The sequence below is a fragment of the Enterococcus sp. 3G1_DIV0629 genome, from assembly GCF_002141285.1.
Lineage (GTDB): Bacteria > Bacillota > Bacilli > Lactobacillales > Enterococcaceae > Enterococcus_B > Enterococcus_B lactis.
In genome coordinates this window covers 1439858-1497528 of sequence record NZ_NGLI01000001.1, presented here as the reverse complement: position 1 = coordinate 1497528, position 57671 = coordinate 1439858, and the positions used below count along the sequence as shown (strand labels likewise).

Genomic DNA, 57671 nt, shown 5'->3' with positions numbered 1-57671 from the left:
CTTATGGGCATAAAACACAAGATGATCAGACGGTAAGTCCTTATGAAGAAGAATTTTCAGGTTTCGTATTCAAGATACAAGCAAATATGAACCCAGCCCATCGTGACCGAATCGCTTTTGTCCGAATCTGTTCTGGAACATTCGAGCGAGGAATGGATGTCTGGTTAGAACGTACAAATAAAAAATTGAAATTAAGCAATGTTACGCAATTTATGGCAGATTCGAGAGAGAATGTCGAAAAGGCAGTAGCAGGTGATATTATCGGTGTATATGATACTGGTAATTATCAGATTGGGGATACGTTGTTCGAAGGTAAACTAAAAGTTGCTTATGAAGAACTTCCTTCATTTACTCCAGAGCTGTTCATGAAAGTGACTGCTAAAAATGTTATGAAACAAAAATCCTTCCATAAAGGAATCTATCAATTGGTTCAAGAAGGAGCAATTCAGCTTTATAAAACATATCTAACGGAAGAATATATCATTGGGGCTGTTGGTCAGCTGCAATTCGAAGTATTCCAATATCGTATGTTAAATGAGTACAATGCAGAAGTCATCATGTCTCCGATGGGGCACAAAATTGCTCGCTGGATTGATCCGGAAGATTTGGATGAGAAGATGAGTTCAAGCCGTAATATCTTAGCGCGTGATCGTTTTGATCAGCCGTTGTTCTTATTTGAAAACCAATTTGCAGAACGGTGGTTTGCGGATAAATATCCTAATGTAAAATTAAAAAGTTTGATGTAAAGAGGCTGTAAAAAATACGCTGTATCAAGTAATAAAAAAAGCCAAACAAAAACAGTTTCTCCTGTTTTTGATTTGGTTGAATACCGTTTACCAAGAAACCATAAGTCTGCCACTCAGTTTCAAGTGCAAATAAAAATTTTGAAAATACATTCTTATACTTTGTTGATAGCCGTGACGGATTTTCCGTTACGGTTCTTTTTATCATTTAAAACTATAAAAAATGTCTAATCTAAAAAAATATAAAAATTACTTTGCGTACATACTATTAAAGAGAGGAGGGTTTGTGAAATGGAAACAGAATGGCAAAGGCGTCAAAGAAAAAAACAGAAAAAAGCAGAAATGTTGCGATTATGTCGATTGTTGGATGTAAAAGACTGGGACAAAAACGAGCAGATCGCACAAGAAGTGAGATCAATCATCCAGAAAGAAGAAAAAGTAAAAAATAAAGATACGAGTAGATCAAAAAATGAAAAGAGAAAGACACAAAAGAAGCGTAAAAAAATAAAGAGCCAGAAAGCAAAAGAAGCAAATGAGGCGTGAATCGTCTCATTTGCTTCTTTAATTATGTTCAAAAGTTGATTACACGGCTAACGTCGCGCCTAATTCATGTTTTGGAATAGAGATTTCAACAAGCCCGGCCAATTCGATTACTTTGATTTCATCCTCGTGGTAAACAGCATCTTTGATTTTATCCAAGAAATAATTTTTAGCTTCTTCGATTTCTTTCGGCTGGATTTTACGTTTATCATTGATTAACAGAATTTCATTATGTTCAGGGGCTTCAGTGTAGACAATAGTGGTATTTCCGGCTGTGTAGACTTTGACCAGATGGGCATCAGTGTTTTCAAGCTGGTTCAATACAAGACGGGAATGGCTGTTTGTTACATTTACCAATTTCATGGCGCTCACCTCTTTTATGTATTTTTAATTGCTTGTTTCTCTTATTATAATTTCTTTTTTATAAAATGAACAGTATTTTGACTTTTCTGAAAAAAGAGAGCGTGGGACAAAAGTAAAGAACACTTTTGTCTCACGCTCTAAACACGTATAAACGGCGGAAGCAGAAGCAACTCCTTCGGAAATAAGCTGAAATTCACAAAAATTTGAAAAGCAATTTTCGTGAATTCCTTCTTATTTCTTGGAGTTAAACGCTTCTGTCCCAGCCTCTATATACATACTAGGTTTACTCAGCCGTTTCTTCGGTTGTTTCTTTTGCTAAACGTTCTGGTTTAGAAGTCACGATGATTTTTCCATCCTTATCCAATTTTGCTTTCAGCTCATGAATAGAAGGGTGGTCAAGGTAAAATTCAGCGATGCCATCTTCGATTTGTTCTTGGATTGTTCGTCGAAGGGGGCGAGCACCCATGGATGGATCATAACCTAAGTCAACTAATTTTTCTTTGACATTCGTAGGAACTTCGATATGAAGTTGCTGTGCTGCAAGCATTTGATTGACATCATCTAGCATCAGTGTAACGATGGTCATCAAGTTTTCTTTTGACAAAGCACTGAATTCGATGATTCCGTCAAAACGATTTAGAAACTCTGGTGTAAAGTAATTGTTCAATTGGTTCAATACCGAACGAGTAACACCTTCACGTGCCGCACCAAAGCCAACATTTGCTTCTACTTTACCAGTACCGGCATTACTTGTCATAATGATGATCGTATCTTTAAAGCTGACGGTTCTTCCTTGTGCGTCCGTCAATCGGCCATCATCTAAGATTTGCAAGAACATGTGCAAAACATCTGGATGAGCTTTTTCAACTTCATCTAATAAGACAAGACTGTAAGGATTTCTTCGAACTTTTTCTGTTAATTGACCAGCTTCTTCGTATCCAACATAACCTGGAGGAGAACCAATCAATTTAGAGACACTGTGTTTTTCCATATATTCAGACATATCGAAACGAATCATTGAATCTTGTGAACCGAATAATTCATAGGCAAGCTGTTTGGCAAGTTCTGTTTTACCTACACCGGTTGGTCCGACAAATAAGAAGGAGCCAATTGGACGATTCTGTTTGTTCAATCCAACACGGTTTCGGCGAATCGCTTTCGCTACACGGTCTACAGCGTTATCTTGACCAATGACATGAGCCTTCAAGTCATCTGCTAAGTTTTTCAATTGTGTCTGTTCTTTTTCTTTTAATTCGCCCACTGGAATACCTGTTCGTTGTTCAACAATTTTTTCCATATCTTTTTCGGTGATGACAGGTGTTTCTTCTTCGGTGAGCTGGCGTTCTTTCATTTTTTGAAGTTTGTTGATTTGGTCACGGTAATAAGCCGCTTTTTCGAAATCTTCTTCTCGAGAAGCAAGAACTTTTTGTTCTTCCGCTTCTTGTAGTTTTTTCTCGATCGTTTTAGGATCAACGATTTGAATTGTTAAGTTTTTCTTAGAACCTGTTTCATCTAGCAAATCGATGGCTTTATCCGGCAAGAAGCGATCTTGGACGTAACGATTGGATAAAGTTGCGGCTGCTTCGATGGCTTCATCAGTATATTTTACATGATGATAGTCTTCATAACGTTTTTGCAGTCCTTTCAAGATACTGATTGTTTCTTCGACAGTTGGTTCATCTACTCGTACGGGTTGCATACGACGCTCTAAGGCAGCATCTTTTTCGATGATGCGGTACTCGTTTAAGGTAGTAGCACCAACCATCTGCAATTCTCCTCGAGCTAAAGCAGGTTTTAAAATATTACCAGCATCCATGTTTCCATCGCCTGCGGAACCAGCGCCGACGATTTCATGCACTTCATCTATAAATAGGATCACATTTTCTGCTTGACGAATTTCTTCAATCAATTTTTGCATACGTTCTTCAAATTGGCCTCGTATACCAGTACCTTGGACTAAGGATACGACATCTAAACGAATGACTTCTTTGTCCATTAATTTTTGTGGGACATCGCCATCTACGATTTTTTGTGCTAACCCTTCAACAACTGCTGTTTTACCAACACCAGGTTCACCAATCAAGACAGGATTGTTCTTAGTTCGGCGATTTAAAATTTCGATGACACGTTTGATTTCATCATCACGACCGATCACAGGGTCGATATCCCCTTGTCGAGCTTGTTCAGTGATGTTGATTCCGTATTCTCCTAGTAAACCTTCCGTATTTCCTTGAGGTGGTTGTCCACCATTGAAGTTGTTGTTTCCACCAAATTGTGTTGGCGGTGTTTGCTCATAGTTTCCTTGCTGTTGCATTTGGCGAGACATGGAACGGAAAAGATCGTCCAAACTGCCAAATCCAAATGGATCGTTTTGGGCCATATTAGTTAGACCTCCATTTTGCTGATTTTTGATTTTTTGATAACAGCTCTGACAATAATCAAGTTGTGTCCGCTGACCATTGACAGTGGCATACAAGTGAATCGTTGCCTCATTCTTGCCGCAGTTTTGACAAAGCATGAATCATTCACGTCCTTTCACAAAAATGGGTACATCCATATTTTACATCTCGTTTTTCATGAGGTAAAAGAATAACCCCTATTTTTTAGGGATTTATGAGGTAGTAAAGGTAAAATGTCTATTGACCATTACTGACCTTTGATTCTTATTATACTAAAAATCGAAAGGGAAGCAAGTAATTCGTTTCATATAAAAACAAACAAGGTCAAAGGAAAGAATGATAAACGTCAGGAGAAGAGATAGCGACAAGAAAAAGAAAATAAACACGTTTGTTATAAAATGTGAAGAAAAGGATGAAAAAGAATCCGGAATAATTTGAATACTTTTATCTGAAATTGAATGAAAACTGTTGTATCTAACGAAAAAAAATGTTAATCTTTACAGATGAAAGGGTGACACTTGTTAGGATTCTCTGAATTACTAAAAAAGAAAACCCTCACATAAAAACAACACTCACTTAAAGGAGACCGATTAATATGGAAAAGAAAGAATTTCACGTAGTAGCAGAAACTGGGATCCACGCACGTCCAGCTACATTATTAGTACAAACAGCAAGCAAATTTAACTCTGATGTAAACTTAGAGTATAAAGGTAAATCAGTAAACTTGAAATCAATCATGGGCGTTATGTCTTTAGGTGTAGGTCAAGGTTCTGATGTTACTATCACTGCAGAAGGTGCTGACGAAGCTGACGCAATGGCAGCAATCGTTGAAACAATGAAGAAAGAAGGCTTATCTGAATAATGGTTGAAATGCTAAAAGGGATTGCCGCTAGTGACGGTGTAGCCGTTGCAAAAGCTTACCTGCTAGTTCAACCGGATTTAACATTCAGTAAGGCAACAGTAGAAGATACTGCGGCTGAAGAAGCTCGTTTGGATGCTGCATTAGCTAAATCTACTGAAGAATTGCAGCAAATTCGTGAAAAAGCAGCGCAAAGCTTAGGTGAAGCAGAAGCGCAAGTATTTGATGCCCATTTGATGGTTCTTTCAGATCCAGAAATGGTAGGTCAAATCAAGCAAAACATTAAAGACAACAGCGTAAATGCTGAATCAGCGCTAAAAGAAGTAACGGATATGTATATCGGTATGTTCGAAGCAATGGAAGACAATGCTTACATGCAAGAGCGTGCTGCAGATATTCGTGACGTTGCTAAACGTATTTTAGCGCACTTATTAGGCGTTACTTTACCAAATCCATCAATGATCAACGAAGAAGTGGTCGTTGTTGCACATGACTTGACTCCAAGTGATACAGCACAATTAGATCGCAATTTTGTAAAAGCGTTTGTAACAGACATTGGTGGACGTACTTCACATTCTGCTATTATGGCACGTTCTTTAGAAATCCCAGCGATCGTTGGGACAAAAGAAATCACTGCTAAAGTCAAAGAAGGCGTTATGTTGGCTGTTAACGGGATCGAAGGCGATGTGATCATCGATCCTACAGAGGAACAAAAAGCTGAATTTGAAAAAGCAGGTGCGGATTACGCAGCACAAAAAGCAGAATGGGAAAAACTAAAAAATGCAGAAACTGTCACAGCTGACGGCAAGCATTTTGAATTAGCTGCAAACATCGGAACACCAAAAGATCTAGTTGGTGTTCATAACAATGGTGGAGAAGCAGTTGGTCTGTACCGTACTGAATTCCTATATATGGATTCTCCGGACTTCCCAACAGAAGATGACCAATACGAAGCTTACAAAGCTGTATTAGAAGGTATGGAAGGAAAACCAGTTGTTGTTCGTACAATGGACATCGGCGGGGATAAAGAACTACCATATCTGCAATTACCTCATGAAATGAATCCATTCTTAGGATATCGTGCATTACGTATCAGTCTATCTGAACAAGGCGACGAAATGTTCCGCACACAAATGCGTGCATTACTTCGTGCATCTGTTCATGGTAACTTACGTATCATGTTCCCTATGGTAGCTACGCTCAAAGAATTCCGCGCAGCAAAAGCGATCTTTGAAGAAGAAAAACAAAAATTGATCAGTGAAGGCAAGGAAGTATCTGATACAATCCAAGTCGGCATCATGATTGAGATTCCAGCAGCAGCAGTCTTAGCAGACAAGTTTGCAAAAGAAGTGGATTTCTTCTCCGTAGGTACGAACGATTTGATTCAATACACAATGGCAGCAGACCGTATGAATGAACGTGTTTCTTACTTGTACCAACCATATAACCCATCAATCTTACGTTTAATCAAAAATGTAATTGATGCAGCACACGCTGAAGGAAAATGGGCAGGTATGTGTGGAGAAATGGCTGGAGATCAAACCGCTGTTCCGCTGCTAGTAGGTATGGGTCTAGATGAGTTCTCAATGAGCGCGACATCTATTCTTAAAACACGTAGTTTAATGAAACGCTTGGACACAGCGAAAATGGCTGAACTTGCTGATCGTGCATTGAAAGAATGCGATACGATGGAAGAAGTCGTTGAACTTGTTCATGAATATGTAAAATAAACAACGTATCAAAAACTGGTGTAGCTTGTAAAAGAGCTACGCCAGCTTTTTTGTTTTCTGTTCTTTTTTAAGAAAACGTTTTTGTCAGCAAGATTAGACAAAAATAGGGCTTAAGTTTGAGTGACAGTTTGGAGGCTATGTTATACTATATAAATGAAGGGGGACGTAAGGTGAAGGTATTATTATATTTTGAAAGTGAAAAGATGCTTGCAAAATCTGGAATCGGACGTGCGCTTGATCATCAAAAACGTGCTCTGACGGAAGTTGGTATCTCTTATACACTAGACGACAAAGATGATTATGACATCCTGCACATCAATACATACGGAATCAATAGTCATAATATGGTCAATAAAGCCAGAAGAGAAGGTAAAAAAGTTGTCTATCATGCGCATTCAACAGAGGAAGATTTCCGAAATTCCTTTATCGGATCGAACCAGCTTTCTCCTATTGTAAAAAAATATCTGGTAGGATTGTACCAAAAAGCGGACTATTTGATCACGCCAACACCTTATTCAAAACAGTTGTTGGAAAGCTATGGTATCCGTGTACCGATTCAAGCTATTTCCAATGGGATCGACCTAGAGAAATATCGCCCTGATCCAATGAAAGAACAAAAGTTCAGAGAGTATTTCAAACTATCTCCGGATCAAAAAGTAATCATTTGTGTCGGTTTGTTTTTCGAACGTAAAGGAATCATTGATTTCGTAGAAATTGCTAAGAAGATGTCCGACTATACATTCATTTGGTTTGGTCATGTTCCGATGTACTCGATTCCTCGAAACATCCGGAAAATTGTAAAAGAAGACCATCCTGAGAATGTTCTGTTTCCTGGATATATACGAGGGGAAATCATCGAAGGAGCATATTCAGGTGCAGATCTATTCTTTTTTCCTTCTTATGAAGAGACGGAAGGAATCGTTGTTTTAGAAGCTTTAGCAAGCAAGCAAAATGTACTTGTTCGAGATATTCCAGTGTATAATGGCTGGTTAGAAGATAGCAAGAACTGCTATATGGGGAAGACAAACGAAGCGTTTATCCAACTGATTCAACAGATTACCAATGAAGAGCTACCGAGTTTGACACAAGCCGGTTATCAAACAGCAAAAGAACGAAGTATCAATAAAATCGGTGAAGAACTTAAAAACGTATATGAAAGTGTGCTGAATGAAAAAGTCTCTAGCAAATTAAAAAAAGTACATCAGACAAAGGACTAGTTTGGAGGCGAAAAACATGAAAATCGGCTTTTTTACCGATACCTACTTTCCGCAAGTCAGCGGAGTGGCTACATCGATCAAAACATTAAAACAAGAATTAGAAAAACATGGGCATGAAGTCTATATCTTTACGACAACCGATCCTAATGCGGACAAGTTGGAAAAAGATGTGATTCGAATGCCAAGTGTACCGTTTATTTCTTTCAAGGATCGAAGAGTTGTTGTTAGAGGCATGTGGTATGCTTATTTGGTTGCCAAAGAACTAGAATTAGATCTGATCCATACCCATACAGAATTCGGAGCAGGAATACTAGGGAAGATGGTAGCTAAGAAGTTGAAAATACCCCTGATCCATACTTACCATACGATGTATGAGGATTACCTTCATTATATCGGTAAAGGAAAAGTGATCAGACAATCCCATGTAAAATACTTATCCAGATTATTTGCCAATCATACGACAGGTGTAGTCTGTCCAAGTGAACGTGTTATTGATACATTACGTAGCTATGGCGTAGTAGCACCGCTTCGTGTGATTCCTACTGGTATCGACATTGAGAAATTCAAACGTTCTGATATCACTCAGGAGGATATCAACAAGTTAAGGGAGTCATTAGGACTTCAGGAAAATCATCTGATGATTCTTTCTTTAAGCAGGATTTCTTATGAGAAAAATATCCAAGCATTGGTTAACGGATTTCCTCAGATTATCTCGGCTTACCCTAATGCCAGATTAGTTATTGTAGGAAAAGGTCCTTATGTAGAAGAGTTAGAGGAATTGATTTCCGAACTGCAGTTAGAAGAATTTGTGCAGTTCACAGGAGAAGTGGATAATAATGATGTAGCCCTTTATTATAAAGCGGCAGATTATTTTGTCAGTGCTTCTACTTCAGAGACACAAGGGCTTACTTATACCGAAGCGATGGCAGCCGGCACGCCTTGTGTCGTAGAAGGAAATGCTTATTTGAACCGATTGTTCGATCATCCTTCATTAGGGAAAACTTTTGAAACCGACGAAGACTTTGCACCTGCACTTATTGATTATATTTCCAGTGAAGTCCCTAGAGATCCAAAGGTTTTAGAAGCCAAACTTTATGACATTTCGTCTACTCATTTCGGCGAAGCCATGATCGAATTTTATCAAGATATGGTTGTTTACCATGAAGAAGAGATGCGAAGAAAAGAAGAAGAAGATTCGATTGAACGAATCAAAATCAAATTAAATTCATTTAAAAGATAAAATTCAAACATTTTTTATAAAAAAATCCTTGTTTCTAGCGTATACTAGCATAGAAGCAAGGATTTTTGATTTTTAGGAGGTCGAAAGAATGAAACTGGGTTTTATCGGAACAGGCGTCATGGGAAGTGCTGTTGTACGCCATCTACTAGAAGCAGGTCACGAAGTCGCTGTTTATAATCGGACAAAAGTAAAAGCTGATTCTTTAGTAACAGAAGGAGCTGTCTGGGCGGATACACCAAAGGCTGTAGCAGAACAAAGCAATATTCTGTTTACAATGGTAGGTTATCCTAAGGATGTAGAAGAAATCTACTATGGAGGATCGGGGATTTTTTCTGCAGATGTCTCGGGACGTATTTTAGTTGATTTGACTACAAGTACACCAACTCTGGCAGAAAAAATTGCAAAAACAGCAAAAGAAAAAGGTGCAGATGCATTAGATGCACCGGTGTCAGGCGGTGACTTAGGAGCAAAGAATGGCACACTGACGATCATGGTGGGCGGAGAAGAATCGGTCTATGATCAAGTACTTCCTTTATTCAAGGAATTTGGTACGACATTTACATTGCATGGCTCTGCTGGGAAAGGTCAGCATACGAAAATGGCCAATCAAATCATGATTGCAGGCACGATGACAGGAATGACGGAAATGCTTGTCTACGCACAAAAAAACGGTCTCGATTTAGAGAAAGTGATTGAGACACTTTCAGGAGGAAGTGCAGCTAACTGGTCTTTAAGTAATTATTCTCCACGTATCTTGAAAGAAGATTACACGCCTGGTTTTTTTGTCAAACATTTTATCAAAGATTTAAAGATTGCATTAGAAGAAGCAGAAAAAATGAACCTTGTATTGCCAGCAACCATCCAAGCATTGAAACTATATGAAGAGTTGGCAGATAAAGGTTTTGAGAATGATGGAACACAGGCTTTGATCAAACTTTGGTGGCCTGAAGGAAAAATACCAGAAAAAAAATCATAAAAAACGAGTTTTTTTAGAGAAAATCAATGCAAGTAGGCTATGCTTTTGATACAATATAACAGAAATAAGAAAAGGAGGACCTCCGATGACACATTCACAATTAGTCGCAATCATAAAACGACTGGAGGCTATGGTCGAGTCAGCAGATAATGAACTGCAAGTTCGCCGTTTTGAAAAAGAAGGCGTAGAAAAGTGTACAGTAACTTATGATAAAGCGACCGATACGTTTGAATTAACTGAAACAGATACTCATCAGCAATACGAATTCGATAATATCGATATCGTAGCGATGGAAATCTATGACTTAATCCAATAAATTTTAGGATAATTGACATTTGAAGTTGAAGATGCCTAAAAGAAGCCGAGAAGCAGCTAATTTAGTTGCTTTTCAGCTTCTTTTTTGTTTAATTGTTCCATTTCGATCTGTTCCTTTTCTAATTTTTTGCGGTAACTAATCAAAATTTGTACAGGATCGATTTCTTCTTTTGATAATTGGCGTTTCAAAGATAAATGAGCTTCTTTTTTTTCATAATAAAAGTCAGGTGGATTGTCCCCAGAAGCAATCATTGTTTCTGCAAGCTGTCCGTAACAAATAAGGTAGTGCTTTTTCTGACTTTCATCCGCTGCCAGTGGCATACTGAATGTGAGGGATGGTGTTCTTAAAAACTGCTTTTGTTCTTGGATCCGTCTGATGAAATAAGTAACTGATTCGATATCTTTTTGAAGCATTCCAGCTTTTTCGAAATTCAGCTGATAGATGAAATGTTGTTGTCTCTTTTTCAAGTAAGTCAGTAGCTTTTTATTGCGACCCTGAAACAATCCTTGGATCTCCTTCTTTTTCTGTTCAAAAGTCATTTCCTGTAAGTCAGGAAGCTGGACTCGCAAAGCTAATAAGCTGATTTCAGACAGCCAAGGCATTTGATACGTTTCTTCCATTATACGCAAAATAGACGGCATTTTTTTATAGAGACGAAACGGACCGTATGTTCGAGTTGTAGGAGTATCTGTTAATACAAATCCCTTATTGGAAATATGTACATAATTGTAGTTACTGAAATAATTCATTTGTCGGTTATAAAAAGGACGGTAATGTTGGATTAGTTGACACTCAAGCAACAAAGCATCTAATTCTGTATCTACTACGACGAAATCAAAATCTGTTATATGATGAATCATACGTAATACTTTTTTTGAATGTTGCTTATTCTGATGAAAATAGCTGCTTACTCTATTTTTGAGCCGTTTTGCTTTACCAACATAGATGACCATCCCTTCTTGGTTTTTCATAAGATAGACACCCGGCAGCATGGGGAGATTTTTTATTTTTTCTTTTAACATAGGGTCTCCTTTCACGCTTTGAATAAAAAGACTATAACAAATTTTGAAATAATGGACAAGTTTTAGGGAATTGGATCATTCTATCAACAAGAAATACTTTGATAATCAAAATATGTCAGTGCAATAGTTTTTCTAATAAAATAAATAAAAAATGCTGATTTATCAATTTTTTTAAATGAGTAAAATCTTAAAATAAACTCATATAGCAAAAAAATGATCTTTTACGGTTGCATTTTGAAAAAAGTTAAGATATAGTTTGAACATCAAAAGATTTGATAATCAAACTAATTAGTGGACGGTGGAACATGGAACCAGATTTAAAAACAGTAAATGATTATCTTGTTAGTGTCTTCAATGATATTTTGACAATCGAAGAGTCTGAGTTGAAAAAATCTCAATTCAAAGATCTGTCAATCACAGAGATGCACACGATCGAGGCAATCGGGATGTACAAGAAAAAAACAACTTCAGAAGTAGCCAAAGAACTATCAATTACTGTTGGGACCTTGACCACTGCTATTAACAAGTTAGTAAAAAAAGGCTATGTCGAACGTATCCGCAGTGAAGATGACCGTCGTGTTGTAAAGTTGGGACTAACGAAAAAAGGAAAGTTACTGTTTCGGGTCCATCAGCATTTTCATCGTGAAATGGTCAAGAACATCTTAGAAGGAATGGCTACGGAAGAACAGCATGCCTTGCTGGATGCACTGAAAAACTTGCATGACTTCTTGCAAGACTATAAGTGAGGATATTTAATGGAACAATTTGGAATGATTACTGCAACAGCCAGCGTCCTTCCTGAAAAGATCATTACGAATAATGATCTTTCCAAGATGATGGACACCTCGGATGAATGGATTTCGTCAAGAACGGGTATTCGTGAACGAAGATGTGTAACAAATCAGGAGACATCTGATTTATGCCTCTTAGTGGCGGAAAAATTGATGAAACAAAAAAATCTGAACCCTAAAGATTTGGATTTTATCTTAGTAGCAACAATGTCGCCCGATTACACGACACCATCTGTAGCAGCACAAGTACAAGGGAAATTGGGAGCAGCTAATGCTATTGCTTTCGATATCAGCGCGGCATGTTCAGGATTTGTTTATGCGCTAAGCATGGCTGAAAAAATGATCCGCTGCGGTTCGACTAAAGGATTGGTAATTGGCGGTGAAACACTGTCTAAACTAATCGATTGGTCTGATCGCACGACTGCTGTATTATTTGGTGATGGAGCAGGCGGGGTTCTCTTAGAAGCAAACCCACAAAAAAAATTGCTGAAAGAAAAATTAGCAACTGATGGTACCAGAAGTACCTCACTGACTGCTGGCTACCAGCAAAATAAAAACCCGTTCTATTCAGAAGATTCAGAAGGTTCGTATTATTTGCGAATGACCGGCAGAGATATTTTTGATTTCGCCGTTCGAGATGTTGCAAACAATATCCAAGAAGTCATGAAAGACACGCCAGCTGATTATCTGCTTTTGCATCAGGCAAATCTCAGGATCATTGAGAAAATCGCCCGAAAAGTAAAGATGCCGCAAGAAAAATTCCTGACCAATATGGATAAGTACGGGAATACCTCTGCTGCAAGTATCCCTATTTTATTGGATGAAGCAGTTTCTAGCGGAAAGATCACCTTGGGAAAACAACAGAAAGTAATATTTACAGGCTATGGCGGAGGTTTAACGTGGGGAAGTATTCTCATGGAGCTGTAAACTGTTAAATTATAAAAATAAAAAAGCAAACAATATCGGAGGAATATATTATTATGGTATTCGAAAAAATTCAAGAAATCATTGCAGAAGAATTAGGAAAAGAAACTGAAGAAATCAAATTGACTACTGACATCCAAGAAGACTTAGAAGCTGACAGCTTGGATTTATTCCAAATCATCAATGAAATTGAAGATGAATTTGATGTAAAAATCGAAACAGAAGACGGAATCAAAACGGTTCAAGATTTAGTGACTTACGTAGAAAAACAAACTGCATAATCATTAAAATTAGGTTGGGGGCTGGGACATTTCCTGAAATAGGGATGTCTCGGCCTTTTTGAATAAGAAGAATTAAACATATATTCTGGATATATTGGAGAAAAACATGAAAACAGCATTCTTATTTAGTGGCCAAGGTGCACAATATCAAGGTATGGGAAAAGATTTATATGAAGAAGCCGTTGTAAAGCAGACATTTGATGAAGCAAGTGAGATTCTCGGCTACGATATGGCCGACCTCTGCTTTTCAGAAAATGAACGTTTGGATCAGACACAATATACACAGCCAGCTATTCTAACAGTCAGCATTGCGTATTATCGCTTATTGAAGGAGCATGGAATCGTCCCAGATGCAGCTTTAGGACTGAGTTTAGGAGAATATTCGGCATTAGTAGCCAGTGATGCGTTATCCTTCACTGAAGCCGTTGCACTAGTAGCGAAGAGAGGCGCTTATATGACGGAAGCTGCCCCAGCTGGAAGCGGGAAAATGGTCGCAGTAATGAATGCACCGATTGAGACGATTGAGGAAAGCTGTCATGAAGCAAGCAAGTACGGCATCGTGTCTCCTGCTAATTACAATACACCTCAGCAGATCGTGATCGGTGGCGAAGAAAAAGCCGTAGATGAAGCTGTTTTGCTCTTAAAAGAAAAAGGAATCAAAAGGATGATCCCACTAAATGTCAGTGGACCTTTCCATACAGCTATTTTAGCACCAGCATCAAAAAAACTGGCGAAGGATCTAAGTCATATTCAATTTTCTGACCCTTCTTTTCCAGTCATCAGCAACACAACAACGGAAATAATGAAGAAAGAGACGATAGCGGGACTACTTGAACAGCAAGTCATGCAACCTGTTCGTTTCTACGAGAGTATCCATAGATTAAAAACAATCGGTATCGAGCGAGTCATTGAAGTCGGTCCCGGAAAAGTATTAAGCGGATTTATGAAAAAAATTGATAAAACGATACCAGTTCTGCGTGTTGAGAATAAGCAGACATTTGATGAAACAATAGCAAAATTATAAGGAGGAAGGTTATGGATGTAAAAGGGAAAAATGTATTTATTACAGGTAGTACAAGAGGAATTGGCAAAGCGATGGCATTAGCTTTTGCAAAAGCTGGAGCAAATATTATTTTGAATGGGCGCGGAGAGATTCCAAAAGAAAAGATAGAAGAAATTGAAGCATTCGGTGTAAAATGCGTAGGAGTTTCCGGCGATATCTCTGATTATGAGAAAGCAGGACAAATGATCAAAGAAGCAGAAGAAAAGCTTGGATCGATTCATATCTTAGTAAACAATGCCGGAATCACAAATGACAAACTTGTGATGCGGATGGATGCAGAAGATTTCAAAAAATGTCTGGATATCAATTTGATCGGTACCTTCAATATGACGCAACACGTTTTGAAAAAAATGATGAAGCAGCGAGAAGGAGCCATCATCAATCTCTCTAGTGTATCTGGATTGATTGGAAATATCGGACAAGCAAATTATGCAGCTAGCAAAGCTGGTGTCGTAGGATTGACAAAATCGGTTGCACGAGAAGCTGCGACTAGAGGTATCACATGCAACGCCATTGCACCAGGATTCATCACAACTGATATGACGGAAGTTTTAGCAGATAAAGTCAAGGAGCAAGCGGAAAAGCAAATTCCAATGCAACGTTTCGGACAAGTAGAAGATGTTGCACAAACAGCAGTTTTCTTAGCACAAAATCCATATATCACCGGCCAAGTCATCAATGTCGATGGCGGATTGGTCATGCACGGATAAGAAAAGGAGAGCAAATAAATGAATCGAGTGGTAATTACTGGCTATGGAGTCACTTCACCTATTGGAAATGACGCAGACAGCTTTTTGAATAGCTTGAAAGAAGGTACGAATGGCATCGCACCGATCACTAAATTTGATGCTTCAGAAACAGGGATCACCTTAGCGGGTGAAGTCAAAGATTTCCCTTACGATAAATATTTTATTAAAAAAGATAGCAAACGAATGGATATGTTTTCGATCTATGGGATCTACGCTGCTTTAGAAGCAATGGAGATAAGCGGTTTAGATAAAGAAAAAATGAATCAAGACCGATTTGGTGTCATTATCGGATCAGGAATCGGTGGTCTTCCGACAATCGAAAATCAAGTTATCCGTCTGCATGAAAAAGGCGCAAAACGAGTTTCTCCAATGTTCGTGCCAATGGCGATTGCCAACATGGCAGCTGGAAATATTGCTCTGCGAGTAGGCGCAAAAGGTATCTGTACAGCTATCGTAACAGCTTGTGCTAGCGGAACGAATTCAATCGGTGAAGCATTCCGTAACATCAAACATGGCTATTCAGATGTCATTCTTGCTGGAGGAACAGAAGCAACAATTTGTGAGATGGGGATTGCTGGATTTGCAGCTTTAACTGCACTTTCGGAATCAACTGATCCTAATCGTGGTTCGATCCCGTTTGATGAAAATCGAAATGGTTTTGTGATGGGTGAAGGAGCAGGTGTTCTAGTTCTTGAATCTTTAGAGCATGCACAAGCTCGCGGTGCCAAAATCTATGGAGAAATCGTTGGATACGGTGCAAATTGTGATGCTTACCATATGACAGCCCCTACTCCAGATGGTTCTGGTGCGTCTAAAGCAATGAAGCTTGCGATGGAAGAAGCTGGTATACAGCCGGAGCAAGTTGGATATATCAATGCGCACGGAACGAGTACGCCAGCTAATGACCAGGCAGAAGCAAAAGCAATCCAACTCGCACTAGGTGAAAATTTCAGAGATACTTATGTCAGCAGTACGAAATCAATGACTGGACATTTATTGGGAGCAGCCGGCGGGATCGAAGCATTGGCCACTCTGATGGCATTGGAACATCAATTTATCCCACCTACGATCAATGTAGAAAAACAAGATCCTGAGATTGATTTGACAGTTGTCAAAAACGAAAGCCAACCTGCAAGCTTTACTTATGCAATGAGCAATTCATTAGGGTTTGGCGGACATAATGCGGTTCTTTGTATGAAACGCTGGGAGGAATAATTTTGGATATCAATGAAATTAGAGAATTAGTTAGTCAATTTGATCAATCTTCGCTAACGGAATTTGACTTGCGTGAAGGTCAATTTGAATTGTACATGAATAAAAATAAAACAAGCCGAGGCATGAATATGGTTCAAACAAACGAAACGGTGCCAGTTTCGGAGCCAGTTAACGCCATGCCTGAACAAGCAACAACTGTTCCAGAACCAACGAAGGAAAAAGAATCGGTAGTATTTGATGGAATCGAGGTTGTTTCGCCAATCGTGGGAATCGTTTATCTGCAACCGGCACCAGACAAACCAGCTTTCAAAAAAGTAGGTGATCAAGTTGCCAAAGGAGAAGTTATCTGCATTATTGAAGCGATGAAACTGATGAATGAGATAACTAGTGAGGCCGACGGAGTAATCACAGAAATCCTTGTAGAGAACGAGTCAGTTGTTGAATATGGGCAGCCACTCTTTAGGATCCAACCAAAATAAGCAAAGCAGGAAAGAGGGAAATAAATGAACATACAAGAAATCAAAGAAATTATTCCGCATCGTTATCCAATGCTTTTGATTGATCGAGTGGAAGAGATGGTTGAAGGAGAACGGATCATTGCTAAGAAAAATGTAACGATCAACGAGCCCTTTTTTCAAGGACATTTTCCAGAAGAGCCTGTTATGCCAGGGGTACTGATTGTTGAAGCAATGGCGCAAGCAGGAGCAGTCGCATTACTTTCTCTTGAACAGTTCAAGGGTAAAACGGCTTACTTCGGCGGATTGGACAAAGCAAAATTCCGTAAGAAAGTTACACCGGGCGATACCTTATATCTTGAAGTTGAGATATTGAAAGTGAAAGCCTCAGCCGGAATAGGCAAAGGAATCGCTAAGGTTGACGGTAAAAAAGTAGCCGAAGCGGAATTAACCTTTATGATTGGATAGGTGAAATATGTTTTCTAAAGTCTTGATAGCTAACCGTGGCGAAATCGCTGTGCGTATCATTCGTGCATGCCGCGAATTAGGGATCCAAACCGTAGCGATATATTCAGAGGCAGATGCCGAAGCACTTCATACACAGCTAGCAGATGAAGCAATCTGTATTGGTCCGGCAAAAGCGGTTGATTCATATCTGAATGTTCAGGAAGTACTGAGCGCTGCAATCGTAACAAAAGCTGAAGCAATTCATCCAGGTTTTGGATTTTTATCTGAAAATAGCCGGTTTGCCTCCATGTGTGAAGAGTGCAATATCACATTTATTGGTCCTAAAAGCGCAACAATTGATGCAATGGGGAATAAAATCAATGCGCGTCAATTGATGCAAGAAGCAAATGTCCCAGTCATCCCAGGAAGTACTGGTGTATTATCTACTGTAGAAGAAGCATTGGAAATAGCAGACAGGATCGGCTATCCAGTGATGCTGAAAGCAGCTGCAGGCGGTGGCGGGAAAGGCATTCGAAAAGTTCAATCAAAAGAAGAACTTCCACAGCATTTTTCTTCAGCTCAGCAAGAAGCAGCAGCGGCATTTGGAAATGATGATATGTATTTGGAAAAAATCATTTATCCTGCACGCCATATAGAAGTTCAGATTTTAGGTGATCATTTTGGCAATGTCATTCATTTAGGAGAACGAGATTGTTCTTTGCAACGTAACAATCAAAAAGTACTGGAAGAATCTCCTTCTGTAGTGATTTCACAATCAAAAAGAGAAGCACTAGGAGACGCTGCTGTTCGAGCAGCTAAAGCAGTCAATTATGAAAATGCCGGAACAATCGAGTTTCTGATGGATGAAGAAGGCGATTTTTATTTCATGGAGATGAATACTCGAATCCAAGTGGAACATCCCGTAACAGAAATGGTCACAGGAATCGATTTAGTAAAAAAACAGGTGGAGATAGCAGCCGGTGAGCCTTTGAATGTGCGTCAAGAAGAAGTAGTATTCCAAGGACACGCCATTGAGTGCCGAATCAATGCAGAAAATCCCGCTTTTCATTTTGCTCCTTCACCAGGGAAAATCCAAAACTTGCTACTTCCAGCAGGTGGGATGGGGTTGCGGGTAGACAGTGCGGTTTATCCAGGCTATACGATCCCGCCATATTATGATTCAATGATTGCGAAAATTATTGTCCATGGAAATACACGTTTTGAAGCATTGATGAAGATGCAGCGAGCCTTAAGTGAATTTATCACAGAAGGGATCATTACGAACGCAGAATTTCAGATGGATTTGATTAGTCATCCAGCAGTAATAGCAGGTGATTACAGCACAGCATTTTTACAAGAAGAATTTTTACCGAATTGGACACCAGAAACGGAGATAGGAGGCGCATAGATGGCTCTGTTTAAGAAAAAGAAATATATTCGGATCAATCCTAATAGAGAGAGCAAACCTGCTAACTCGCCATCTGTTCCCGATAACATGTGGGCGAAGTGTCCAAATTGCAAACATATCCTTTATACGAAAGACATCGGTGAAGAAAAAGTATGCCCCCATTGCGGATACGCTTTTCGAATCGGTGCATGGCAGCGTCTAGCTTTGATCATTGATGAAAAAAGTTTTGAAGAATGGGATACGGATCTTGTAACCGAAGATCCGCTAGCATTTCCTGAATATACGGAAAAAATAAAAAAAATGCAAGATAAAACGGGGCTTCATGAAGCAGTCCTCACTGGTAAAGCAACCATTCAAGGAATCCCCTTCATTATTGGAGTGATGGATCCCAATTTTATCATGGGAAGTATGGGCACGATTGTTGGAGAAAAAATCACTAGGTTATTCGAACGAGCAACAAAGGAAAAACTTCCAGTCGTTTTGTTCACGGCTTCAGGAGGCGCTCGGATGCAAGAAGGCATCTTTTCTCTGATGCAGATGGCGAAAATCTCTGCTGCTGTCAAACGGCACAGTAATGAAGGCCTTTTTTATCTAACTGTTTTGACAGACCCGACGACCGGAGGAGTAACTGCCAGTTTTGCAATGGAAGGTGATATCATTTTAGCAGAACCCCAAAGCTTGATTGGTTTTGCTGGAAGACGTGTCATCGAACAGACGATCAAGCAGGAACTTCCAGAAGATTTCCAAAAGGCCGAATTCTTATTGTCTCATGGTTTCGTCGATCAGATTGTTCCCCGCATGGAATTGAAGCAGAAAATCCATACGCTTCTTGAATTGCATACACAGAAAGGATGGATAGATCGTGGATAAAACAGCACATGATGTCGTTCAGCTAGCAAGAGCTAAAGAACGATGGACTAGCTTGGACTTTTTTGAAGAGATCTTCGATTCTTTCGAGGAATGCCATGGTGACCGTTTATTTGCAGATGACGAAGCGATTGTTGGTGGCATCGCTCGATTAGATGGCAAACCGGTAACAGTGATAGGTATTCAAAAGGGAAGGGATCTGCAGGAAAATATCCGCAGAAATTTTGGTTCTCCTCATCCTGAAGGCTATCGCAAAGCTTTACGACTGATGAAGCAAGCTGAAAAGTTTAATAGACCGGTGATTACATTGATCAATACAGCAGGTGCCTATTGCGGTATAGGAGCAGAAGAGCGTGGCGAGGGAGAAGCAATTGCCAAAAATCTGCTCGAAATGTCTGATTTAAAAGTACCAATCATCGCCGTCATCATTGGTGAAGGTGGAAGTGGCGGTGCCCTTGCTCTAGGTTTAGCGGATGAAGTCTGGATGTTAGAAGAAACGATCTATGCTGTGCTTTCCCCAGAAGGGTTTGCTTCGATTTTGTGGAAAGACGGCAGTCGCGCTGCAGAAGCAGCCGAGTTGATGAAAATTACTGCACCAGAACTACGTGAGCTAGGGATCGTGGATCGAGTGATTCCTGAAACGTTCAACGGCGAGCAGTTGCCACGGCAAAAAGTCGCTCACATCATGAAAAAAGCGTTGATTGAAAAATTGACGGAACTTGTTCGATTCGACCAGCATGAACTACTGGAAAAACGATACAAGAGGTTCCGACAATATTAGGTGTTTAACAACTAAGCAAAGAGTAAAGAATGATTCTTGCTCGCTTAGTTGTTTTTTGTTTCTAAATTTTTCTGTAATTAATCTTTATTTTTGGTCATTTTGTAAAGAAATGCTTTTTCTGAAAGAGGAACGAGTATAGAGGTAGTTTTTTTTGCTGATATGCAGTATAATACGGGGTTGAGGAGTACTTTATGTGCTCCTTCATTTTTTGCAGATGAGGAGACAACATGTTTTCAAATTACAAACCAACATGGATGGTAGAAGCCATCTATCAGATTACACCTGCCCAATTAAAGAATCTAGGCATCAAAGCAGTATTGACAGATTTAGACAATACGTTGATTGCATGGAATAATCCAGATGGAACAGAAGAGTTGCTTACTTGGATTTTAGAAATGAAAAATGCAGGAATCCCTGTTGTTGTTGTTTCAAACAATAATTCAAAACGTGTCGCGCGAGCGATTGAAAAATTTGATCTTTTGTATGTTGCACGAGCAATGAAACCTTTAGCAAGAGGGATCAACATAGCAAAGAAACAATTGGATTTAGCAGATGATGAGATAGTAATGGTAGGCGATCAGATCATGACTGATATACGTGGAGCCAATCGTGCAGGGATACGTAGCATCCTTGTAAAACCCATTATCGCAACAGATAGTTGGAAGACACAATTTAATCGTTTTTGGGAAAAAAGAATTATGGCCTATCTATTAGCAAAATACCCTGATATGGGCTGGCGAGGTGGAATCGAATGACAGAAGAATTACAATGTATCGGCTGCGGTGCCGTTATACAAACAAGCAAACCCGGTGAATTAGGATACACGCCGCAAACGGCTTTGGAAAAAGGGTTAGCTTCCGGGGAAGTCTATTGTCAGCGTTGTTTCAGATTACGCCATTATAATGAGATCCAAGATGTCTCATTGACGGATGACGACTTTTTACGCTTACTGAATGAATTAGGGCAAAAAGATGCATTGATTGTCAATGTGGTGGATATTTTTGACTTCAATGGTTCACTGATTCCAGGACTACATCGTTTTGTCGGTGATAATCCAGTACTTTTAGTGGGAAACAAAGTGGATATATTACCGAAATCATTGAAAAAACCTAAATTAACACAATGGATGAAGGAACGTGCTCACGAAGCAGGGATTCGTCCAGTAGATGTATTACTAACTAGTGCTAAGAAATCTCATGAGATGACGGAACTATTAGAAAAAATTGAAGAATACCGCGATGGACGGGATGTCTATATCGTCGGAGTAACAAACGTAGGGAAATCAACGCTTATCAATCAAATCATCAAAAATACAGCGGGAGTACAAGATGTGATCACAACCTCACAGTTTCCCGGAACGACCTTGGATAAAATCGAGATTCCTTTAGATGATGGACATTTTTTGATTGATACACCGGGGATCATCCATCGTCATCAAATGGCGCACTACTTAGGTAAAAAAGATTTGCGGATCATTGCCCCGTTAAAAGAAATCAAACCTAAAGTTTATCAGCTGAATGAAGGGCAAACACTTTTCTTGGGCGGACTTGCAAGATTTGATTTTATCAGCGGCAATCGTGCTTCATTTATTGCTTATGTGTCAAATGATGTAAATATTCATCGAACGAAACTGGAAAAAGCAGACGAATTTTATCAAAAACATGTAGGTGGATTATTACAGCCTCCTCGTCCTGATGAAGTCGAGGCATTTCCGGAGCTTGTTCGTTTTGAATTTTCTGTGAAAGAAAAAACAGACATCGTTTTTGCCGGTCTAGGCTGGATCACTGTAACAGCTCCAGCAGTAATTGCGGGCTGGGCGCCAAAGGGTGTAGATGTATTGAAACGCAAAGCATTGATTTAAGGAAGAAGGAAAATTATGAGTTTAAGAGGAAAACAAAAGCGTTTTTTACGTAGCAAAGCGCATCATCTTCAGCCGATTTTTCAAATCGGTAAAGGTGGAATTAATTCAGCAATGATCGTTCAAATTGAAGAAGCTTTAGAAAAAAGAGAACTGATCAAAGTATCTCTACTTCAAAATACAGATGAGGTTGCAGAAGAAGCAGCTCAAGTATTAGAAAAAGAAATCGACTGTGAAATCGTCCAAATCATTGGACGAGTGATCGTATTATACAAACCTTCTACAAAAGAAAAGTATCAAAGGTTATCAAATGAAGTAAAAGCAATATAAGGAGTGACCATGATGAATACGCAAGCTAAGACATTTGTTCATTCACAACTATTTCCTAAAGAAATGCCTCAATTCTTAGAGAAGAAAAAGCAAGTAGGGATTCTAGGCGGAACGTTCAATCCCGTTCACCTTGCTCATTTAGTGATGGCTGAACAAGCTGGTCGGAATTTAGGTCTTGACCGCGTATTTTTAATGCCTTCTTATCAGCCGCCTCATGTTGATGAGAAAGAGACGATTGATGCAAAACACCGACTCAACATGTTGGAATTAGCGGTGGAAGACAACCCTTTTTTGCAGATTGAAACGATTGAATTAGCTCGTGGTGGGAAAAGCTACACCTATGATACGATGAAGGAATTGACACAAAACAATCCGGATACAGATTATTACTTTATTATTGGCGGGGATATGGTAGAATATTTGCCAAAATGGTATAAAATTGATGAGTTGACTTCGATGGTCAATTTTGTGGGCATACGTCGACCAGGTTACACAACAGATACGCCATATCCTGTGATTTGGGTAGATGTACCTGAAATCGACATCAGTTCCACAAAAATACGTCAAAAGATCAAAGAAGGCTGTTCTATCCGCTATCTTGTTCCAGATAAAGTAATTGATTATATCCAAAATGAAGGGTTGTATGAAGATGGACTATAGTAATGAATATACTGCTTATTCTAGAGAAAACCTGATGCAAAAAATACAGATGAGAATGAGCGAACAACGCTTCAAGCACGTGCTTGGAGTAGAAGAAACAGCTGTTGCTCTTGCCAAAAAATACGGTGCTTCTCCTGAAAAAGCTAGTATCGCTGCATTGACACACGATTATGCGAAAGAGCGACCAGATGAGGAGTTCAAAATGGTGATCGTAAGAGACGGTTTTGATCCAGAATTATTGAATTATAATAATGCTATCTGGCACGGGCTTGTTGGTGCTTCGTTTGTAGAGCGGGAATTAGGAATCACTGATTCAGAGATTCTTCACGCGATTCGAGTGCATACGACTGGCGCTGCTAAAATGAGTCTCCTGGACAAAATCATTTATGTAGCAGACTATATTGAACCAGGTCGGGATTTTCCTGGGGTGCAAGATGCACGGACAATTGCATGGGTTGATCTAGATGAAGCAGTAGCATTTGAAACAAAACATACGCTATCCCATTTACTTGCACAAGAACAACAGATTTATCCAAAAACAATCGAAACATATAATTACTGGGTAGCAAAAAAATAAGCCACTCAATATTAGGAGGAAATCATCATAGATAGTAAAGAACAATTAAAAATTGCGGTTAAAGCAGCAGATTCAAAACGGGCAGAAGACATTATCGCTTTAGACGTTCGAAATGTTTCCTTGTTAGCAGATTATTTCATGATCTGTTCAGCAAATAGTGAACGTCAAATCAACGCAATTACAGAAGAAATCATTGATAAAGAAGAAGAAAACAAATATGAAGTAAAACGTATTGAAGGAAAAGAAGGCGGAAAATGGGTATTGATCGACCTTGGAGATTTGATCGTACATGTTTTCCATGCGCCAGAACGAAGCTTCTATAATTTGGAAAAACTATGGTCAGATGCGCCGTTAGTCGATCTTAATGAATGGTTGGATTAACATGGCTTATGAAACATTTGCTTTCATTTACGATGAAGTGATGGACGAAACGCTTTACCAGCAGTGGTTAGCTTTTTCGAAACGTCATTTGCAAGAAGACACAAAAAATATTTTGGAACTGGCGTGCGGTACTGGAGCATTAGCGGTTGCCTTTGCAAAAGATGGATATGAAGTGACAGGGTTAGACCTTTCAGAAGAGATGTTGATGATCGCAAGCCAGCGAGCATATGAAGAAGACGCATCGATCCAATTTGTAGAAGGCAATATGCTCGATTTATCAGAAATCGGTCAATATCAAGCAATTACTTGTTTTTCTGATTCGTTGTGCTACATGAAAAATAGACAAGAGGTACAGCAAGTTTTTGATGAAGTCTATCAAACGTTAGAAGAAAATGGCCGATTTTTATTTGACGTGCACTCCACCTATCAAGTAGACGAAGTTTTTCCAGAATATAGCTATCATTATCAAGGGGATAATTTTGCTTTTTTATGGGATAGCTATCCAGGAAGTGAGAAATACAGCATCGAACATTTTCTGACTTTTTTCGTTGAGGAACCAGAAGGATCTGGGCGATTTATCCGTGAAGATGAACTACATGAAGAGCGTACCTATCCATTGGAAAGTTATTTAAGAATGCTGGAAAACAGTGGGTTTTCGAAAGTCGAAGCATTTTCTGATTTTACAGACGAAGCAGCATCAGAGAAATCAAAGCGCTGGTTCTTCGTAGCATACAAAGACTAGCAATTTTGCCTGCTCGAGTTAACAAGAAAAGAATAAATCTTCAACATAAATTATATATCCGAACGATATAGGCATTGCTCTTGCGGTGCAGCTTTTCGTCGCAGAAGTATTGTGTTTGCGAGAATAGTTTATATAGTTCGGGTATTTTTTCTGATTTTTGACTTTTCCTTACTTGTCTCTAGTGTTTTTTTATCGATAAACTATGAAGGAGGACGTACATGAAAAGCTGCGGGATTATCGTAGAGTACAATCCATTTCACAATGGACATCGCTATCATGCTGAAATGGCACGAAAAACAACAGGAGCAGAGGTCGTCATTGCTGTAATGAGTGGGAATTTTTTGCAACGAGGCGAACCAGCTATCATCGATAAATGGCATCGTGCGAATGAAGCTTTGCAAAACGGTGTGGATTTAGTAGTAGAGCTTCCTGTCGAATGGGCGGTTCAGTCAGCTGATTATTTCGCTAAAGGTGCAGTGAAAATCTTGCAAGCATTGGACTGTGACAGTTTGTGTTTTGGAACAGAAGAAGAGACCTCGTTTGACTATAGTAGTTTCGGCCGATTTGTTCAACAGAATCAAGACAAGATAGAAGAGTCTTTTCAAGAACTGTCTGATCAAACGTATAGTTATCCGCAAAAAATGACTGCAGTTTTTCGCAGTCTGTATCCCGATATTGCGCTTGATTTTTCTTCACCCAATCATATTTTAGGATTAAGTTATGCAAAAGAAAATGCTAAGTATATCCACCCTATGGAGTTACATCCGATCCAGCGTAAAAGTGCAGGCTATCATGAAAAAACAATCACAGATCAAACAATAGCCAGTGCAACAGCCATTCGTCATGCGTTAGAAGAAGGAAAAAGGATCGCTGGACTTGTGCCATTTCAGACAGAAGAAGATCTTTCCACTTGTTCGTTACAGACTTGGGAATCCTATTGGCCGTATTTGCGTTATCGGTTGTTATCTTCTACTTTGATGGAATTGACAGATATCTATCAGATGACCGAAGGAATAGAAACTCGCATGAAGACAGCAGCAGCAACAGCTAACGGTTTTGCAGATTTTGTGTCAAAAGTAAAAACAAAGAGATATACATGGACGCGGATCCAACGATTATCTTGTTATGTCTTGCTGAATATCAAAAAGCAAGAGATTCCTAGCCAACAAAATAAAAACTATCTTCGACTACTTGGATTTACCGATGCTGGAAGAAGATTCTTAAAAGAAAAAAAAGAGATTTCTATTTATTCCCGAATCGGAAAAAAAGAGGCACAAGAAGCGGAACTGTTAGTTAGAAGTGATCAAATCTATCAATTGGGAGGCAATATTCCAGAACAGAATTTCGGACAAATCCCAATCCAAGTATAGACCTTTGACTGAAAATGAGAAGAATGAAGGAAGAAAGAAAAAAAGCTTCACAGAATCGTGATTCACAAGTATAATGGAACAGGACGTTTTTGCGTTATGAAACTATCAAATCAGAAAGCGAAGTGAAAATATGGGACGTAAATGGGCAAATATCGTAGCAAAGAAAACTGCTAAAGATGCTAATAATAGCCGGATTTATGCAAAATTTGGGATTGAAATCTACGCGGCAGCAAAATCAGGTGATCCTGATCCGCATGCAAACCAAAAACTACGTTTCGTCATTGATCGCGCTAAAACTTATAATGTACCAAAACATATTATTGACCGAGCAATCGAAAAAGCAAAAGGTGCAGGAGATGAAACATACTCTGAATTACGTTATGAAGGATTTGGACCAAGCGGCTCAATGGTGATTGTTGATACATTGACAAACAATGTGAATCGAACAGCAGCAGACGTACGAGCAGCATTTGGGAAAAATGGCGGGAACATGGGTGTTTCTGGAGCGGTTTCTTATATGTTTGATAATACAGCAATCTTTGCATTTGCAGGAGAAGACGCTGATGAGATCCTTGAATATCTAATGGAAAAAGACATCGACGTTCGTGATGTGATGGAAGAAGATGGACAAATCATCGTTTACGGTGAAGTAGCGGATTTCCATAGTATCCAAGAAGCATTAAAAGAAAAAGGAATCACTGATTTTTCAATTGCTGAGATCCAAATGATTCCTCAAACCGAAGTTACATTATCTTCAGAAGACCAAGAAACATTTGAAAAAATGATTGATGCGCTAGAAGATCTAGAAGATGTACAGCATGTGTTCCATAATGTGGCATTAGAAGACTAAGCAATCAGTTTTAACGAAAAGCATTCAGTCTTTTTCAAAAAGCAGGACAATCTCACTAATAGATTGTCTTGTTTTTTTGTGTGATTTATTTTCTATTCTAATTCAACCTGTGGTATGATGAGAGCATAAGTATCATATGAAATGATATGAAGTATGTGGAAGATGGACGGGGAAGAATATGGAAGCAAAAATCACTTTAGAACCTTTTGAACGTATCTTAAGCGGTTACCGCAAAGTAGAAGAGTTAGCAGTGAACGTAACTGATTGTTCAAAATTAGCGCAAAAATACGCAAGATTCGGCGTTGAAGGCTATCGATTAGGAAACTATGTCGGTACAGGGTATCTGAACCGTTATTTAGAGTGTATGGTGGACCGCGCACCAATGCTGATTTATAGACAAAAATATTTGATTCCGCTGCTTTTTCGTCGTTCTGATTCAGCCTTTCGGTTATTTGAAGAAGAGTATCGGATGGAGGCTTTCTTTCTACTATTGGAGTGGAGCTTAAAGCATCATCCTGAAAAAATTCTCATCGAAAGAAATGAGAAGATAGATACGAAAAAAAATAAAGTGGTCGATAGTGCATACCTAGCATTTCGTGTATCAGAGATTTTGGATTGTGGGGGGTATCCAATCAGCAATTTCCAATCAATCGATCAGTTCATTGAATGGAACCGAATTTACCGATTGATCGACAATGGCGGTATTGGACGTCATAGCAAGGTATTTGACCCAGAATATCCAGAAAACATGGAAGAACTGAAAATGATTATTTCGCTTGTCAAATTAAAATATCCTGAAACAGATTTGGATTTATATATAGAATAAATGACCTTAAATGATGAAATTACTTTTTCTGCAATTATTATTGTAACTAAAAAGACAACTGCTAACATTAACGATAGCAGTTGTCTTTTTAGTTACAATACTTTTTTCTCATAAGATGAAATATCCATATTGTTTAACAAAGGACTTTGATTATTGGAGGTAAAAAGTGTCAATTCATGCATCGCACGTGTACACATGGTGTAAAGGATCAATTTGTCTTGCTGAGAAGAAAAATGATCTGCATCTACATCCCACAAGAAAACTCGGTCAAACTCCAGACCTTTTGCTAAAAAGGCCGGAAGTAAAATAATGGAACGCTTCATAAAGTCACTCTCATTTAAAATCAGCTGGACTTGTTGTTTCAACTCGTCTGGCAGTTGAGCATAAAGAGCTTCGCATTCTTCTTGGGTTTTAGCAATGATTGCTGTACGCCAATACCGGGCTTTTCCCTGAGTCGTTCGAATGGTATCTGCTAACCAATTCAGTTTGACATCATCAGTTGTCCCTTGGATGAGTAAAGGCAAATCGCCTTTTCTTGCTGTAGTCTCTACTTGATGTTCTTTTGCAATAAAATGATTAGCAAAATCAGTGATTTCTTTTGTGGAGCGATAGCTTGTTGTTAATTGGAAACGGGTAACTTCACGGTCCACGAAAAGTTCTTCCAATGATCCCACGATCGTTTCATTTCCAAAGACATTTTGATTTAAATCTCCACAGAAAGTCAAATTTGCTTTTGGGAACAAGGCTTGCAACAATGCCACTTGTGATGGTGCGAAATCCTGCATTTCATCAATAAAGATATAGCGAGCTTTGTGTGTGACTGTCACCGGATACGTTCGGCGCATCAGTAAAAAGAATAGGACAGCATCCTCTTGGGGCAACTCTCTTTGACGCAAATGTGTACGAATAGTTGCTAAATGTTCTTGCCATCTGTTCTCGCTGATTTTATGTTGTGTCAGAAGAGAAAGTGGCACAGTTTGTAAAAAGTGGAGATATTGTTTCGTTATATTGACAAATTGATAATTCATGATTCCTCGATGAATTCGACGGAATCGTTTACGTACGATTTGATTAGCCAGTTTTTTACGTAAGGAACGCTCCTTTTGTTCTGTATATTCAAGATTAGGATCTGTTGCGTATAGTTCTTGGAGCTGCTCTTCCGCGAGATCTTTGACCCATTGCTGACGTGTTTCATCTTTTTGCAGACCGCCTAATTTTTTTAGTAGTTTCGTTTGTAACAGAGAGAGTCTGTGGTGCAAGGGAAGTTGTTCATTTGTTTCTTTATACCATTGGCGAATCGATTCCTTCGATAGGATCGTACGACCATTTATTTTCATATCACGGAACAAGGGACCGTAGCTTGTGATGCTTTGGATATAGCGATCAATCTGATCCACTAAGGTCAATCCGCTTTTCATCACTTGTATCGGATCTTTTTCGCCTAGCAAAAAACCACTTTCCTGTTGCTGTTCGTCTAATAAAGAAAACTCTGGCAACAGCTGTGAAATATAATTTTTGAATGTTTGTGTAGGCACACCACTTTCACCTAATGAAGGTAATACAGTCGAGATATAATCAGAAAACAAATGGTTTGGTGAAAATAGAAGCACGTTTTCTGCCTCTAGCCATTTGCGATTATGATACAACAGAAAAGCAATACGTTGAAGCAGAGCAGACGTTTTTCCGCTTCCGGCGATTCCTTCAATCAGCATCACTTTACTTGTTGTGTCCCGAATGATTGCATTTTGTGCTTTTTGTATCGTAGAGACGATATTTTTCATATGGTTGCTTGATGCTTCATCCAATATCTCTAGCAAAAAGTCATCGTTGATTACTTCCGACGTATCTACCATAGATAAAATACGTCCTTCTTGGATTTTAAATTGTCTTTTCAACTGCAGATCGACATCTATTCTATCTGTTTCAGTTTCATAAAATGCGGGACCAATCTCACCTTCATAATAAAGGTTGGCAATTGGTGCGCGCCAGTCAATAACGATTGTTTCTTCTGCTAGATCTCTTAAAGAAGCGATACCTAGATACAATGTTTCTGTTTCACGGTCTTCTTTAAAATCGATACGGGCAAAGTAAGGACTGTCTTTCATAACAGACAACGTTTGTAGGCGTTTTTGCTGCGCCTCAAGAGTATGATATTTTAAAAGCAATTCTTGCTCATGTTGGCGATATTCAACAGCAGATTCATAAAAAGCTTCATTGGAACCAGCTCGAATCTTGTGATTAGCTGTGTCTTTTGTCGAATGATTCATTTCCTGAGTCAATTCTCGTTGTTTTGTATCCAGCATATTTTGTTCGATCTGGATTAGTTCGATCGTTTCATCCACGTGCGTTTGTTCTAGTTGTTTCTCATTCATCACATGTTTGCTCCTTCCGCCGTAAATAACGAATTAAAAGTATAGCACAGTTTTTCGAAAAAAGGTACTTTTTAACGGATGAATCGAAAAAAGTCCTCTTTGCTCGATTGATTCGTTTGTAGGACTGGCGACTATTGGAAACGCTGATAGTGATAGTTGTTTTCAATTAAGGCCTATTGTTTTAAAAAGTGTTAAGCAAGGACTATGCTTAAGAGAAAGAGAGGCAATTGAAGATGGATGACTAACCTCTAAGTCACAAAAAAGAGGAGAAGAAACTATGACACATTTTAAAAAATTTTTACTTACTTTATTTATTGGCGGAGTAGCTTTGTTAAGTGAATTTGTTTTCCATCAGCCGGGACTTGCTTTTATGATTGTTGCATTTACTGGAGGGATTCTCGCCTTCTTGATGTTTTTGGAAATGATCAAAACATTGCGTTCAGGAATATATGGTGTAGATATATTAGCGATTACCGCAATCCTTGCAACATTAGCCGTCAAAGAATATTGGGCTAGTTTGATGATATTGATCATGCTTACGGGTGGAGATAGTCTAGAAGATTACGCGAATAAACGAGCAGGTAAAGAATTGCAATCTTTATTAGACAACACCCCAAGAATCGCCCATCGATTCAAAGAGGGAAGATGGCAGGATATAGTAATTGATGAAATAAATGTGGATGATCAGCTGCTAGTCAAGCCTGGCGAGCTTGTACCTGCTGATGGTCGAGTGATCAAAGGAGAATCATCAGTCGATGAATCTTCTTTGACAGGAGAGTCTCGTCCAGAAACAAAGAAACCTGGAGATCAGATCATGTCTGGGTCTTTAAATGGAGACGGATCAATCCAAATGATTGCTGAAAAACGTGCCGCAGACAGCCAATATCAAATGATCATTAAATTAGTCGAAGAATCAAAAGAAAAACCTGCCCGATTCGTCCGTTTAGCTGATCGTTATGCGGTTCCCTTTACATTGATCGCATATTTGATTGGCGGTATTTCTTGGTGGTTCTCAAAAGATCCTTTGCGTTTTGCAGAAGTATTGGTCGTAGCATCGCCTTGTCCATTGATTTTAGCTGCGCCAATCGCTTTAGTTGCCGGGATGAGCCGTTCAAGTAAAAACGGGATTGTTGTTAAAACTGGAACAACGATTGAAAAGCTCGCACGTACAAAAACGATTGCTTTTGATAAAACAGGAACGCTTACCAAAGGAATATTAGAAGTAGAGGCAATTCAACCAGTCAATGGAATGAAAAAAGAAGAGCTACTTATGTATGCAGCAAGTGCAGAACAGGAATCTAGCCATATCTTAGCTCGTTCGTTAGTGAACAACGTGAAAAACAGCCAACTGTATCCTGTTAGTCAACTGAAAGAAGTGTCAGGTCAAGGAATCCAAGCAATAGTCAATAATCATGACGTAAAGATTGGGCGTGCTTCTTTTGTTTCAGTGGAAGAAATCGAAACTTCTGAAACAGCAATCTATGTAGCCATTGATCAATCCTTTGCAGGAACCATCCTATTTTCGGATCAGATTCGCTCAGAAGCGGCAAAGACAATCAAAGAGCTAAGAAATCTTGGTGTGAAAAATTTGATGATGATTACCGGAGATGGATCAGCCATTGCTCAAGCGATTGCAGAGGAAGTCAAATTAGATTCTGTACATGCTCATTGCTTGCCTCAAGACAAATTGACTATTTTAGAACGTATCCCTAAAGATCAACGACCTGTGGCGATGATAGGAGACGGTGTGAATGACGCACCAGCACTTGCTGCTGCAGATATCGGCATTGCAATGGGTGCTCATGGTTCTACAGCTGCTAGTGAAAGTGCAGATGCAGTCATCTTGAAAGATGATCTTTTGCGTGTAGCAAAAGCAGTAGTGATCTCAAAAGATACGATGAGAATAGCGAAACAATCTGTACTGATTGGCATCTTTATTTGTATTTTTTTGATGTTAATAGCAAGTACGGGTCTGATTCCTGCGTTATTCGGAGCTGTTTTGCAAGAAGTCGTGGACACGGTCTCTATCCTGAGTGCGTTGAGAGCAAAAAAAGACCCAGTCATTTTTCTGGATTCAGTACCCAAGACAAAAATAGTATGATAGAATCGAGTTGAAAAAAGAACGATCAGAAAGAGGAGAGAACATTATGCCATTCGTACATGTCGAATTAGTAGAAGGTCGCAGTCCGGAACAATTAGAAAATATGATGAAAGATATCACGGAAGCTGTTCATAAAAACACGCAAGCACCAAAAGAACACATCCATGTCATCATCAACGAGATGAAAAAAGGAACATACGGTGTAAATGGGGAATGGAAAAAATAAGTTTGGTTTCACACTTGATTTTTCTATTTATTAGTGGTTAAATAAACACATAATTGATTGATGAGAAAGCCAACTGAATTTGAGAGTCTTCGATAAGAGAGGAAAAGCTAGGCTGAAACTTTTCCAGGAGAAAACCAAAGGATGACCACTTTCGAAACCCTTGTTGAAGCAAGGGCGGTCGGACCGTTACAACGTTTGAGGAACGCATGTGCGTTTGAACATTAGGTGGAACCACGAACTTTTCGTCCTAGTATCTCTTTTCAAGAGATGCTAGGATTTTTTGTTTTTCAGCTTGATGATCTGATCAATCAAAACATTTCAAGGAGGAAACTATTATGATAAAAATTACTTTTCCAGATGGTGCAGTCAAAGAATTTGAGGCTGGTACAACAACATTGGCAATCGCTGAAAGTATTTCAAAAAGCTTAGCAAAAAAAGCTTTAGCTGGTAAAGTGAACGGCAAACTTATTGATTTGACTCGTCCAATCGAGGAAGATGCAAGTATTGAGATCATCACACCAGACCATGAAGATGCACTTGGATTAGTCCGACATTCAGCAGCTCATTTGATGGCTCAAGCAATGCGCCGTCTCTATCCAAATATCCACTTTGGTGTAGGACCAGCTATTGATTCAGGATTTTACTATGATACAGACAATGGACAAAATCAAGTAACTGCAGAAGATCTTCCCGCAATCGAAGCAGAGATGATGAAAATCGTCAAAGAAAATCTGCCAATCGAACGCCGTGTTCTTTCAAAACAAGAAGCATTAGAAATTTTTGCAAGTGACCCATACAAAGTAGAACTGATTAGTGAATTGCCAGAAGAAGAAGTGATTACTGCCTATCAACAAGGTGAATTCATCGATTTGTGCCGTGGACCACATGTTCCGTCTACTGGTCGTATACAAGTATTCAAATTATTATCAGTGGCAGGTGCTTACTGGCGTGGAAACTCAAACAATCAAATGATGCAACGAGTTTACGGAACAGCCTTTTTTGATAAAAAAGCTTTGAAAGAATATATCCGTCTGCGTGAAGAAGCAAAAGAAAGAGACCATCGTAAACTAGGAAAAGAACTTGACTTGTTTATGGTTTCTCCAGAAGTTGGTTCTGGTTTGCCATTCTGGCTTCCAAAAGGGGCAACAATCCGACGCACGATCGAACGTTATATCGTAGACAAAGAAGTTAGTTTAGGTTACCAACATGTGTATACACCGATCATGGGAGATGTTGAGTTGTACAAAACATCTGGACACTGGGATCATTATCAAGAAGACATGTTCCCGCCAATGGATATGGGAGATGGCGAAATGCTTGTTCTTCGTCCAATGAACTGCCCTCATCACATGATGGTCTACAAAAACGCCATCCATTCTTACCGTGAATTACCAATTCGTATCGCTGAATTAGGAATGATGCACCGCTATGAAAAATCAGGTGCTTTGTCAGGTTTACAACGTGTACGAGAAATGACGTTGAACGATGGTCATACATTTGTTCGTCCTGACCAAATCAAAGATGAATTTAAACGTACGCTTGAATTGATGGTCGCGGTATATGCTGACTTCAATATTACAGATTATCGTTTCCGCTTAAGCTACCGCGATCCAAACAATACAGATAAATATTTTGATGATGATGCAATGTGGGAAAAAGCCCAAGCAATGCTGAAAGCTGCTATGGATGAATTAGAGCTAGATTACTTTGAAGCAGAAGGTGAAGCAGCTTTTTACGGACCAAAATTAGATGTCCAAGTCAAAACAGCTCTTGGGACAGAAGAAACATTGTCAACTATACAATTAGACTTCTTATTGCCGGAACGCTTTGATTTGACATATGTTGGAGAAGATGGGGAAAATACACATCGTCCAGTGGTTATCCACCGCGGAATCGTTTCTACGATGGAACGTTTTGTCGCCTATTTGACAGAAGTATACAAAGGCGCTTTTCCAACATGGCTAGCACCAATACAAGCGACAATCATCCCTGTTTCTGTTGATGCACATGGCGATTATGCTTATGAAATCAAAGAACGCTTGCAAATGAAAGGTTTACGTGTAGAAGTCGATGACCGCAATGAAAAAATGGGCTATAAGATTCGTGCCTCTCAAACACAAAAAATTCCTTACCAATTAGTTGTCGGTGACAAAGAATTGGAAGATGCAACAGTGAATGTACGTCGTTACGGAAGTAAAGAAACAGCTGTAGAAGATTTGAATATCTTTATTGATGCTATGGAAGCAGAAGTCAAAAATTACAGCAGAGAAAACAAATAGATAAGCTGCCTATAAAAAAGCACTAAATAAAAAACAATCCAAACAATAGAGAACAGATATTCCACAATCCCACAGATGGACAATAGAATTTGTGGGATTGATGGAGTAAGATATCCTATTGTGCGGATTGTTTTTTTGTTTTTTTATCCAGTACACGACCGTTAACAAGGGACTGATATGGTATACTTACATAGACGATTATTAAAAGGATGGAGGAACTTATGAGCGTAATTAGTCGTATTGAAAGTATGATGGAAGATTATTCTTCAGCAGAAAAAAAGTTGGCCAACTACATTATTGGAAATATTGAGAAGGTTCCCACAATGACAGCTAATGAATTAGCGGAAGCTTCAGGTTTGAGTGCGCCGACAGTTGTACGTTTTTCAAAAAAAATCGGGTTTCAAAGTTTGACGGACTTCAAAATCACGATTTCAACAGAACTACAGACTGGAATCGATGAAGGATTTAGCGATATCGAAGCAAATGAGTCCTTTTACTCTATCAAAAACAAACTTGGAAATAATGCGCAAGTAGCGATAAAAGAAACAGTAGATATTCTGGAAGAAGAAACGATCCAAAAAGTCGTAGAATGTTTGGAATCGGCTGAGTCTGTTTTTTTATATGGTGTTGGTGCCTCTTCTTTAGTGGTAGAAGACATTCTGCAAAAATGGTCTCGTGTCGGTAAGCCAATCATTTTTGAAAAAGATATCCATGTCTTGCTCCCACAACTTGTCAGCAATGAGAAGAAGAAAGTACTTTGGCTTGTTTCGAACTCAGGGAGAAGCGCAGATGTAGTTGCATTAGCTGAGCTAGCAAAAAATATGAATATCGAAATCATTGCGTTGACGCAATTTGGCAATAACCCACTTAGCAAGATAGCCGATGTACTCGTACAAACATCAAGACCAAAAGAAATCACCAATCGAAGTGCGGCAACTAATTCACTTTTGGCCCAATTCGCTACGATCGATATCATTTTTTATTTCTATATGGCTAAAAACGAATCACTTAGTGAAAAAGTGAAAAAAACAAGAGAAGCAATCCAAGACTATTTTATGGATTCAAAATAAAAAACTAAACTTACCTTACTGTTTTTGATATAAGTTTTTTTAGAATAACAACTTATAGTTTTCCACAAAGAAATGTTCTATTGAAGTGTTTCACGACTTTAGAAAGCATAATTTTCAAAAATAAGTTTAGTTTTTAATGAAAAAAATAGTTGGATATGCAACTTCAGATGATTGCTGTGAAACAAAAAGTTGATTTTATCTTGAAATTAGGTAAAGAATTTCTTGCTCCGCTCATTTTTTCTTTTTTATTAAGAAGTTTTTGGGTACAATGAAGCATGAATGTAAATAGGCGGAAGGATAGGAAATGATGAAAGATTTTATGAAAAAAATAGTAAATACTTCTTGGATAGAAAAAATAAGAAAAGGGGCACAAGAGCCTAAAAACAAAACGTTTCGTCGGTCGCATGTTCCTTTTCGCTTAAATTTTCTTTTTTTCATTATATTTACGTTATTTGTTGCGTTGATTGCTAGATTGGGCTATTTGCAGATCGTGAATGGTGAAGAGATGGAAGCGCGAGTGAAATCTACTTCTACGATTACAGTCCAAGAAAGTACCCCTCGCGGAATGATCTACGATTCCACAGGAAAAGCGTTAGTCACAAATAAAGCGAATCAGGCAATCACCTATACGAGAGGCACACAAGTGACGGCTAAAGACCTACTTGAAATCGCAACGAAGCTGAACTCGCTGATTGATGTGCCGGCAGATGAAAATCTGACAGATAGAGATAAAAAAGATTTTTGGCTGGCTGATCCGGAACATTTGAAGGAAGCCACAAAAAGACTTTCGGCAAAAGAAAAGCAATTAGGAAACAGCGAACAATACAGTGCGATGGTCAATAAAGTAACAGATGATGAGATCAACTTAAACGAGGAGCAATTAAAGATCGCTACCATCTTTAAACGGATGAACAGTGCATATGAATTAAACACGGTCTATATCAAGAACTCTGGTGTTACTGACCAAGAATTAGCTGTTGTGGCGGAACGCGCTTCTGAGCTTCCAGGAGTTTCGACAGGCACAGACTGGACACGCGAATATAACGCAGCAAGTTCACTAAAAAGTATTCTTGGCAGTGTGACGACTGAAAAACAAGGTCTTCCGGCAGATGAAGCAGAGAAGTATTTAGCAAAAGGGTATTCTCGGAATGACCGTGTGGGACAAAGTTATTTGGAAAAACAATATGAAGATGTCTTGCAAGGAACCAAAACCCAATATGAAGTCTCCCTTGACAATGAAGGAAATGTTTCGAATCAAAAAGAAATCTTCTCTGGGGAAAAAGGTTCTAATTTAATGTTATCGATGAATGCAGAATTCCAATCAAAAGTAGAAGAAATCCTAAAAAGAAATTATCAAACATTGATCAACAACGGTAAAGCACAGTACTCGCCTGGTGCTTATGCAGTAGCCATGAATCCTCAGACAGGAGAAGTGTTAGCCATGACTGGTTTCAGTCATGAGCAAGGTTCCAAGGAAATCACCGAGAATGCTTTGGGCACGATCACTAGCGCCTTTGCTCCAGGGTCTGTAGTCAAGGCTGGTACTTTGACAGCAGGTTGGGCAAGTAACGCGATCAGCGGGAATCAAGTGTTGATTGATGAACCGATTCGTCTACAAGGTGCTTCAGAAAAAAGCTCTGTCTTTAACCGAAACGGACAAGTTGCTCTTGATGCAGTCAAAGCATTGGAATTGTCTTCCAATACGTATATGATCAAAGTGGCATTAAAAATGCTAGGGCTAGACTATACTCCTGGAATGGGACTACCTAGTTTAGATGAAGAAGCTAAAGCTTATCAACAATTGAGAGACTCTTTCAAAGAGTTTGGTCTTGGTACAACGACTGGGATCGATTTGCCGAATGAATCTCCTGGGATTTCACGCTCTGTTGAGTATATGAAGAAGTTCAATGCGGATAATGGCAAAGAATGGTATACTCCAGGTAACTTTACCGATTTGGCATTTGGACAGTTTGACACATATACACCGATCCAATTAGCTCAATATGCTTCAACAGTCGCTAATGGCGGGAAACGAGTACAGCCTCACCTAGTCAAAGCAATCTATGGCAATGACGAAAATGGGAATTTGGGTGAAGTGAAAAAAGAAATGGGCACGACAGTAGAAAATAAGGTCAATATATCTGCAGAAAATATGGCAATCCTCCGTGAAGGATTCCACCAGGTTGTTCATGGTACCGACCCTTACACAACAGCCAAACCATTAGCCAGTGCGAAAATGGACCTTTCTGCAAAAACAGGGACTGCAGAAACGGTTGCGGAAGGTCACCCAGATATTACGACAGTCAATAGTAATATCGTGGCATACGGCCCAACAGACAATCCGGAAATCGCGATCAGTGTTGTCTTGCCGAACTTATTAGATGAACAAGACCACATGAACTTGACGATTGCTAAAGAAATAATGGACGCGTATTATGATATGTTCATGGCAAAATAAAAAAGAGGTCGTGAAAAAGCCGCTTAGTTTCGAGTATGAAGAAAAATTTTGTGAAAATGACTTCTTACATTTTTGCTTAAATTTGACTTCATACCGAGAAACTGGCTTGTGAACACCGTTTAAGGAAGAGGTTGTGAAATCAGCGCCCTGACCTGAGTATTAGAGAAACAAAACGGAAAAATAGCTTCTCATATTTTGCCGTTTTTGAGCTAATACCGAAGGACAGCTGATTGAGCACCGTTTACTCGGCAAAAAAGGTTGTGACAAAAATTGTCACAACCTTTTTTTTGTGGAATCTAATTCTCTATTGTAGTTTAAGTAATTTTTCCAGGTAAACAGCTAAACCGTCTTCTTGATTACTCAAAGGAGTGACATCATTTGCGATGCCTTTGAGCTGATCAGTACCATTAGCCATAGCCACTCCCCAGCCTGCATAATCCAGCAGTTCCAAATCATTATGCTCATCACCAAAAGCAATCACGTCTTGTTGATCGATAGATAAGTAGTTAGCAATCTCTTGCACACCTTTTGCTTTTTGGATTCCTTTTGAAACAATCTCTAAGATCGCCGTGGGACCGCCCCATGTACGAACATCCACATAACTGCCAAATTGACGTGTTAATTCAGCAGATACAGTTTCTGCAAAACGCTTGTCTGTTCGGACAAGCAAAGATGTAGGATTTGTCGTTAGATTTTTAGGAGAAAGCAAGTTTTTTTCTCCAGGACGTGAAGAAGCAAAAATTTTTTCATCAAAGAAGTCAAAGCTGTCGATAAAAAAAGTATCCCGATTTTCAGCAGCGATAAAGTCTAGATTCAACTGTTTTTTTTGCGATAAGATTTCAAAAGCAATTTCACGATTAATCAACGTTTCTCTTTCGCCATCCCAATGTTGATTAGGGATATGCACCAATGCGCCGTTAAAATTAACCATCGGTGTTGTTAACTCTAATTGTTGGTAAAATTGATGGCTCATTCGAAATGGGCGTCCAGTAGCGATACTGACATGATGACCAGCATTGATTGCTTTTTTCAGGGTTTCTTTTGTTTTAGAGGTAATCATCGAATCTTGATTGAGGGTCGTTCCGTCCAGATCGATGGCAATTAATTTTTTATTCAATAAAGGTCCTTCCTTCCTCAACTAGCATTTGTTTTAGTCTAGCATATTTTAGGTAATTAACAAGAGCAATCAGTTATTCCTAACAAAAAATACAGTTATGGCTATGTAAATGAATGAATACGAGCTAAACACGAACATTAAGTATTGTTTTCGGTTTTTTTGTTAAAAAAACGTTGAAAAACGAATGAAACGCCTATATAATTTGAAATTGTTCGATGGATTTGCCATATTTTGCATATTTTTTATTATTATAGTTTTCCATCAGAAAAAAATTCAGGGAGTGGAACTTTTTATGGAAAAGTTTTTCGGTTTAAAGAAAAACAATACAAATGTATCAACTGAAATAATGGCGGGAGTAACGACATTCTTTGCCATGAGTTATATCTTATTCGTAAATCCGACGATTTTATCAGCATCAGGTATGCCGTTCCAAGCAGTATTTCTAGCCACAATCATTGCATCAATCATTGGTACGCTAGTCATGGGATTGTTCGCGAATGTACCATATGCTCAGGCACCTGGTATGGGATTGAACGCATTTTTCACTTTTACGGTCGTTTTCGGGCTTGGCTATTCTTGGCAACAAGCCTTGGCAATGGTTTTTATTTGCGGATTAATCAATATTTTTATTACTGTTACAAATATCCGAAAGATGATCATTCGGGCGATTCCTGAAAGTCTTCAACATGCGATTGGTGGCGGGATCGGTATTTTCGTTGCGTATGTCGGGATCAAAAATGCAGGATTCTTATCTTTTTCAGCAGACCAATCTGCTATTTCGAGTTCTGTCGTTGAAGGTGGAAAAGCAACAAATGTTACGATAAATGGCGGAATCGTTCCCGCGTTAGCCAACTTTGACAACGCACCTATCTTGTTAGCCGTGATTGGTCTGGTACTGACAGCCATTTTAGTTGTAAAAAATGTCCGTGGTGCTATTCTTATCGGTATCGTAGCGACCACAGTCCTTGGGATTTTTATGGGTGTTGTTGATTTAAGTTCCATTGATTGGCAAACGAATTCGTTAGGCAATTCATTTAAAGAATTAGGAACAACGTTCGGTGCAGCATTTGGTTCTGAAGGAATGCAATCTTTATTCAGTGATTCTTCCAAGATCCCTCAAGTATTGATGACGATCATCGCATTCAGTTTATCTGATACATTTGATACGATCGGAACATTTATCGGTACAGGACGCCGCACAGGTATTTTCTCAAAAGAGGACGAGATCGCATTGGAAGATGGTCGCGGGTTCAAAACAAAAATGGATAAAGCGCTATTTGCCGATGCAATCGCTACTTCCGTAGGTGCTATCTTTGGTACATCAAATACAACAACTTATGTCGAATCTGCAGCTGGAATCGGAGCCGGTGGACGTACTGGTTTGACTTCAGTAGTAGTGGCAGTGCTATTCGCATTAAGTAGTCTGTTCTCCCCGCTGATCGCCATTGTACCAAATCAAGCAACTGCGCCAGCACTGATTTTGGTCGGAGTAATGATGATGGCTTCTTTTGCAGACATCAAATGGCTAGATATGGAAGAAGCTTTACCAGCCTTCTTTGCATCGATCTTTATGGGATTGTGCTATAGCATTTCCTATGGGATTGCAGCAGGATTTATTTTCTATACAATTGTCAAAGTAATCAAAGGAAAATTCAATGAAGTTTCTGTTGCTTTGTGGATTGTTGATATTTTATTCATCATCAACTTCATCATTCTAGCAACGATTTAAATAAAGAGAAGGGATTGGAACAGCATTTGTTCTGGTCTCTTTTTGTTTTACATAAAAAGAACGTTACATATAAAATGATTTTTGCGGGATTTTTCTCTTTTTACTAGCGAGATCGTTGCTTGTTTATTCGAAAATAGGTATGATAAAAGAGACGAAAGAGGGATGATAGATGGAGATTAATTGGAGAAAAAATTTAGTGATTGCGTGGATTGGCTGTTTTTTCACTGGTGCAAGTATTAGTTTAGTTATGCCATTCATACCAGTTTATGTTGAGCAACTAGGAACACCAAAAGATCAAATCGAATTGTTTTCGGGACTAGCAATCTCTGTTACTGCTTTTGCATCTGCCGTGGTTGCACCAATCTGGGGAAATCTAGCTGATCGAAAAGGCCGAAAACTAATGATGATCCGTGCAGCAGCTGGGATGACGTTGACGATGGGTTCTTTAGCTTTTGTACCGAACGCGTATTGGCTTTTGATCATGCGTTTTTGGAACGGGATCTTGTCTGGGTATATTCCAAATGCAACAGCAATGATCGCTTCACAAGCGCCTAGAGAAAAGAGCGGATGGGCATTAGGAACATTATCCACCGGAGCGATTGCGGGGAATCTAATCGGACCTTCAATGGGCGGTGCATTGGCTCAGTGGTTTGGTATGGAAAATGTATTCTTGATCACAGGGGCTTTGTTGATGATCACAACGGTGCTGACCATCTTCTTAGTCAAAGAAGATTTCCATCCAATCGAGAAAAAAGATCTGATAAGCACCAAAGAAATTTTTTCAAAAATGGATCATCTCTCTATTTTGATTGGTCTCTTCATCACGACCTTGATTTTACAGATAGGGATCACTACGATCAGCCCTATTTTGACCTTATATATTCGTGAATTAAGCGGAAGTACAGAAAATATCCTGTTTGTCAGCGGCTTGATTGTTTCGATAGCTGGTGTTTCCGCAGTCTTTTCTTCACCAAAACTAGGAAAACTAGGGGATAAGATTGGGAATCAAAAAGTTTTAATTGGAGGACTCATCTTATCATTTTGCTGTTATTTGCCCATGGCGTTTGTCACGACACCACTCCAATTAGGTATACTTCGTTTTATTTTAGGCTTTTCAACTGGTGCTCTGATGCCTTCTGTCAATACACTGATCAGTAAGATCACGCCACAAGAAGGGGTCAGCCGAATCTATAGCTATAATCAGATGTTCAGTAACTTTGGACAGGTTCTAGGACCCATGCTGGGGTCGACAGTTGCGCATGCTTATAATTACAGTGCTGTTTTTATTGTGACAAGTTTATTCGTCCTGTCAAATATTCTTCTTTCTCTATTCAATTTTCGTAAAGTTCTTCGCAGTAGATTATAATAGTGGTGATAATTGAAAATAAAAAAGAGCTTGAGATATCTCAAGCTCTTGGCTGGTTTTTTACGAATGGGCAGAGGTTTCTTTTCTTGGCGCAACTGCACCAATCAAAAGGATAATGACACCCGCAATTAATGAAATGATTGTTGTCAAAGTAAAATCATATGTTCCGCTTGTTAATGCAGCACCAATATAACCGACTACTTGACCTAGAACGACAGCCCAGAATAATGTAACGATATATCGCATAAAGAACACCTCTTTTCTATCTTAATTTTACCAGATTTTCTTTGAATGTAAAGAAACGAGACTAAATCTCAATAAAATTCGAGTTCTTGTGAAAGAACTCATTCCTACAGACTAGAAGCAAGCAAATGAAGTAGAACAATGAACTTCAGCACTTGTTATTTAATGAAAGTAAAAGGATCAGACCTTTTAACGCTAGTGAATTTTAACGAAAAAAAAGGCGGAATGCAAGATGTTTTTCCCACAACTTTATACAATTACTTCTTATTCTCTTTTACAAAGTACGATCCGTATTCGAGAATATGTACAAGAAGCAAAAAAACAAGGCTACACTTCATTAGCCATAACGGATAAAGATGTCTTATACGGTGCACCTGAATTCTATCGTATTTGTGTAGAAGAAGGAATACAGCCAATCATTGGATTACATCTTAGTTATACTTATGAAGAAAAAAATTATGGTTTGCTTGCGTACGCAAAAGATGAGACAGGTTATCAGCAGCTGATGAAACTTTCCAGTCGAAAAATGATCCAAGAAAAAATGGCACTTGATGATATGATAGAAACCGACCATCTAGTGTTTGTCGTTCCGGCAAATCATTCTGTTTCTGAGGCTTTCAATAAAGAGGAACATTTTTTCAGTCATTGGCAGTTTTTGCTTGAAAATGTTTTTACTAATGATTTTTATATCGGCTTGTCAGAAAACACGCCTGATCAATTGCCTGAATGGTATCAGTATGTGACAAAAGAAGATTATCCGCTTTGTGCATTGCATCCAATCGCTAGTTTACAGCAAGAAGACCTTTTTGCGCTTGAAGTGATGAAGCATATCAAAGAGGGAAGTCAGATGCCTTTAGAAAGTTTATCTGCACCTTTACCACCAGCAAATGGTTACTTGCTTTCAGAACAAGAAATGATCAAACGATTCGAAGAAGCAGGTCTTTCAAAAGCTGTAATAGGTGCTCAGCGCTTGGCCGAATCGATTTCATTTGAATTTCAGTTTCATCAGAAATTACTCCCGCATTATCCCGTCCCTCAAGAAAAACAAGCTGGAGAATATTTAAGAGAGCTATGCTACTCGCAAGTGGAACATCGGATCGTTGATTATACAAAGGAGTACCGAGAACGTTTGGACTATGAGTTATCTGTCATCCATCAAATGGGATTCGATGATTATTTCCTGATCGTATGGGATGTAATGGCTTTTGCTCATAGAAATAAAATCGTTACCGGTGCAGGCCGTGGTTCTGCTGCTGGTTCATTAGTAGCCTATGTGTTAGAAATCACAGATGTGGATCCATTAGAGTATGACTTGCTATTCGAACGATTTTTAAATCCTGAACGTTTTACGATGCCGGATATTGATTTGGATATTCCTGACAACCGACGTGAGGAAGTATTGAATTATGTTCGAGAAAAGTATGGACAATATCACATGGCGCAAATCGCGACATTTGGTACAATGGCTGCAAAAATGGTTCTTAGAGATGCGGCTAGAGTGTTTGGTCTGTCACAAAGTGAAGCAAACCGCTGGTCAAAAGCAATACCAAACCAGCTGAAAATCACATTGACCCAAGCCTACAAAACATCGCGTCAACTAGTAGAATTAGTTCAGGCAAGCGAAAAAAACCAACTTTTATTCAAAACCGCAGTGATTTTAGAAGGATTGCCAAGACACGTTTCGACTCACGCAGCAGGGGTAGTTATCAGCGATAGAAATCTACTTGAATTAGTACCGCTCCAACGCGGTTCTGATGAAGCTTTTCTGACCCAATATACGATGAATGAGGTAGAAGCCATCGGTCTTTTGAAAATGGACTTTCTAGGACTACGCAATTTATCGATTATTGATTTTACTTTAAAGGCTGTTAAGCGAGTAGAAGGGCAGGAAATCCGATTAAAAGAGATTCCATTAAATGATGCAAAAACGCTACTCTTATTTCAACGAGGCGAAACTTCAGGAGTATTTCAATTTGAATCTGCTGGTATTCGAAACGTTTTACGAAGATTAGGACCAGAAAACATCGAAGATATTGCCGCAGTCAATGCGTTGTATCGTCCAGGTCCTATGCAAAATATCGACACCTTCATTGCCAGAAAAAAAGGAAAAGAAGCCATTCGCTACCCCGATGATTCACTGATCCCGATTTTGAAAAACACATACGGGGTGATTGTCTATCAGGAACAAATCATGCAGATCGCCTCGACTATGGCTGGATTTACATTAGGACAGTCAGATATTTTGAGGCGGGCAGTTAGTAAAAAGAAAAAAGACGTATTAGATGAAGAAAAGTCGCATTTTGTATCAGGAGCATTACAACAAGGATATTCGGAAAAAACAGCAGTGACTGTATATGAATATATTGAAAAATTTGCAAACTATGGATTCAATCGGTCGCATGCATTTGCTTATTCCTTCGTGGGATTCCAAATGGCATATCTAAAGGCTCATCATCCAGGGGCTTTCTTCACTAGTCTAATGAATTCTGTTCGGCATAACACAACGAAATTGAAAGAATATATTGCAGAAGCACGTAAAAATAAACTCAAACTTTCTTCACCATCCATCAATCAAAGCAATTATAGTTTTGAGTTGGTCAATAAGGAAGAGATCAGATTCGGGCTGACAGCGATAAAAGGCATCCGACGTGATTTTGTAGAAGATGTATTGAATGAAAGAAAACAAAATGGCCCGTTCAAGTCAGTAGATCAATTCCTCATACGGATCGATAAGCGGTGGCTGAAATTAGAGTTACTGCAATCACTGACAGCAGTAGGCGTTTTTGATGAATTATCTCCTAACAGGAAACAATTGATGCTTGATCTCGAAGGGAAAATCCAAAATATCGTTTACAGTGGTGGCAGTCTAGATTTGCTAGGAATCATGGCATTAAAAGAAGAAGAAGTTGCTGACTATACACTAGAAGAACGACTGAAGCTGGAAGAGGAATACTTAGGTGTTTATTTGTCAGGGCATCCTGCAGAAGGGTTTGACCGGCTTCGTTTAGCTAAACAGGTTCAGCTGATTACAGATATCGTTCCTAATCAACCAGTCAATTTACTATTGATGATAAAGGAAGTTAGAGAGATTCGGACAAAAAAAGGCGAACTGATGGCCTTCGTGGAAGGAACCGATAGTAGCGGAGAAATTTCTGTCACGGTTTTTCCAACTCTTTATCGAAAATATCGTAACCTGTTTGCAGTTGATCAAGTGATCTTTGTTCAAGGGCGTAGCGAAATCAGCAAATATAACCAGGAACTACAATTGATTGGAGAAAGCTTTGCTGATCCTCGTCAATTAGAAACACAGTATCCTTCACAAACGTGCTATTTACGTATTACAGAAGAACGGGAAGACCCTGAGATAATGAAACAATTACAAGGGATTTTTCAGAAACACCCAGGATATATTCCAGTAATTATGTACCACGAAAAAACACAACGAAAAGTTGTTCTGTCAGATGCTTATTGGGTGGATGACAGCAAGAGTATAAAGGGGCAACTTGTTTCTCTACTTGGCGAAGATAATGTGGTTTTCAAATAACTTACGGTAAAAAATACTACTTGCTTTCATTTTTTTTCATTTTTTTATCCGTAAATCAAGACAAGCGAGAAAAATAATGTTAGAATGTTAGTCGTGGTTAACGCAAAAATGGTTGTAAACCTAAGTTATACTTAGGATAAAGTATTTTAATGAGGTGAATGTTTATTATGAAACGCATCGGAATTTTGACCAGTGGCGGAGACGCACCTGGAATGAATGCAGCTGTTCGTGCCGTTGTTCGTAAAGGTATTTACGAAGGACTGGAAGTATACGGGATCAATTATGGGTTTGCCGGTTTAGTTGCTGGAGATATTCGTCGTCTTGATGTGGCAGATGTAGGTGACAAGATCCAACGTGGTGGTACATTCTTGTATTCTGCACGTTATCCAGAATTTGCAACTGAAGAAGGTCAATTAAAAGGAATCGAACAATTGAAAAAATTCGGGATCGAAGGTCTAGTGGTTATCGGAGGAGACGGTTCTTATCATGGCGCAATGGCTTTGACAAAACGTGGATTCCCAGCAGTAGGTATTCCTGGAACAATCGATAATGATATTCCTGGTACTGACTTCACGATCGGTTTTGATACAGCAATCAATACAGTGCTAGAATCAATTGACCGTATTCGTGACACAGCGACTTCTCATGTTCGTACATTCGTTATCGAAGTAATGGGACGCAATGCAGGTGACATCGCTTTATGGTCAGGTGTAGCTGGCGGAGCAGATGAAATCATCATCCCAGAACATGATTTTGATATGGCTTCAGTTGCTAAAAAAATCCAAGAAGGCCGTGATCGTGGGAAGAAACATTGCTTGATCATCTTGGCTGAAGGTGTAATGGGCGGAAATGAATTCGCTGAAAAACTTTCAGAATTTGGCGACTATCATACACGTGTATCTATCTTGGGACACGTTGTCCGTGGTGGAGCACCAAGCGCACGCGACCGCGTCTTAGCAAGTAAATTCGGTGCTTACGCTGTCGAATTGCTTCAAGAAGGAAAAGGTGGATTATGTGTCGGTATCCATGACAACGAAATCGTTGCAGCTGACATCATTGATACACTAGAAAACAACAAGCATAAACCAGACTTATCATTATATGATCTAAATAATTCACTTTCATTTTAAGAGTGAAAGAAACCAAGCTATTTAAGCTGTGTACAGCTTTAAATAAACAAAATTGAATGGGAGAGTTTTTTAAATGAAAAAAACCAAAATCGTTAGTACATTAGGACCAGCAAGTAACTCAGTAGAAATTATTTCTCAATTGATTGAATCTGGGGCAAATGTCTTCCGCTTTAACTTTTCTCATGGTGACCATGAAGAACAATTATCACGTATGACTATGGTCCGTGAAGCAGTTAAAAAGACAGGAAAAGATGTCGGTATTCTTTTAGATACAAAAGGAGCTGAAATCCGTACAACTGTTCAAGGCACAACAGAAGCTGATTTTGGTCGTGCAGGATACATCAAATTTGAAGTAGGAGATCAAACACGCATCTCTATGGATCCTGAACATGTAGGTTCAAAAGAAAAAATCGCGGTTACTTACCCAGGATTATTTGACGATGTTCACGTAGGCGGACACGTTTTATTCGATGATGGCTTGATCGACATGGAAATCATTGAAAAAGACGAAGCAAACCGTGAATTAGTCGTAGAAGTTAAAAATGCAGGTATGCTAGGATCACGTAAAGGGGTAAATGCACCAGGCGTTTCTATCAGTTTGCCAGGTATTACTCCAAAAGATGCTGACGATATTCGTTTTGGTTTAGACAACGATATCGACTTTATCGCTGCAAGTTTTGTACGTAAAGCACAAGACGTTCTAGATATTCGCGAAATTTTAGAAGAAAAAGACATGACTCATGTTCAAATCTTCCCTAAAATCGAATCTCAAGAAGGTATCGACAACATTGACGAAATCATCAAAGTTTCTGACGGTGTTATGATTGCCCGTGGAGATATGGGTGTGGAAATCCCAGCTGAACTAGTACCAATGGTTCAAAAACGTATCATCAAAAAATGTAACGCTGCTGGTATCCCAGTTATCACTGCTACACAAATGTTAGAATCAATGCAAGAAAACCCACGTCCAACACGTGCGGAAGCTTCTGACGTTGCCAATGCTGTATTTGACGGAACAGATGCAACAATGTTATCTGGTGAATCTGCAAACGGAGACTACCCAGTTGAAGCTGTTTCAACAATGGCACGTATCGACCAAGAAGCTGAAAATGCATTATCAGAATTAGGTACATTCCAATTGAACGAATTCGATAAAACAGATGTAACTGAAACAATCGGTTTATCTGTGGCTCGTGCTGCAAAAAATCTAGGCGTCAAAACAATCGTTGCTGCAACTGAATCAGGCTACACTGCAAAAATGATTTCAAAATATCGCCCAGATGCAGATATCTTGGCTGTTACTTTTGACGAACGCACAAAACGTGGTTTGATGTTAAACTGGGGTGTTTACCCAACAGTTGCTGAAAAACCATCAACAACTGATGAAATGTTTGAACTAGCAGCTAAAAAAGCTGTTGAATTAGGTTTCGCATCAGAAGGCGATTTAATCTTGATCACTGCTGGTGTACCAGTTGGCGAACGCGGAACAACTAACGTGATGAAAATTCAAATGATTGGTTCTAAATTATTAGAAGCTCAAGGCGTTGGACAAAAATCTGTCGTTGCAAATGCAGTTATTGCTTCATCTGCTGAAGAAGCTGTAAAAAAAGCAAAAGACGGAATGGTTCTAGTTGTACCATCAACTGACAAAGAATACATGCCTGCAATCGAAAAAGCAGCTGCTGTTATCGTTGAAGAAGGCGGATTGACTTCTCACGCTGCAGTTGTAGGAATTGCACAAGATATTCCTGTAATCGTTGGTGCTAAAGGCGCAACAACAACAATTACTGATGGCGAATTGATTACTGTTGATTCACGTCGCGGCATCGTTTACCGTGGCGAAACAACAGCTATCTAATTTAAGCTTAATACAAAATAAAAACAGCTCTTCATTTATGAAGAGCTGTTTTTTTGTGCTGTAACGAATTCATGGATGACTTGGACTACTTGTTCTTGAAGCGGTGTGACAAGCTGTTGTGTTCGTTTTGCCAATGAAATCAAGAAGCGAGGCTGAACTTCGTCTGAAAGTGGGAGGCAAACTAAATGATCTTCAGGATGGACAGCAATCTCTGCCAAAAAACCGATACCAACATTTTCACGGATCATACTCTTTAAAATCGTCAAATCATTGCTTTGATAAACAACTTTTGGTTGAGTATGTGTTTGTTTAGAAAGTTTAGTGAATGCTGCTGGGTGGACATAATGTTCGTTCAATAACACAAACTGTTCATCTGATATATCTTTGAAAGAGACCGCCTTCTGCTGGGCAAGAGGGTGAGTAGGCGGAACGACGATCATGAAACGTTTATCCAAAAGTAATTCTGTTTCTAAATATTGATCTACGATTGGCTGTGTTGAGCCTAATACGGCTAAATCGATCCTCCCTTGACGGATCATTCCATATAAGTCCCGAGAGCCTCCATCGGTGATTTCAATCTGATTCATCAATTCATGCTTGATAAAGTAACCTGACAGTTTTGGAAAGTACTCATTGCCGATAATAGGCGGCATGCCAAAACGCAGCTTTTTCTTTTGTAACTGAGTGATTTCAGCCCTTGCAGTAGAAATCTCTTGGAGAATAGTTTGTGCATGGAGAAACAGCTGCTTTCCAGAAGGTGTGACGATTAATTCGTGATGCGAACGATCTCTTGTGATAAGTATGGCGTCAAACTCTTTTTCAAGACGTTGTAATGCATATGTAATAGTAGGTTGGCTCACACGGAAATAATTAGCCACTTTCGTAAAGTTTTTTTGTTTGACGATTTGGACATAGTATTCAATATCTTTCGTGTTCATAAAGATCATCCGCTCCTTTGATAGAATAATGATTATTGTAAATGATTCTGAAGATGATAGCAAACAGAGGCTTTCTGTTAAAGATATTTCTGTTTTTTTATGAACTGCAAGGTGTCAAGAAAATTTCATTGACAACATGGTTTTTGCCCTGTATAATTGCTTTTGTTGCTTAGGAGTGATGAAAAATGAAATGGTCTTTATTGGAATTGAGAAAATACCAGGAGACACCGTTAACTTTTCATGAGACGCTCGACTTGAAAGCCGCTCTCATGAAGCGAGACAATTTAATACTTGATGTTGCGCCAGTGGAAGTCGAAGGTTTGGTCTCAGTTGATAAGAAAGGCTATATCGTTCATTACACTGTGCAGACGACTTTGACAGTTCCTTCAACACGTTCGCTAGAACCTGTTGAACTGCCGATGGATTTTTCTGTAGACGAAGTATTCATGACAGAAGAACAATTCCAAAGCAGAGATGAGCAAATGTCTGCAGATGAGATTTTGCTGATTGAAGGTCCGTTATTGAATTTAGCAGAGTCAATTGAAGACAACATCTTATTGGCGATTCCGATGCGGGTATTGACAAAAGAAGAGGAAGCAGCAACAGAACTTCCAAAAGGCAATGATTGGGAAGTTGTTTCCGAAGAAGAATACCAACGCAGAAAAATGGAAGAAGCCGAGAATAAAATTGATCCTCGTCTTGCAAAACTATCTGAACTTTTTGATTCTGAATCAAAAAACGACGATAACAAGTAAGATTGGAATATATTGTATCTATTATAGGTGCAAGACTTTACAAGGAGGTGTAGCAAAATGGCAGTACCAGCTAGAAGAACATCAAAAGCTAAAAAAGCAAAACGTCGTACACACTACAAGTTGACAATCAAAGGATTAAACGAATGTCCAAACTGTGGTGAAATGAAAAAAAGCCATCACGTATGTGCAAATTGTGGTTACTATGATGGTAAGGACGTAATGTCAAAAGAAGCTTAATACATTTTAATTAGAAAATGTAAAACCTCAAGGCTAACCATGGAGCCTTGAGGTTTATTTTTTTATAAGCGGTAAATAAAAAATATGTTGTTCTTTAGTTTGCAATGTAGCCGTGTTAAGCTATAATGTAAGAGATTAGGGAGAAATCCCGTATGTAGGAGGAGTTCATATGTCAAAACAACAAATCGGCGTTGTCGGTATGGCCGTTATGGGTAAAAATCTAGCCTTGAATATAGAAAGCCGCGGCTATTCAGTGGCCTTATTCAACCGTACAGGGGCTAAAACAACCGCTGTAGTAGAAGAACACCCAGATAAAAATTTCAAAGCAACGTACACAATCGAAGAATTTGTAGAATCAATCGAAAAACCACGTCGGATTCTTCTGATGGTCAAAGCAGGACCGGCAACAGATGCAACAATCCAAGAGTTGCTTCCTCACCTTGATAAAGGCGATATTCTGATTGACGGAGGAAATACATTCTTTAAAGATACGATGCGTCGTAATGAAGAATTAGCCAACTCTGGTATTAACTTTATCGGTACAGGCGTTTCCGGTGGTGAAGAAGGAGCTTTAAAAGGACCTTCAATCATGCCTGGTGGACAAAAAGAAGCGTATGAGCTAGTTGCACCAATCTTAGAGCAAATTTCTGCAAAAGCAGAAGACGGAGCACCATGTGTTACCTATATTGGCCCAAACGGAGCCGGACACTATGTGAAAATGGTACACAACGGTATTGAGTATGGAGATATGCAACTGATTGCTGAATCTTATGACTTGATGAAGAATATTTTAGACCTTTCAGTAGAAGAAATGGCTGATATCTTTAAAGAATGGAATCAAGGCGAATTAGACAGCTACCTGATCGAAATCACAGCTGACATCCTGACTCGAAAAGACGATGAAGGAACAGGTAAACCAGTCGTAGATGTGATCCTTGATGCAGCTGGAAATAAAGGAACAGGTAAATGGACAAGCCAAAGTGCGCTTGACTTAGGCGTGCCACTTCCATTGATTACTGAATCTGTATTTGCCCGTTACATTTCTGCTTATAAAGAAGAACGCGTACAAGCAAGTAAAATTTTGTCTCGTACGAACGATTTTGAGTTCACAGGAGACAAAAAAGAATTGGTCGAAAAAATCCGAGAAGCGTTGTATTTCAGTAAAATCATGAGTTATGCTCAAGGATTTGCTCAATTACGTGTCGCTTCAAAAGAATTTGATTGGGATTTGCCATTTGGCGAAATCGCAAAAATTTGGCGTGCTGGATGTATCATCAGAGCTCGATTCTTGCAAAAAATCACGGATGCTTATGACAAAAATCCTGAGATCGAAAATTTATTGCTAGATGATTATTTCGTTGAAATCACGAAAAAATATCAGCAATCAGTCCGAGACGTCGTTGCCTTGGCTGTCCAAGCTGGCGTACCTGTACCAACTTTCTCATCAGCCATCGCTTACTTCGATTCATACAGAGCAGAACGTCTGCCTGCAAATATAATCCAAGCCCAACGCGATTACTTTGGCGCACACACATATGAACGTGTCGACAAAGAAGGAATCTTCCATTACTCATGGTACCATGAAGAATAATAGTCTTTCGGCTGTTAGGAAATGAGAAAATAAAAAGAGGACGAAAGAGCTGAAGTCAATTGTTATGAGTAGACTTCAGCTCTTTTTTAAAACTGCTATTCATGATAAAATGACTATAGATTTTTAAGCAGATTATCGGTATAATGATAGAGTTTTTAAAAAGCCAGTAGATAGAAAGGATAAAATAATAAATGAGTAATATTCTAATCATTGAAGATGAAAAGAACTTAGCTCGATTTGTCGAGCTAGAGTTGAAGCATGAAGGGTATAACGCAGAAGTCCATTACAACGGTCGTACTGGTTTAGATGCGGCATTAAATAATGAGTGGGATGCCATATTATTGGACCTGATGCTTCCAGAATTGAACGGTTTAGAAGTCTGCAGACGCGTACGCCAAGTCAAAAATACACCAATTATTATGATGACTGCAAGAGATTCTGTAATCGATCGTGTATCAGGACTTGACCATGGAGCAGATGACTACATCGTCAAACCATTTGCTATCGAAGAACTATTAGCGCGTCTTCGGGCATTGTTGCGTCGAATCGATATTGAAGGTGACAAAAATGTGGCAAAACAAACCACTATTACTTATCGTGATTTGACTATCGAAAAAGAAAACCGTGTCGTACGTCGCGGAAACGAAGTAATTGAACTAACAAAAAGAGAATACGAATTGCTACTTACTTTAATGGAAAACGTGAACGTGGTATTAGCACGTGATGTTTTACTAAATAAAGTATGGGGATACGAAACGGAAGTTGAAACAAACGTAGTGGATGTATATATTCGTTATCTTCGCAATAAAATTGACGTTCCAGGGGAGGAAAGCTATATCCAAACTGTCCGCGGAACAGGTTATGTGATGCGCTCGTGATAAAGCCGAAAAAATCGGAAAAAAGAGAACTGAAAGGGCCCTCCTTGACAATCAAGTGGGCCTTTGCGAGTTCTTTCTTCATATTCGTCGTATTTACAATTTTTGCGGTCATTACCTATAAATCATCTATCAATCTGATTGTTGCAAAAGAAAGAAACAATGTAGAACGTACGATTTCAGAAGTAGCCTCTCGTTTGGCTAACTCGGATGAAGAACTGACATTAGTGAATACGTATCGTAATCTGACGAAAGCAACAAATGACGGAGATGAGGTCATAGATCATACTTCACTGGTCGAAGGAAACTTAATGAAGATTGATTCCTTCATAGCTGAGCTAGGGCAGCCTTCGATGGATCTTTATGTGTATGATTTAGATGAGAACTTGATTTTCAAAACTCACGAAAACAGTCGAAACTTGATCCAAACAACACGTAAAGTGCCAACGATTGTTACACTAGAAGGGAAAACTGGCTTTTTATCTATACAGCCTATATATTCTAAAGGTACAAGAGAAAAGATCGGTTATGCGCAAAGCTTCTATGAATTATCTTCTTTCTATGATATCCGAAATAAGCTATTATTGACTCTTATTGTTTTAGAAGTCGTTTCTTTGATTTTAAGTAGTATTTTAGGTTTCTTTTTATCTTCTTACTTCTTGAAACCACTAAAGGTACTCAGAGATACAATGGATACTATACGTAAAGATCCGCAATCAGATATCCACATGCCTGAAATCGACACGAATGATGAATTGGCAGATTTAGCTGAAATATTCAATGAGATGCTTGACCGCATGCGTTTGTATATCGAACAACAAGAGCAGTTCGTGGAAGACGTCTCTCATGAGTTAAGAACTCCTGTAGCAATCATTGAAGGGCATCTTAGTTTGCTAAATCGTTGGGGGAAAGATGATCCTGAGATATTGGAAGAATCGTTAAGCGCCAGCATGCAAGAAATCAGCCGCATGAAAAGCTTAGTTCAAGAGATGCTAGACTTATCAAGAGCAGAACAAGTAGATGTCCATTATGCAAATGAAACAACTAAAGGAAAAGAAGTCACCTATCAAGTTTATAATAATTTCAAGATATTATACCCAGACTATGTGATTACTTTAGATGATGATTTGACAAAAGAAGTGACCCTGCAAATTTATCGTAATCACTTTGAGCAATTAATCATTATCATATTGGATAACGCAGTAAAATATTCAACTACACGAAAAGAAGTCCATATCTCTATTTCTTCTACTCTGAATGAATTTGAGATTGCTATTCAGGACTTTGGTGAAGGAATACCCAAAGAAGACCTTAATAAGATCTTCAATCGTTTTTATCGTGTGGATAAAGCGAGGGCTAGAACGAAGGGCGGAAATGGTCTGGGATTGTCTATCGCAAAACAATTGGTTGAAAACTACAAAGGTCGTATCTTAGCAGAAAGCGTAGTTGGGCAAGGGACTATCTTTAGAATTTTTATTCCTATCGCAAAAACAGAAGACAAGTAAAGCATGTGCTTTGCTTGTTTTTTTATATTATCCATTAAGAAAGAAGAAGCCAAATACAAGCAGATAAGAAATTTAGGATGGTCATTATAAAGAAATCTAGCGAACAATAAAATTGAATAACATTCGTTGATTAATCGTAAATAGCTTTTAAGTGAACAAAAAACAATAAAAACACTTTAATATTCGTCTTTAAAAATAATGAAGAAAAATAGGAAATTTTCTATTGCAATTTTATAAAGAGATTGCTATATTATTATTTGTTCTAAATGATTCCTTTAAGGTGTCGCTAAAAATTATAAAAAATAGTGTTGACGCACTTTTGATATCATGTTATAATAACGAAGTCGCTTAGATGAGAAAGCTTATAAAGCTTGATTCTATCGAAAAAAACTTCAAAAAAGTTATTGACAAATAACGATCGAGATGGTATGATAATCAAGTCGCTGCTAATGAGCGATAAAGACATTTAGAAAAAATAAACAAAGAAGTTGTTGACATTCTCTTATGGATCTGATAAGATTAAAGAGTTGTTGAAACAAAAAGATTAGACCTTTGAAAACTGAACAAAGTAAGACAAACCAAATGTGTAGGGCGTCTTGATTCAATTCAAGACAACAAACATTTTTAACAAGCAAGCAATATGCTAGCAAACAAATTGAGCTTAACAATCACAAGATTGTTCGAACTTTTTATGAGAGTTTGATCCTGGCTCAGGACGAACGCTGGCGGCGTGCCTAATACATGCAAGTCGTACGCTTCTTTTTCCACCGGAGCTTGCTCCACCGGAAAAAGAGGAGTGGCGAACGGGTGAGTAACACGTGGGTAACCTGCCCATCAGAAGGGGATAACACTTGGAAACAGGTGCTAATACCGTATAACAATCGAAACCGCATGGTTTTGATTTGAAAGGCGCTTTCGGGTGTCGCTGATGGATGGACCCGCGGTGCATTAGCTAGTTGGTGAGGTAACGGCTCACCAAGGCCACGATGCATAGCCGACCTGAGAGGGTGATCGGCCACATTGGGACTGAGACACGGCCCAAACTCCTACGGGAGGCAGCAGTAGGGAATCTTCGGCAATGGACGAAAGTCTGACCGAGCAACGCCGCGTGAGTGAAGAAGGTTTTCGGATCGTAAAACTCTGTTGTTAGAGAAGAACAAGGATGAGAGTAACTGTTCATCCCTTGACGGTATCTAACCAGAAAGCCACGGCTAACTACGTGCCAGCAGCCGCGGTAATACGTAGGTGGCAAGCGTTGTCCGGATTTATTGGGCGTAAAGCGAGCGCAGGCGGTTTCTTAAGTCTGATGTGAAAGCCCCCGGCTCAACCGGGGAGGGTCATTGGAAACTGGGAGACTTGAGTGCAGAAGAGGAGAGTGGAATTCCATGTGTAGCGGTGAAATGCGTAGATATATGGAGGAACACCAGTGGCGAAGGCGGCTCTCTGGTCTGTAACTGACGCTGAGGCTCGAAAGCGTGGGGAGCAAACAGGATTAGATACCCTGGTAGTCCACGCCGTAAACGATGAGTGCTAAGTGTTGGAGGGTTTCCGCCCTTCAGTGCTGCAGCTAACGCATTAAGCACTCCGCCTGGGGAGTACGACCGCAAGGTTGAAACTCAAAGGAATTGACGGGGGCCCGCACAAGCGGTGGAGCATGTGGTTTAATTCGAAGCAACGCGAAGAACCTTACCAGGTCTTGACATCCTTTGACCACTCTAGAGATAGAGCTTCCCCTTCGGGGGCAAAGTGACAGGTGGTGCATGGTTGTCGTCAGCTCGTGTCGTGAGATGTTGGGTTAAGTCCCGCAACGAGCGCAACCCTTATTGTTAGTTGCCATCATTTAGTTGGGCACTCTAGCAAGACTGCCGGTGACAAACCGGAGGAAGGTGGGGATGACGTCAAATCATCATGCCCCTTATGACCTGGGCTACACACGTGCTACAATGGGAAGTACAACGAGTTGCGAAGTCGCGAGGCTAAGCTAATCTCTTAAAGCTTCTCTCAGTTCGGATTGCAGGCTGCAACTCGCCTGCATGAAGCCGGAATCGCTAGTAATCGCGGATCAGCACGCCGCGGTGAATACGTTCCCGGGCCTTGTACACACCGCCCGTCACACCACGAGAGTTTGTAACACCCGAAGTCGGTAAGGTAACCTTTTTGGAGCCAGCCGCCTAAGGTGGGATAGATGATTGGGGTGAAGTCGTAACAAGGTAGCCGTATCGGAAGGTGCGGCTGGATCACCTCCTTTCTAAGGAATATTACGGAGACTACACAATTTGTTTTTACTTTGTTCAGTT

The 57671-nt window shown here is 39.2% G+C and carries 51 protein-coding genes and 1 rRNA gene (1 of these 52 cut by a window edge); 45 read left to right on the top strand and 7 right to left on the bottom strand.

The window, feature by feature from the left end; genetic code table 11:
- Positions 1-746, top strand: the 3' portion of a protein-coding gene (locus A5816_RS07540) for a peptide chain release factor 3 (protein ID WP_038398800.1). 835 nt of this gene lie to the left of the window's left edge; only the last 746 of its 1581 coding nucleotides appear in the window; its start codon lies beyond the left edge, outside the window; its stop codon occupies positions 744-746.
- A 288-nt stretch (positions 747-1034) separates the two neighbouring features.
- Positions 1035-1286 carry a hypothetical protein gene (locus A5816_RS07535; RefSeq protein WP_038398803.1) on the top strand — a complete coding sequence of 84 codons (252 nt, stop codon included), beginning with the start codon at positions 1035-1037 and terminating at the stop codon, positions 1284-1286.
- Between the two features lie 39 nt (positions 1287-1325).
- Here A5816_RS07535 and A5816_RS07530 read toward each other — a convergent pair whose 3' ends face one another.
- Together A5816_RS07530 and A5816_RS07525 are read right to left on the bottom strand one after the other, a co-directional pair.
- Positions 1326-1646, bottom strand: coding sequence for a DUF1827 family protein (locus A5816_RS07530; RefSeq protein ID WP_002315292.1), 321 nt, complete (start codon positions 1644-1646; stop codon positions 1326-1328).
- 283 nt (positions 1647-1929) lie between these two features.
- Positions 1930-4164, bottom strand: coding sequence for an ATP-dependent Clp protease ATP-binding subunit (locus A5816_RS07525; RefSeq protein WP_038398805.1), 2235 nt, complete (start codon positions 4162-4164; stop codon positions 1930-1932).
- Between the two features lie 476 nt (positions 4165-4640).
- Between A5816_RS07525 and A5816_RS07520 the strand changes: the two genes are divergently transcribed.
- The 6 genes from A5816_RS07520 to A5816_RS07495 all read left to right on the top strand — a co-directional run bounded on the left by A5816_RS07520 (position 4641) and on the right by A5816_RS07495 (position 10383).
- Positions 4641-4907, top strand: a complete 267-nt coding sequence (locus A5816_RS07520) for a phosphocarrier protein HPr (protein ID WP_002287602.1) — start codon at positions 4641-4643, stop codon at positions 4905-4907.
- Positions 4907-6634, top strand: a complete 1728-nt coding sequence (ptsP, locus tag A5816_RS07515) for a phosphoenolpyruvate--protein phosphotransferase (protein ID WP_086311044.1) — start codon at positions 4907-4909, stop codon at positions 6632-6634. Before A5816_RS07520 ends, ptsP begins: the two co-directional genes overlap by 1 nt.
- A gap of 170 nt (positions 6635-6804) precedes the next feature.
- The gene (locus tag A5816_RS07510) at positions 6805-7851 is read left to right on the top strand and encodes a glycosyltransferase family 4 protein (RefSeq protein ID WP_201064795.1); all 1047 of its coding nucleotides are present in this window, start codon (positions 6805-6807) and stop codon (positions 7849-7851) included.
- A gap of 16 nt (positions 7852-7867) precedes the next feature.
- Positions 7868-9091 (top strand): glycosyltransferase family 4 protein, encoded by a 1224-nt coding sequence (locus A5816_RS07505; RefSeq protein WP_086311042.1) that lies wholly within the window; start codon positions 7868-7870, stop codon positions 9089-9091.
- 88 nt (positions 9092-9179) lie between these two features.
- Positions 9180-10067: an NAD(P)-dependent oxidoreductase gene (locus A5816_RS07500; protein WP_086311041.1), complete on the top strand. Its 888-nt coding sequence runs from the start codon at positions 9180-9182 to the stop codon at positions 10065-10067.
- 85 nt (positions 10068-10152) lie between these two features.
- On the top strand, positions 10153-10383 hold the full coding sequence (locus tag A5816_RS07495) for a YkuJ family protein (protein WP_002287607.1): 231 nt from the start codon (positions 10153-10155) through the stop codon (positions 10381-10383).
- Between the two features lie 56 nt (positions 10384-10439).
- Here the strand turns inward: A5816_RS07495 and A5816_RS07490 are convergent, their stop codons facing one another.
- Complete coding sequence (locus tag A5816_RS07490) at positions 10440-11405, bottom strand: GIY-YIG nuclease family protein (RefSeq protein ID WP_086311040.1); 966 nt, start codon at positions 11403-11405, stop codon at positions 10440-10442.
- 305 nt (positions 11406-11710) lie between these two features.
- Between A5816_RS07490 and A5816_RS07485 the strand changes: the two genes are divergently transcribed.
- From A5816_RS07485 to A5816_RS07385, 21 genes are all read left to right on the top strand, one after another.
- Positions 11711-12151, top strand: coding sequence for a MarR family winged helix-turn-helix transcriptional regulator (locus tag A5816_RS07485; RefSeq protein WP_002310362.1), 441 nt, complete (start codon positions 11711-11713; stop codon positions 12149-12151).
- A 9-nt stretch (positions 12152-12160) separates the two neighbouring features.
- Positions 12161-13123 (top strand): beta-ketoacyl-ACP synthase III, encoded by a 963-nt coding sequence (locus A5816_RS07480; protein WP_086311039.1) that lies wholly within the window; start codon positions 12161-12163, stop codon positions 13121-13123.
- A 53-nt stretch (positions 13124-13176) separates the two neighbouring features.
- On the top strand, positions 13177-13401 hold the full coding sequence (locus A5816_RS07475) for an acyl carrier protein (RefSeq protein WP_002287614.1): 225 nt from the start codon (positions 13177-13179) through the stop codon (positions 13399-13401).
- Positions 13402-13507: 106 nt separating this feature from the next.
- On the top strand, positions 13508-14425 hold the full coding sequence (gene fabD / locus A5816_RS07470) for an ACP S-malonyltransferase (protein WP_086311038.1): 918 nt from the start codon (positions 13508-13510) through the stop codon (positions 14423-14425).
- 11 nt (positions 14426-14436) lie between these two features.
- Positions 14437-15174: a 3-oxoacyl-[acyl-carrier-protein] reductase gene (gene fabG / locus A5816_RS07465; RefSeq protein WP_002341276.1), complete on the top strand. Its 738-nt coding sequence runs from the start codon at positions 14437-14439 to the stop codon at positions 15172-15174.
- 18 nt (positions 15175-15192) lie between these two features.
- Positions 15193-16428, top strand: a complete 1236-nt coding sequence (fabF, locus tag A5816_RS07460; RefSeq protein ID WP_002373490.1) for a beta-ketoacyl-ACP synthase II — start codon at positions 15193-15195, stop codon at positions 16426-16428.
- A 2-nt stretch (positions 16429-16430) separates the two neighbouring features.
- Positions 16431-16907, top strand: a complete 477-nt coding sequence (gene accB, locus A5816_RS07455; protein ID WP_010733434.1) for an acetyl-CoA carboxylase biotin carboxyl carrier protein — start codon at positions 16431-16433, stop codon at positions 16905-16907.
- Between the two features lie 24 nt (positions 16908-16931).
- On the top strand, positions 16932-17351 hold the full coding sequence (fabZ, locus tag A5816_RS07450; protein ID WP_002310367.1) for a 3-hydroxyacyl-ACP dehydratase FabZ: 420 nt from the start codon (positions 16932-16934) through the stop codon (positions 17349-17351).
- Positions 17352-17358: 7 nt separating this feature from the next.
- Positions 17359-18738 carry an acetyl-CoA carboxylase biotin carboxylase subunit gene (locus tag A5816_RS07445; RefSeq protein ID WP_002310368.1) on the top strand — a complete coding sequence of 460 codons (1380 nt, stop codon included), beginning with the start codon at positions 17359-17361 and terminating at the stop codon, positions 18736-18738.
- Positions 18739-19608 (top strand): acetyl-CoA carboxylase, carboxyltransferase subunit beta, encoded by an 870-nt coding sequence (gene accD, locus A5816_RS07440; protein ID WP_002310370.1) that lies wholly within the window; start codon positions 18739-18741, stop codon positions 19606-19608.
- Positions 19601-20386 (top strand): acetyl-CoA carboxylase carboxyl transferase subunit alpha, encoded by a 786-nt coding sequence (locus A5816_RS07435; protein ID WP_002310372.1) that lies wholly within the window; start codon positions 19601-19603, stop codon positions 20384-20386. The genes accD and A5816_RS07435 overlap by 8 nt, the downstream gene beginning before the upstream one ends.
- Positions 20387-20613: 227 nt before the next feature.
- Positions 20614-21141: a YqeG family HAD IIIA-type phosphatase gene (locus A5816_RS07430; protein ID WP_002310373.1), complete on the top strand. Its 528-nt coding sequence runs from the start codon at positions 20614-20616 to the stop codon at positions 21139-21141.
- Positions 21138-22247 (top strand): ribosome biogenesis GTPase YqeH, encoded by a 1110-nt coding sequence (gene yqeH, locus A5816_RS07425; RefSeq protein WP_002310374.1) that lies wholly within the window; start codon positions 21138-21140, stop codon positions 22245-22247. The genes A5816_RS07430 and yqeH overlap by 4 nt, the downstream gene beginning before the upstream one ends.
- 15 nt (positions 22248-22262) lie before the next feature.
- The gene (yhbY, locus tag A5816_RS07420) at positions 22263-22574 is read left to right on the top strand and encodes a ribosome assembly RNA-binding protein YhbY (protein ID WP_002315279.1); all 312 of its coding nucleotides are present in this window, start codon (positions 22263-22265) and stop codon (positions 22572-22574) included.
- A gap of 9 nt (positions 22575-22583) precedes the next feature.
- Positions 22584-23234 carry a nicotinate-nucleotide adenylyltransferase gene (locus A5816_RS07415; protein ID WP_002316969.1) on the top strand — a complete coding sequence of 217 codons (651 nt, stop codon included), beginning with the start codon at positions 22584-22586 and terminating at the stop codon, positions 23232-23234.
- Positions 23218-23811, top strand: a complete 594-nt coding sequence (gene yqeK / locus A5816_RS07410) for a bis(5'-nucleosyl)-tetraphosphatase (symmetrical) YqeK (protein ID WP_002314176.1) — start codon at positions 23218-23220, stop codon at positions 23809-23811. The genes A5816_RS07415 and yqeK overlap by 17 nt, the downstream gene beginning before the upstream one ends.
- A gap of 21 nt (positions 23812-23832) precedes the next feature.
- The gene (gene rsfS / locus A5816_RS07405; protein ID WP_079997869.1) at positions 23833-24192 is read left to right on the top strand and encodes a ribosome silencing factor; all 360 of its coding nucleotides are present in this window, start codon (positions 23833-23835) and stop codon (positions 24190-24192) included.
- A 1-nt stretch (position 24193) separates the two neighbouring features.
- Positions 24194-24934, top strand: coding sequence for a class I SAM-dependent methyltransferase (locus A5816_RS07400; RefSeq protein WP_010733436.1), 741 nt, complete (start codon positions 24194-24196; stop codon positions 24932-24934).
- 218 nt (positions 24935-25152) lie between these two features.
- On the top strand, positions 25153-26304 hold the full coding sequence (locus tag A5816_RS07395; protein WP_002373482.1) for a nucleotidyltransferase: 1152 nt from the start codon (positions 25153-25155) through the stop codon (positions 26302-26304).
- A 130-nt stretch (positions 26305-26434) separates the two neighbouring features.
- A complete protein-coding gene (locus tag A5816_RS07390) occupies positions 26435-27154 on the top strand; it encodes a YebC/PmpR family DNA-binding transcriptional regulator (protein WP_002290860.1) in 720 nt (239 codons plus the stop codon).
- Between the two features lie 178 nt (positions 27155-27332).
- Positions 27333-27980, top strand: a complete 648-nt coding sequence (locus tag A5816_RS07385) for a hypothetical protein (RefSeq protein ID WP_002290861.1) — start codon at positions 27333-27335, stop codon at positions 27978-27980.
- Between the two features lie 92 nt (positions 27981-28072).
- Here A5816_RS07385 and helD read toward each other — a convergent pair whose 3' ends face one another.
- A complete protein-coding gene (gene helD, locus A5816_RS07380; RefSeq protein ID WP_002373478.1) occupies positions 28073-30352 on the bottom strand; it encodes an RNA polymerase recycling motor HelD in 2280 nt (759 codons plus the stop codon).
- A gap of 277 nt (positions 30353-30629) precedes the next feature.
- Here helD and A5816_RS07375 point away from each other — a divergent pair, with 277 nt between their 5' ends.
- From A5816_RS07375 to A5816_RS07350, 5 genes are all read left to right on the top strand, one after another.
- Entirely contained in the window at positions 30630-32453 is a 1824-nt protein-coding gene (locus A5816_RS07375; RefSeq protein WP_086311037.1) for a heavy metal translocating P-type ATPase, read from the top strand.
- Positions 32454-32499: 46 nt separating this feature from the next.
- Positions 32500-32679 (top strand): 2-hydroxymuconate tautomerase, encoded by a 180-nt coding sequence (locus A5816_RS07370; RefSeq protein WP_002287649.1) that lies wholly within the window; start codon positions 32500-32502, stop codon positions 32677-32679.
- Positions 32680-33014: 335 nt separating this feature from the next.
- A complete protein-coding gene (gene thrS, locus A5816_RS07360; RefSeq protein WP_086311036.1) occupies positions 33015-34958 on the top strand; it encodes a threonine--tRNA ligase in 1944 nt (647 codons plus the stop codon).
- 221 nt (positions 34959-35179) lie between these two features.
- Entirely contained in the window at positions 35180-36028 is an 849-nt protein-coding gene (locus A5816_RS07355) for a MurR/RpiR family transcriptional regulator (protein ID WP_002290869.1), read from the top strand.
- 304 nt (positions 36029-36332) lie between these two features.
- Entirely contained in the window at positions 36333-38486 is a 2154-nt protein-coding gene (locus tag A5816_RS07350) for a penicillin-binding protein 2 (RefSeq protein WP_002373470.1), read from the top strand.
- Positions 38487-38790: 304 nt separating this feature from the next.
- On the opposite strand, the gene A5816_RS07345 is transcribed toward A5816_RS07350, so the two are convergent.
- Entirely contained in the window at positions 38791-39603 is an 813-nt protein-coding gene (locus A5816_RS07345) for a Cof-type HAD-IIB family hydrolase (RefSeq protein WP_086311035.1), read from the bottom strand.
- Between the two features lie 292 nt (positions 39604-39895).
- Between A5816_RS07345 and A5816_RS07340 the strand changes: the two genes are divergently transcribed.
- Both A5816_RS07340 and A5816_RS07335 read left to right on the top strand, forming a co-directional pair.
- Positions 39896-41332 (top strand): NCS2 family permease, encoded by a 1437-nt coding sequence (locus tag A5816_RS07340; RefSeq protein WP_002310391.1) that lies wholly within the window; start codon positions 39896-39898, stop codon positions 41330-41332.
- Between the two features lie 169 nt (positions 41333-41501).
- A complete protein-coding gene (locus A5816_RS07335) occupies positions 41502-42698 on the top strand; it encodes a multidrug efflux MFS transporter (RefSeq protein ID WP_002290958.1) in 1197 nt (398 codons plus the stop codon).
- A gap of 60 nt (positions 42699-42758) precedes the next feature.
- Here the strand turns inward: A5816_RS07335 and A5816_RS07330 are convergent, their stop codons facing one another.
- Complete coding sequence (locus A5816_RS07330; RefSeq protein ID WP_002290959.1) at positions 42759-42944, bottom strand: YjzD family protein; 186 nt, start codon at positions 42942-42944, stop codon at positions 42759-42761.
- A gap of 229 nt (positions 42945-43173) precedes the next feature.
- Between A5816_RS07330 and dnaE the strand changes: the two genes are divergently transcribed.
- The 3 genes from dnaE to pyk all read left to right on the top strand — a co-directional run bounded on the left by dnaE (position 43174) and on the right by pyk (position 49473).
- A complete protein-coding gene (gene dnaE, locus A5816_RS07325; RefSeq protein WP_086311034.1) occupies positions 43174-46485 on the top strand; it encodes a DNA polymerase III subunit alpha in 3312 nt (1103 codons plus the stop codon).
- 167 nt (positions 46486-46652) lie between these two features.
- Positions 46653-47615: a 6-phosphofructokinase gene (gene pfkA / locus A5816_RS07320; protein ID WP_002310395.1), complete on the top strand. Its 963-nt coding sequence runs from the start codon at positions 46653-46655 to the stop codon at positions 47613-47615.
- A 73-nt stretch (positions 47616-47688) separates the two neighbouring features.
- Positions 47689-49473, top strand: a complete 1785-nt coding sequence (pyk, locus tag A5816_RS07315) for a pyruvate kinase (protein WP_002290965.1) — start codon at positions 47689-47691, stop codon at positions 49471-49473.
- Positions 49474-49508: 35 nt separating this feature from the next.
- Here pyk and A5816_RS07310 read toward each other — a convergent pair whose 3' ends face one another.
- Positions 49509-50411, bottom strand: coding sequence for a LysR substrate-binding domain-containing protein (locus A5816_RS07310; RefSeq protein ID WP_002373466.1), 903 nt, complete (start codon positions 50409-50411; stop codon positions 49509-49511).
- A gap of 185 nt (positions 50412-50596) precedes the next feature.
- Between A5816_RS07310 and A5816_RS07305 the strand changes: the two genes are divergently transcribed.
- The 6 genes from A5816_RS07305 (at position 50597) to A5816_RS07280 (ending at position 57622) form a co-directional block, all read left to right on the top strand.
- The gene (locus tag A5816_RS07305; RefSeq protein WP_002290967.1) at positions 50597-51166 is read left to right on the top strand and encodes a DUF177 domain-containing protein; all 570 of its coding nucleotides are present in this window, start codon (positions 50597-50599) and stop codon (positions 51164-51166) included.
- 57 nt (positions 51167-51223) lie between these two features.
- Positions 51224-51403 (top strand): 50S ribosomal protein L32, encoded by a 180-nt coding sequence (rpmF, locus tag A5816_RS07300; protein ID WP_002290970.1) that lies wholly within the window; start codon positions 51224-51226, stop codon positions 51401-51403.
- 169 nt (positions 51404-51572) lie between these two features.
- Entirely contained in the window at positions 51573-52994 is a 1422-nt protein-coding gene (gene gndA / locus A5816_RS07295; protein WP_002290971.1) for an NADP-dependent phosphogluconate dehydrogenase, read from the top strand.
- Positions 52995-53185: 191 nt separating this feature from the next.
- Positions 53186-53872, top strand: coding sequence for a response regulator transcription factor (locus tag A5816_RS07290; RefSeq protein WP_002290973.1), 687 nt, complete (start codon positions 53186-53188; stop codon positions 53870-53872).
- Entirely contained in the window at positions 53869-55374 is a 1506-nt protein-coding gene (locus A5816_RS07285) for a HAMP domain-containing histidine kinase (protein ID WP_002310397.1), read from the top strand. The genes A5816_RS07290 and A5816_RS07285 overlap by 4 nt, the downstream gene beginning before the upstream one ends.
- A 687-nt stretch (positions 55375-56061) precedes the next feature.
- Positions 56062-57622, top strand: a 16S ribosomal RNA gene (locus A5816_RS07280).
- The last annotated feature ends 49 nt before the right edge of the window (positions 57623-57671 follow it).

Bases quoted from the DNA above. Each gene is read 5' to 3' on its own strand.
- accD (WP_002310370.1), top strand. From the start codon at position 18,739: ATGGCTCTGTTTAAGAAAAAGAAATATATTCGGATCAATCCTAATAGA.
- yhbY (WP_002315279.1), top strand. From the start codon at position 22,263: ATGAGTTTAAGAGGAAAACAAAAGCGTTTTTTACGTAGCAAAGCGCAT.
- A5816_RS07310 (WP_002373466.1), bottom strand. From the start codon at position 50,411: ATGAACACGAAAGATATTGAATACTATGTCCAAATCGTCAAACAAAAA.
- fabG (WP_002341276.1), top strand. From the start codon at position 14,437: ATGGATGTAAAAGGGAAAAATGTATTTATTACAGGTAGTACAAGAGGA.
- A5816_RS07485 (WP_002310362.1), top strand. From the start codon at position 11,711: ATGGAACCAGATTTAAAAACAGTAAATGATTATCTTGTTAGTGTCTTC.
- yqeH (WP_002310374.1), top strand. From the start codon at position 21,138: ATGACAGAAGAATTACAATGTATCGGCTGCGGTGCCGTTATACAAACA.
- pfkA (WP_002310395.1), top strand. From the start codon at position 46,653: ATGAAACGCATCGGAATTTTGACCAGTGGCGGAGACGCACCTGGAATG.
- A5816_RS07385 (WP_002290861.1), top strand. From the start codon at position 27,333: ATGGAAGCAAAAATCACTTTAGAACCTTTTGAACGTATCTTAAGCGGT.
- A5816_RS07375 (WP_086311037.1), top strand. From the start codon at position 30,630: ATGACACATTTTAAAAAATTTTTACTTACTTTATTTATTGGCGGAGTA.
- rpmF (WP_002290970.1), top strand. From the start codon at position 51,224: ATGGCAGTACCAGCTAGAAGAACATCAAAAGCTAAAAAAGCAAAACGT.
- A5816_RS07490 (WP_086311040.1), bottom strand. From the start codon at position 11,405: ATGTTAAAAGAAAAAATAAAAAATCTCCCCATGCTGCCGGGTGTCTAT.
- A5816_RS07330 (WP_002290959.1), bottom strand. From the start codon at position 42,944: ATGCGATATATCGTTACATTATTCTGGGCTGTCGTTCTAGGTCAAGTA.
- A5816_RS07335 (WP_002290958.1), top strand. From the start codon at position 41,502: ATGGAGATTAATTGGAGAAAAAATTTAGTGATTGCGTGGATTGGCTGT.
- A5816_RS07355 (WP_002290869.1), top strand. From the start codon at position 35,180: ATGAGCGTAATTAGTCGTATTGAAAGTATGATGGAAGATTATTCTTCA.
- ptsP (WP_086311044.1), top strand. From the start codon at position 4,907: ATGGTTGAAATGCTAAAAGGGATTGCCGCTAGTGACGGTGTAGCCGTT.
- pyk (WP_002290965.1), top strand. From the start codon at position 47,689: ATGAAAAAAACCAAAATCGTTAGTACATTAGGACCAGCAAGTAACTCA.
- gndA (WP_002290971.1), top strand. From the start codon at position 51,573: ATGTCAAAACAACAAATCGGCGTTGTCGGTATGGCCGTTATGGGTAAA.
- A5816_RS07390 (WP_002290860.1), top strand. From the start codon at position 26,435: ATGGGACGTAAATGGGCAAATATCGTAGCAAAGAAAACTGCTAAAGAT.
- dnaE (WP_086311034.1), top strand. From the start codon at position 43,174: ATGTTTTTCCCACAACTTTATACAATTACTTCTTATTCTCTTTTACAA.
- A5816_RS07340 (WP_002310391.1), top strand. From the start codon at position 39,896: ATGGAAAAGTTTTTCGGTTTAAAGAAAAACAATACAAATGTATCAACT.
- A5816_RS07535 (WP_038398803.1), top strand. From the start codon at position 1,035: ATGGAAACAGAATGGCAAAGGCGTCAAAGAAAAAAACAGAAAAAAGCA.
- A5816_RS07525 (WP_038398805.1), bottom strand. From the start codon at position 4,164: ATGCTTTGTCAAAACTGCGGCAAGAATGAGGCAACGATTCACTTGTAT.
- A5816_RS07430 (WP_002310373.1), top strand. From the start codon at position 20,614: ATGTTTTCAAATTACAAACCAACATGGATGGTAGAAGCCATCTATCAG.
- fabD (WP_086311038.1), top strand. From the start codon at position 13,508: ATGAAAACAGCATTCTTATTTAGTGGCCAAGGTGCACAATATCAAGGT.
- A5816_RS07305 (WP_002290967.1), top strand. From the start codon at position 50,597: ATGAAATGGTCTTTATTGGAATTGAGAAAATACCAGGAGACACCGTTA.
- yqeK (WP_002314176.1), top strand. From the start codon at position 23,218: ATGAAGATGGACTATAGTAATGAATATACTGCTTATTCTAGAGAAAAC.
- A5816_RS07395 (WP_002373482.1), top strand. From the start codon at position 25,153: ATGAAAAGCTGCGGGATTATCGTAGAGTACAATCCATTTCACAATGGA.
- A5816_RS07500 (WP_086311041.1), top strand. From the start codon at position 9,180: ATGAAACTGGGTTTTATCGGAACAGGCGTCATGGGAAGTGCTGTTGTA.
- A5816_RS07290 (WP_002290973.1), top strand. From the start codon at position 53,186: ATGAGTAATATTCTAATCATTGAAGATGAAAAGAACTTAGCTCGATTT.
- A5816_RS07480 (WP_086311039.1), top strand. From the start codon at position 12,161: ATGGAACAATTTGGAATGATTACTGCAACAGCCAGCGTCCTTCCTGAA.
- fabF (WP_002373490.1), top strand. From the start codon at position 15,193: ATGAATCGAGTGGTAATTACTGGCTATGGAGTCACTTCACCTATTGGA.
- A5816_RS07475 (WP_002287614.1), top strand. From the start codon at position 13,177: ATGGTATTCGAAAAAATTCAAGAAATCATTGCAGAAGAATTAGGAAAA.
- A5816_RS07350 (WP_002373470.1), top strand. From the start codon at position 36,333: ATGATGAAAGATTTTATGAAAAAAATAGTAAATACTTCTTGGATAGAA.
- A5816_RS07530 (WP_002315292.1), bottom strand. From the start codon at position 1,646: ATGAAATTGGTAAATGTAACAAACAGCCATTCCCGTCTTGTATTGAAC.
- A5816_RS07495 (WP_002287607.1), top strand. From the start codon at position 10,153: ATGACACATTCACAATTAGTCGCAATCATAAAACGACTGGAGGCTATG.
- A5816_RS07445 (WP_002310368.1), top strand. From the start codon at position 17,359: ATGTTTTCTAAAGTCTTGATAGCTAACCGTGGCGAAATCGCTGTGCGT.
- thrS (WP_086311036.1), top strand. From the start codon at position 33,015: ATGATAAAAATTACTTTTCCAGATGGTGCAGTCAAAGAATTTGAGGCT.
- A5816_RS07415 (WP_002316969.1), top strand. From the start codon at position 22,584: ATGATGAATACGCAAGCTAAGACATTTGTTCATTCACAACTATTTCCT.
- A5816_RS07370 (WP_002287649.1), top strand. From the start codon at position 32,500: ATGCCATTCGTACATGTCGAATTAGTAGAAGGTCGCAGTCCGGAACAA.
- fabZ (WP_002310367.1), top strand. From the start codon at position 16,932: ATGAACATACAAGAAATCAAAGAAATTATTCCGCATCGTTATCCAATG.
- helD (WP_002373478.1), bottom strand. From the start codon at position 30,352: ATGAATGAGAAACAACTAGAACAAACGCACGTGGATGAAACGATCGAA.
- A5816_RS07520 (WP_002287602.1), top strand. From the start codon at position 4,641: ATGGAAAAGAAAGAATTTCACGTAGTAGCAGAAACTGGGATCCACGCA.
- A5816_RS07505 (WP_086311042.1), top strand. From the start codon at position 7,868: ATGAAAATCGGCTTTTTTACCGATACCTACTTTCCGCAAGTCAGCGGA.
- A5816_RS07400 (WP_010733436.1), top strand. From the start codon at position 24,194: ATGGCTTATGAAACATTTGCTTTCATTTACGATGAAGTGATGGACGAA.